The sequence below is a fragment of the Lentzea kristufekii genome, assembly GCF_033949925.1.
Classification (GTDB): Bacteria; Actinomycetota; Actinomycetes; order Mycobacteriales; family Pseudonocardiaceae; genus Lentzea; species Lentzea kristufekii.
The window spans coordinates 169,019-224,444 of record NZ_JAXAVV010000010.1; the positions used below are offsets into that span (position 1 = coordinate 169,019).

A 55,426-nucleotide genomic window follows, 5' to 3' on the forward strand; every position below is an offset into this window, starting at 1 on the left:
CACCAGCCGATCGCCATTTCCCAACCGCTGTTACGGCGTCTGCAAGTACCACCAACAACTGATCAACAGGCCTGTAACTACAACCAACTCGCCACGAGCCGCGTGCAACGCAGCGATATCCCGCTCGACGACGGCGAACGAGTTGGTAGTAGCAAAGTGCTCAATGATCATGAGTTGGTGGTACTTGCAAACGCCAAAGCCGGCAGACGGGACTAGCGGGGCCAGTCGAAGGTGACCGTCACGGGCGCGTGGTCGGACCAGCGTTCCGCGTAGGTCGCTGCGCGTTCGACCACAGCGGAAGTCGCTGAGGCGGCCAGGCGATCGGTTGTGACAACGTAGTCGATGCGCCACCCGGAGTCGTTGTCGAACGCCTTACCGCGATACGACCACCACGAGTACGGCCCAACGGCGTCAGGATGCAGCGTGCGCATCACGTCGTGATAGCCCGACGCGAACACGGACGTCATCCACTCCCGCTCGTAAGGCAGGAAGCCGGACTCCTTCTGGTTCGTCTTCCAGTTCTTCAGGTCCGCCTGCTGGTGTGCGATGTTCCAGTCACCACACACGAGCACCTCACGGCCCGAGACAGCCGCCTTCTCCCGCAGCGACACCAGGTACGGCAGGAAGGCCGCCATGAAGCGGTCCTTCTCGTCCTGCTTCTCGGTGCCCACGTCACCGGACGGCAGGTACAGCGAGGCCACGACGACGCCGGGCAGTTCGATCTCCAGGTAGCGGCCGCTCGTCTCGAACTCGGCGGTGCCGAAGCCCACACGGACGGAGGTGGGTTCAACGCGCGAGAGAACGCCCACGCCCGCACGGCCCTTCAACGAGGAAGGCGCGTACACGCCGTGCCAGCCCAGAGGTGAGTGGAGGTCCGGAGCCAACTCGGACGGCTCCGCGCGGACTTCCTGCAGGCACACCACATCGGCTGAGGATGCGGCGAGCCACTCCAGGTAGCCCTTCTTCGCGGCGGCGCGCAGACCGTTGACGTTGACCGTGGAGACCGTGAGCACGACGAGGGAGCCTACTGGGAGGCCAGGCCCCAGGGCTTCGGGTACTCGGCGCCGCAGCCGGCGCAGTGTGCGGTCAGGTCGAGGTAGCCGACGAGAGTGGCCATCTCGTCACGAGGCAGCGCCAGCTGACGCTCGCCGTAGACCTCGGTGTAGAGGCCCTGCCACTCGGGCTCGCAGGAGCACTGCGTGACGCCCTTGGCCCTGCCCCACCGGAACACGTTCCGCAACATGCCCGCAAGTCTGCCAGAACGCCCTGCCGGTCACCTGCAGGTCGAGTCGCTGGTCAGCGCGACGAACGACTGGCTCACCCAGCGGCGGTCGCTGAGCATCCGGTAGCCGTTCTCGACGCGCGCCTGGGCTTCGGTCACCGCGTCGCGGGGCATGGTCGAGACGATCGGCTGCATGTCGCCCGGTCCCGAGCGGACGTTGAGGATGTCCGCGGTCACCGTGACCTTGCAGATCTCCGCGCCCTTGTCGCTGCCCATCTGCTTGCCGCCGTTCACGGCGTACATCACGCCCGCGACCCCGAGCACACCGATGACGATCATTCCCCGAACCGGTACACCGAACATGACGCTGCCTCCGCACGCACAAAGCCCTGGAACAGCAGATATAGCGGCTGTGAGACCTGTGTGGACGGCTCGGCGCGGCAACCACCCGCAAGAGGAACCGACCGGGTGACGGGCAACGAGAAAGGCCACCCCGGCGTGACCGGGGTGGCCTTCTCACGTGCTCGAATCAGGCGGTCAGAACGACGCCATCTTCTTCTTGAGGTTCTCGTCGAGCGCGGCGAGGAAGTCCTCGGTGGTCAGCCACGCCTGGTCCTTGCTGATCAGCAGGGCCAGGTCCTTGGTCATCTGACCGGCCTCGACGGTCTCGATCACGACCTCCTCGAGCGCCTCGGCGAAGCGGATCACCTCGGGGGTGCCGTCCAGCTTGCCGCGGTGCATGAGGCCACGGGTCCACGCGTAGATCGACGCGATGGGGTTCGTGGAGGTCGGCTTGCCGGCCTGGTGCTGGCGGAAGTGACGCGTCACGGTGCCGTGCGCGGCCTCGGCCTCGACCGTCTTGCCGTCCGGCGTCATCAGGACCGACGTCATGAGGCCGAGCGAGCCGAAGCCCTGCGCGACCGTGTCGGACTGGACGTCACCGTCGTAGTTCTTGCACGCCCAGACGTAGCCGCCCTCCCACTTCATGGCAGCGGCGACCATGTCGTCGATGAGGCGGTGCTCGTAGGTGAGGCCCTTGGCGTCGAACTCCGCCTTGAACTCCTCGTTGAACACGCGCTCGAAGATGTCCTTGAAGGCGCCGTCGTAGGCCTTCAGGATCGTGTTCTTCGTCGACATGTAGACGGGGTAGCCCCGCTGCAGGCCGTAGGAGAACGAGGCGCGGGCGAAGTCCTCGATGGACTTGTTGTAGTTGTACATGCCCATCGCCACACCGCCCTCCGCCGGGAACTCGGTGACGACGTGCTCGATCGGGTCCGAGCCGTCCTCCGGCTGGAACGTGATCGTGAGCTTGCCGGCGCCGGGCACCTTGAAGTTGGTGGCCTTGTACTGGTCACCGTGCGCGTGACGGCCGATGATGATCGGCTTCGTCCAGCCCGGGACCAGCCGCGGGACGTTGGAGATGATGATCGGCTCGCGGAAGACGACACCGCCGAGGATGTTGCGGATCGTGCCGTTCGGCGAGACCCACATCTTCTTGAGGCCGAACTCCTCGACGCGCGCCTCGTCCGGCGTGATCGTGGCGCACTTGACGCCGACGCCGTGCTTCTTGATGGCGTTCGCGGCGTCGATCGTGACCTGGTCGTCGGTCGCGTCCCGGTGCTCGATGCCCAGGTCGTAGTACTCCAGGGTGACGTCCAGGTACGGGTGGATCAGCTTGTCCTTGATGAACTGCCAGATGATCCGGGTCATCTCGTCGCCGTCGAGCTCGACGACGGTGCCCTGAACCTTGATCTTGCCCATAACTCCGGGCGCTCCTCTCGCGACGATGCAAGCAAGACAAGCGTACTGGTAAACCGCCCACCCGCGCCTGCGACCCTGGTTACACCGATTCAGGGTTGCGGTCGGTCGACCGGCTCACGTGTTCCCACTTGTCGATTTCCGCATTCCGTGCCTGGTCTGCCAGGCGCACCATATCCACCGCGTCGCTGCCCAGCAGCAGACACAGCGGCGGCTCGTCCATGGCTACCACGTCGAGCATGACCTTCGCCGCCTTGACCGGATCACCGGGCATGTTGCCGTCGGCGCCACGCAGCATGCCCAGCATTGCCCCGACAGACGGAACGTAGTCCTGTCCGTGCTCGGTCACCACCAGGGAGCTGCCGGTCCAGTCCGTCTGCATGCCGCCGAGCTCGATCAACGTCGACCGAACCCCGAACGGCGCGCACTCGGCGGCGAGCGTCTCGTTGAACCCGCGCAGCGCGAACTTCGACATCACGTACGGACCGAGCCCGCCGCCCAGCGCCGTGTGCCCCGCGGTCGATCCGGCGTGCAGGAAGTGCCCGGACCGCTGCGCGCGGAGCACGGGCAGCGCGGCGCGGGTGACGTTGACGGCGCCCCAGAGGTTGACCTCCAGCTGCTCGCGGAAGTCCTCCTCGGAGCACTCCTCGATCGAGGTGACCCGGCCGGCGCCCGCGTTGTTCACGACGACGTCGAGCCGGCCGAACTCGCGCACCGCCGTCGCCACCGCCTCGCGCGCCTGGGCGGCGTCGCGCACGTCGAGTGCAACAGATCGGACCCGGTCACCGTGTTGAGAGACGAGGTCGTCGAGATCGCGCGGATTGCGGGCGGTCGCGACGAGCCGGTGCCCGGCGGCGAGAACCGCTTCGGCGGTCTTGCGGCCGACGCCGCGGGAACTGCCGGTGATGAGCCACACCTGCGCCATGTCCGAGCTCCTTCGGATGGAGATGGTTGTCCGGACATATGGAGTTCTGGCTCGGGCGCCTGATACCTGCGACTACTGTTTTCACCATCGGGTGATCACTAGAAGGGACGTAAGTGTCAACTGGGCCAACACATGCGATGAGTGGACTGCTCGCCTGGAGCGCTGTCACCGCACTCGCGCCAAGTCACCCGATCGGCCAGCTCTCGCCGCAGAGCTGGGCCGTCGGTGCGGTTCTCGCCACTGGCGCGGCACTTCTGCCCGACCTCGACCACCCCGGTTCGACCATCTCCCGCACGTTCGGAGCACTGAGCAGCGGGCTGTCCGCCGGCATCAACGCGTTGAGCAGCTTCGTCTACCGGACGACGCGCCTGAAGAGGGATTCCAAGCGGGACGGCGGACATCGCGGTCTCACCCACACCCTCGTCTTCGCGTTGTTCTCCGCCGTCTTCACCGCCGCGGTCATCCAGAACAGCCAGAAGTGGGCGCTGCCGGTGCTCATGTTCGTGTTCGCCGGTCTCGCGGTGCGCGGCATCATGAACGACTGGTGCCCCAAGCAGGACGCGCTGCTGATCACCGCGGTGTCGGCGGGGATCACCTGGGCGATGATCGCGTGGACCTCGCAGACGGACGCGTCCGCCGCGGCGTGCGGGATCGCGGTCGGCGTCGGCTGTTTCGCGCACTACATCGGTGACGCGATCACCGAGCAGGGCTGCCCGATCCTGTGGCCGATCCCGATCATGGGCAAGACGTGGTTCCCGGTCGCGCCGCCGAAGATCATGCGGATGAAGACCGGCGGCGTGGTGGAGATGGCCATCGTCGGGCCGATCGTCACGATCCTGTCGATCTGGCTGGGGCTCGCCGCGTTGCAGGGCACCGGCGCCCTGCCGTTCCTGGACTGGGTGGACCTCCTTCCGGTCTAGTTCCACCGCTGGTCATCCGGCGTCCACCTGCACCACACCCGATCGGCCTAGCCTCCACGGACCCCGACCCGTCGCGTGGAGGTTCAGCCATGTCCGAAGTAGCCCGCAGACGCTTCCTCCAGGGGGCGGGCGTGCTGGGTGTGGCGGGAGCGCTGGGCACCGGCACCGCCTCGGCGACCACTCGCTACCAGTGGCTTTCCGGCGATCATCACGCGCACACGCAGTACTCGTACGACGGCATGTACACCATCGAGCAGCAGATCCGCGGTGCGTTGCGGCACGGCACGGACTGGCTCGTGATCACCGACCACGGCCACGCGTCGCACGAGGCGCACTCGGTCGAGGCGACGGCGGCCGATCTCCGGCGCGCCCAGCGGAAGTTCCCGCAACTGCTGCTGTGGCACGGGATGGAGTGGAACGTCCCCGGCGCCGAGCACGCGACGTTGTTCTTCGAGGACTGCCACGACGAGGCCGGGGTGCTGCGCGACTTCGAGCGGCAGTTCGACTGGCGGCTGAACGGCGCCGAAGCGTCCAGTCCCGCCAACGAGAAGAAGGCGCTCGACGCGATCCGGTTCCTGCAGACGAAGATCCGCAACGGCACGATGAAGTCCGCGCTGGTGTTCGTGAACCACCCGATGCGCAACGGCCGGGTGGCGCCCCACGAGCTGCGGAACATGCGTGACCTGGCCCCAGACATCGTTGTCGGCATGGAGGCCGCGCCCGGAGCGCAGGGTGACGGTGACCCGTTGCGCGGTCCGGGCGGGCACCGCGGCGGGTACTCGAACAGCCCCGGCTCGAACTCGTACGCGGCCTACCCGCCCGAGGCCTACCGGACCTACGGCGGCTTCGACTGGATGACGGCGAAGGTCGGCGGCGTCTGGGACTCGCTGCTCGCCGAGGGCCTCGGCTGGTGGATCACGTCGAACTCCGACTCGCACTTCAACTCGCGCGACACGATCGTCCGCGTGCCGGAGCCGGGCGACCAGTTCGACCTCACGGGCAAGCACCTCGACCCCGTCGACTCCGGCCCGCCGCAGATCTCGCCGCCCTACGTCGACTTCTTCCCCGGTGAGTTCTCCCGGACCGTCGTCGGCGCCACCCGCCGCACGCGCGGCGCCGTGATGGAGGGTCTGCGGGCCGGTCGGGCGTGGGTTTCGCACGGCGGCCTGGTCGATGATCTTCAGTTCGGTGTTTACGCATCCGGCGGAACGCAGACCATGGGCGGCCGGCTGCGCGTCCGCCGCGGCTCGGACGTGACCGTGCTGGTCAAGGTGCGTCTGGCGACCCGGCCGAACAGCGCCGGATTCATCCCCAGGTTGCGCCGTTTGGACCTCATCAAAGGTGCGGTAACCGGACGATCATCATCTGAAACGTTGGCCACGCCACATGTGAAGGTCGAGCGATCCTACGAGCCGCGCTGGCACTATGCGGTCTTCACGCACACGTTCCGCAACGTCCGGGAGCCATTTTTCGTCCGGTTGCGCGGAACCGACGGCAACCGCGGCGCGTTCGAACCCCAGGCGGACACACCCGGAGCCGCGAACCCGTGGGAGGACCTGTGGTGCTACACCAACCCGATCTTCGTGGAGGTCAGGTGACCAGCACCTTCGTCGGCATCGACGCCGGCTATGAAAACCGCTGGGAAGCGGAGAAGATCGCGCTGGAGCTGCACGACACGGTGCTGACCACGGCCCGAACGGTCGCGGTGCACGAGGTCGACGCCCACTACGCGATGTCCTTCCTCCTGCCAGTCCCCCCGTCCGACGCAGTGGTGAACTCACTGGTCGCGCAGGGTTTCGGCGTCGCCGTACGCGGTGCGTCCTCAGGACGCCTGGTAGGCCCGGAGGCGCTTCGAGCAGGCGCCTCCACTGCTGCCGAGGCCCATCAGTACCGCCGCGAGGGGCGCGCTCTGCGATACCAGGGCCAACGGTCGTTGCGCGGCCGTCACGGGGTGTCGGACATCCTCGCGTTCACGGCCATAGAGGCCGTTTTCCCGCGCGGTACACACACGGTCGACACGCGCGGGAACCTGACGCCGTTCTTCCGCGACGGCAAGTTGGTGCTGGTCATCGACTAGTTTTGCGGATGTGCGTGACATCGCTGTCTTCAGTGGTTCTGCCCATCCCTCCCTCGCCGCCGAGATCTGTGGTCACCTCGGTGTCGAGCTCTCCCCCAGCCGTCTGACGCGGTTCGCCAACGACTGCCTGGAAGTGCAGTTGCAGGCGAACTGCCGTGAGCGGGACGTGTTCCTGATCCAGCCGCTGGTACCGCCGGTGCAGGAGCACCTCGTCGAACTCCTGCTGATGCTCGACGCTGCCCGTGGCGCTTCGGCCGCGCGCACGACCGTCGTCCTGCCGCACTACGCCTACGCGCGTTCGGACAAGAAGGACGCACCCCGGATCTCGATCGGCGGCCGCCTGGTCGCCGATCTGATGGTGGCCGCCGGCGCGTCCCGGGTGCTGGCGATGACGTTGCACTCGCCACAGGTGCACGGGTTCTTCTCGGTGCCCGTCGACCACCTGCACGCCCTGCGCGAACTCGCCGCGCACTTCTCCCAGTACGACCTCTCGAACACCGTGGTCGTGTCGCCGGACCTCGGCAACGCCAAGGAGGCGGCGCACTTCGCCCGGATCCTGGGGCTGCCGGTCGCGGCCGGCGCCAAGCAGCGGTTCGCCGACGACAAGGTGCAGATCCAGACCGTGATCGGCGAGGTGGCCGGACGGGACGTGATCGTGCTGGACGACGAGATCGCCAAGGGCTCGACGGTGATCGAACTGCTGGACAAGCTGCGGGAGCGCGGCGCCGGGGCGATCCGGGTCGCCTGCACGCACGGGCTGTTCTCCGCCGGTGCGCTGGACCGGCTGCAGGCGTTCGACGACGTGCTGGAGATCGTCGCGACGAACACCGTGCCGATCCCGGCGGAGAAGTCCGTGCCGAAGCTGAAGGTGCTGTCGATCGCGCCGGCGATGGCCGAGGCGATGCGGCGGATCAACGTCGGCGAGTCGGTGTCGACCCTCTTCGAGGCCCCCTGAGTCATTTGAGGTGCGCGAGTGCCTTGATCAACCGGTCACCGACGTCGGCCGGTCCGGGCATCTTGCGCACCACGGCCCGCTGGTGGGCGAGGCCGTGCAGCCCGAGCCACAACGCCACCGCGTCGCCGAACAGGTCGTCGCTGCCGTGCGCGATCCCCTCCTCGACGCACGCGCCGAGCACGTCGACGAGCAGCGTGAACGCCTCCGCGCCGAGTGAGTCGAGGTCGGCGTCGGTGATCGAGGTGTCCTCGACCGACGGCGTCCACAGACCGCCGAACATGATCCGGTAGCGCTGCGGGTGCAGCTCGGCGAAGTCCAGGTAGGCGTTGCACACCGCGAAGAGCCGTGCGCGTGCGTCCGGACTCGCGTTGTCTGCGGCTTCGCGCAGGGTGGCCGTGAGCGCGTCCATCTCCTGCTGCACCACGGCCAGCATGATCGACGGCTGGTCCGCGAAGTGCGGGTAGATCGACGGTGCCGCGATTCCCGCCTTGCGGGCGACCGAGCGCAGCGTGACCGCGCGTTCGTCGCCGCCCTCGTCCAGGAGTGCGACGGCCGCCGCGATGATCTCGTCCCGCAGTTTCCCGCCTTCGCCCCTGCGGTTGCGCCTGCGCGGTTCCGTGTTCGTCACGGCCGTAACCATACACCTGAAAGTTTATGACTGTTAGGCCTTGCACTCTTAGACTTACGGGCGTTAGCTTAAGTCCGTAAGCACAGCCGGGACCGAGGAGCCACGATGAACGTCACGACCGCCACCACCCGCACCACCGAGATCGTCCTGCCCGGTGTGGTCGAGCCCGCCGGCCTGCACATCCAGGTCCGCGACCTGCCCGCACCGGGTCAGGGCCAGGTCGTCCTGCGGATGGACGCCACGGGCGTCTCGTTCGCCGAGCAGCAGATGCGCCTGGGCAAGTACTTCGACCAGCCCGCGTTCCCGTTCGTGCCCGGCTACGACGTCGTCGGCACCGTGGTCGGGACCGGGCCCGGCGTAGACCGCGACCTGCGGGGACACCGGTTCGCCGCGGTCACGAAGGTCGGCGCGTGGGCGAGCCACCTGATCGTCGAGGCGGCCGACCTGGTGCCCGTGCCGGACGGCGTGGACGCGGCCGCCGCCGAGACCGTCGTGGTCAACGGCGTCACGGCGTGGCAGATGATGTACCGCACGGCGAAGGTCGAGCGCGGCGACACCATCGTTGTGCTGGGCGCGAACGGCGGCGTCGGCTCGACGTTGGTGCAGCTCGCTCGCCACGCCGGCATCAAGGTCATCGGCACGGTCTCCGCCCGCCACCACGACGCGGTGCGCGAGCTCGGCGCGATCCCCGTCGACTACCGCGATCCGGCCATGTACGCCCGCATCCGCGAGCTGGCGCCCGAAGGGGTGCACGCCGTGTTCGACCACGTCGGTGGTCCGGGCCTGCACGAGTCCTGGAAGCTGCTGCGCCGCGGCGGCGTGCTGGTCAACTACGGTTCGGCCGCGACGAAGGACGAGCCGGGCAACGCGATGCTGCCGGTGCTCAAGCTCTTCGGTCGGCTGATGGTGTGGAACCTGCTGCCCAACGGCAAGCGCGCGGGTTTCTACAACTTCTGGGCCGGCAAGCGCTTCCGTGCCGCCGCGTTCCGCGCTCGCCTGGCCGAGGACCTCACGCAGGTGCTCGCGCTGGTCGGCCAGGGCGTGCTGACGCCGCAGATCGCCGCGCGCATCCCGTTGTCGGAGGCAGGTGCCGCGCTGGCGCTGGCCGAGTCGCGGACCGTGCTGGGCAAGGTCGTCATCGTCCCGGAGCCGTGAGCAGGCCGGGCTGCCGCCAGGCGATCGTGGCGGCGGCGACCGCCCTGGTCGACCGGGACCACGCCGTGACGCTGCGGGCCGTGTCCCGCGAGGCGGACGTGCCCACCTCGTCGATCTACCAGCAGTTCCCCGACGTGCCGTCGATCTTGCAGGCCGTGTGCCACGCGGCCTTCCGCGAGCTCGAAGCCGTCGTGCTCGACGCACCCGACGCCTACGCGGCAGGCCTCGCCTACCTGGACTTCGCCGTTGCGCACCCCCGCCGCTACCGCGTGATGTTCGGTGCGGCCGATCTCTCCTCGCAGGCACTGCGGCTGTTCACGCGGGTCCTCTCCAACCCCGATCGCGCCATGACGTTCTGGCTGGGCCTGCACGGCCTCGCCGACCAGCGCGCCTCGATCCGCCGCTCGCCCCAGTTCGTCGTCATCGCACCGCGCCTGATCACTTCACTCATCTGACTTTCCGGGAGTCCCCGCCATGAACGCCACCGCTCTTCGCGCCACCACCGTCGCGTCCACCGAGGTCGACAACCGCGCCGCCTACCTGGGTTTCGCGTTCGCCTACGTCTTCGGCCACGGCGCCGCCACGCTCTCCAGGTCCGGTGCGGTCCTCATGCCGGCGTGGCTGCCGATCGGCTTGCTCGCCACCGGTCTCGTCACCGCCACGATCTTCGCCATGACCGCGTCGCTGCGTGCCCAGAAGGCGGCCTCGGAAGCGCGCCGACGAGCCGAGAAGCTGGTCGGCACGGCCTGGATCACCGGTTTCACCGCGCTGGCGTTAGCGGTCACCGGCCTGAGCACGGTGTTCGACGAGCCGGACCTGCAGACCGTGCTGTGGCCCGCGGGCTCGACCATCGTCGTCGGCCTGATCTACATCGCCGAAGGCGCGATCCGCGGCAACGCCCTGCACTACAACCTGGGCACCTGGCTCATGCTGGTCGCCGCCGCGACGCTGTTCATCCCGGGAGCCGGGTTCTTCGGCACGCTGGCCGTGCTGGGTGGCGGCGCCTACCTGGTGGCGGCGTTCCTGGAGCGTCGACGCCTTGCCGCGTAGGGCTTTACAGCTGCACTCGCACCGTGACGCGGCCCTTGTCGTCACGGTGCGAGATCGCGTGTCCGGTCTTGTTCGTGCCATCGAACTCGAGCGTCAACGGACCGCCCTCGCCTTCGAAATTGCGCCACCACACCTTCGCGTCCGGCATCATCACGCGGATCTCGACGACGTCGCCTTTGCGCCGGTAGCCGACGGGTGTGCTGATCGTGCGACCGGATCGCCGGCCCGTGTACGTCACGACCGTGAGCCCCTTGCGCACCAGCTTCCCCACGAGCGGAGCGTCCCGCAGTCCGACGACCCACTTGTTGACCCTGCGCACCATCGGTCCCTGAACCCTCATGAGTTCCAACGTAGCCTGCTAAGTGGAGACCCCCGTCCACTTGAGGCGAAGTGAGAAGAAGTGACCGCCGAACCGTCTCAGATGCGAGCCGATGCGCGGGAGAACCGGGCGCGCGTGCTCGCCGTCGCCCGTGAACTGTTCGCCGAGCGCGGGCTCGAAGTGCCGATGGCCGCGATCGCGCGCAGGGCAGGCGTGGGCGTCGCCACGCTGTACCGGCGCTTCCCGACCAAGGATTCGCTGGTCGTGGAGGCCTTCGCCGAGCAGTTCGCCGTCTGCCAGAGCGCCATGGACGACGCGCTGAAAGACCCGGACGCGTGGCGCGGGCTCCGCACGGTGATCGAGAAGGTCTGCCTGTTGCAGGCGTGCGACCGCGGATTCACCGCCGCGTTCATGGCCTCGTTCCCCGATCTGCACTCCGAGGTGCGCGACCGGACGTGGCTCGGCTTCGTCGCACTGGTGCAGCGGGCGAAGGACAGCGGGCACCTGCGGGCCGACTTCTCTCCGCACGACCTGACGCTGGTGCTCATCGCCAACGGCGGACTGTCCACCCTGCCGGTGGAGGTCGCGGTGGCGGCGTCCCAGCGCCTGGTCGCGTACCTGCTGGAGTCGTTCCGGGCGGGCACGGACGTTCTGCCGCCGCCCGTGCCGCTCAGCCTGGACCTCGTCCTGGGTTAACCGGGATGGGCGCCGACGGTGTCGCGGATCATCGCGCCCAGGCCGGCCGAACCCGAGCGCGCGCAGTGGGCGCAGCAGAAGAACTTGCCCTCCACCTCCACGCCGTGCCCGATCACGCGGCAGTCGCAGTGCTCGCAGCGCGGCGCGAGCCGTTGGATCGCGCACTCGAAGCTGTCGAACGTGTGCACACCCCCGCCGACGGTGCGCACCTCGAAGGCCATCCAGTACTCGTTGCCACAGACGTCACAGGTCGCCATGCGCCGAAGACTGCGACAGGTCAGTCAGGTCGGCAACTCGAAGCGTCGAGCTGCGCGACCAGCGTCTTCGGGGCAATCACCCGATAGGCGTCCTCGACGAGGTCGGCGACGACGTCCCAGTCGAGGGGGACGTCGAGGTACACGCCGAGCCAGCCGCGATGGCCGACGTAGGGCGGGCGGAAGTACTTCTCGGGATCCTGCGCGACGAGGGTCTCCTGCACACCGGGGCCCGCCGCGCACCAGAACGCCGTGCGGTCGTCGTGGTGGTGGTCGGCCGACGTCACGAAGGTCTTCTTGCCGCGGACGAACCAGGTCGGCTCGCCGTGACTCAGGCGTTCGGTCACCTCTGGCAGCGCGAGACAGAGGCGGCGCAGGCGTTCGAGCGCTTCCACCCGGACATCTTGCGCCACCTCACCCCCGTCGTGCCATCTACGCACGTCGGCCGCGGATTCAAGGTTTCGGCAACATCCCCGCAAGCCCGTGCGAACAGCATTGCCCTGCGACGGATCGCACGTCGCGGGGGATTTCCACTTTTCACGGGGAGCTGTTCACATGGCGAAGAAGTTGCTGGCCGGCGCGGCTGCGGTCGTCGGCCTGTCCATCGCGATGCTCGGTGGTGTCACGGCGGGCGCGAGCGCCGCACCGGCCGCGGCACCGATCTCGGCCGCTGTCACGTGCACCGGCGCCGGTTGCGACAACAAGGACCCGTACGACAGCGGCTGCGGCGCGAGCCGGGTCAACGCGGGCCAGAAGGCGACCGTGAAGGGCACGTTCATCCTGTACTACTCCAGCACCTGCAAGACGAACTGGATCGAGGTGCCGAGCTACGCGGGCGGCAGTACCAGGACGGACGGCAAGCTGGAACTCGCGGCGTGGGACAAGGGCCGCGGCAAGTTCCTCCGCTTCCTCGCGTCGAGCTCTGCCGGACGGCACTACGGCAACATGGTCTACTCGCCGGGCGACAGCTGCGCCGTCGGTCTCGGCGACTGGAACGGTGGTAGCACCTGGGAAGTGGCCATCGAGTCGAGCGGCTGCTGATCGCCGGCGTGCCGGACTCGGTGTCGCCGAGTCCGGCACGGTCCGGCCTCAGCCGATGCCCGCGCGGATCGCGCTGATCAACTCGCCGTTGGCCGTGTCACCGGAGAGTTCCCAGAAGAAGACACCACCCATGTTCTGGCCGCCGGCCCACGAGATCTTGCTGCGGATCGTCGCCGGGGTGTCGTAGCTCCACCACTGGCTGCCGCACTTGGCGTACGCGGTGCCGGCGACCGTTCCGTTGGCGGGACAACGGGTCTTGAGCACCTTGTAGTCCTCGATGCCGGCCTCGTACGTGCCGGGTGCCGCGCCGGTCGCCGTGCCGCCGGGCGCCGTCTGGGTGACGCCGGTCCAGCCGCGGCCGTAGAAACCGAGGCCCAGCAACATCTTGTTCGCCGGGATGCCCTTGCTCTTCAGCTTCTGGATCGCCGCATCGGTGTTGAAGCCGGCGGTCGGGATGCCGGTGTAGGACGTGAGCGGCGAGTGCGGGGCGGTCGGGCCCTGCGCCGCCCAGGCGCCGAAGAAGTCGTAGGTCATCGGGTTGTACCAGTTCACGTACTGCGCGGCACCGGCGTAGTCCGCCTTGTCGATCTTGCCACCGGCCGACGCGTCCGCGGTGATCGCGGCGGTCACGAGGTTGCCGCTGCCGAAGCGGGTGCGCACGGCGCCCATCAGCGTCTTGAACGAGTTGAAACCGCTGGTGTCACAGGTGAGTCCGCACGCGTTGGGATATTCCCAGTCGATGTCGATGCCGTCGAACACGTCCGCCCAGCGCGGGTCCTCGACGAGCCGGTAGCAGGAGTCCGCGAACGCCGCCGCCGCGCTCGGGCTGCTCGCCGCCGCCGGGAAGCCGCCGGACCAGGTCCAGCCGCCGAAGGAGAACAGGACCTTGAGGCCGGGGTTCAGCTTCTTGAGCTTGCGCAGCTGGTTGAAGTTGCCGCGCAACGCACCCGCGTCCCAGGTGTCCGACGTACCGTCCACAGAGGACGCCGCGTCGTAGAACCTGTCGTAGTCCGCGTAGGCGTCGCCGAGCACGCACCGGCCGCCGGAGACGTTGCCGAACGCGTAGTTGATGTGCGTGAGCTTGCTCGCCGCACCGGACGTGCGGATGTTCTTCACGTGGTAGTTGCGCTGGTAGACGCCCCACTGGACGAAGTAGCCGACGACGCGGCCGGCGATCGCCTGCGCACCGATGTCCTGCTGCGGTGCGGCTTGTGCCACTGGTGCCGCGAGCACGGCTGCCGTTGAGAGTGCCGTTGCCGCCGCGATGATTCTGCGCCTGAACATAGCGGTCTCCTCAAGAGGTGACGGCGCGGCGGCGCTGCCTCAAGCTTGGTGGTATAGACCACTTCCGTCAATGGGCACCCAGAAAGCTCCCAGGCCGCGCCCGGACGCTCAAGGGAAGGTCAGGACTCGGGGTGCGGGGTGTCCCCGCTGTGACGGCGAACGACGCGGTTCGCGCTCTCCGCGAACAGGGATCCCCAGAGAGAGCGGGACCGGCCGGATTCGAACCGGCGTTCTCCCTCCTCCGTTCAGGAGGGCGCGTCGACCACTGCGCTACAGGCCCCTCGCCACCGCTCCACTCACACTAGACGGGGAAGTGCGGGCCGTATGCCCTGCGAAAGTGTTGGACCCAATAAGGTTCACGGACCAACCCCGAACTGGACGGTGTCGTGCCAGGGATCGACTACTACGAGTTGCTCGGTGTCGACCGGGGCGCCAGCGCCTCGGAGATCAAGTCGGCCTACCGCTCTCTCGCCAAGGTCATGCACCCCGACGCGGGTGGGACGTCTGGCGGCTTCCGCCTGCTCCAGGAGGCCTACGAGACGCTGAAGGACCCGGTCCGGCGGGCCGACTACGACCGCCCGGCACCCAGGCCACCCACCGCGGCGCGACCGCAGACACGGCCGCGACCTCGCAGAACAGGCCACACGGGCAGGCTGCGCGACTTCGGCGACGACCCGAACTACATGGCGCCGCGCCCCCGTGTCGACCTCGGTTCGATGGAGTGGTGGCACCGCATCGACCTCGGCGCGCGCGTCCGCTACGTCCCCGCCACCGGCCTCGGCCACGCCCCCGCGGCAGCCGCGATCGGGGGCTGGTTCGTCCTGCTCCTCCCGCTGACGATGACGTTGTCGCCGCTGTTGCTCGCCGTCTGGCTGCCGCTCGTGGCGGCCGCCGGTTACGGGGCGTTCCGGTTGGTGCGCCGCTACATGACGGTCGCGAGGGCCGAACGGGCGTTCGCCGGTGAGTACGACGGGAACACGATTTTCGGCCGTCCGGGTGAAAACAGACGCGAACGGCTGACCGCCGGACTGCTCACGGAGTACATGACCCAGCTACCGGGCGTGCGCATCTTCCACGGCCTCGCCTGGCCGGGGTCGGTCTTCACGGACATCGACCACGCCCTTCTCTGCGGCCGCCGCCTGGTCCTCATCGAGTCGAAGTCGTGGCTCCCCGGCCACTACTACTGCGACGAGGACGGTGAACTCTGGCGCAACGGCCACCCGTTCCGCGGCGGAGGCACCCAGCTGCTCGAGGGCGTCGAACGCTTCGCCGAGCTCCTGCCGTGGCTGGAGGTCCGCGGCGCCCTGCTCGTCTACCCGAGCCGCGCCGGCGAGGTCACGTGCGACGACGACCTCGACTTCGAGGTGCCGCCGATGACCCCCGAGCAGTTCGTCCGCGAGATCGGCGACTGGCTGGCCGACGACCCGGCCACCGTCGACCGCGAGGCATTGCGCGTTCTCGTCCGCCAGGTGGTCTCGGAAGTCCGCGTCGCCGGCGCCTGACTCGTTCCGCCCCTCACGAACAACCGGTCCGATTAAGACAAAAAGACCCTTGACTGGCGACTGACGGCCTGAAAGATTGGCATTGTTCCTGGGGGGACAAGTTGGCGTCGGAGGACGCCCTCCCATGGACTTTTTCAGTCGCACATACATGGGGGATTCGAAGTGAAGAACGTCATTCGCAGAGTTTCTGTTGCCATTGCGGCAGGCGCCGCCCTGCTGTCGATGGCGGCGGCGCCGGCCTCGGCCGCACCGAAGTTCGAGCCGTACGACCTGCCGGGCGTGGGCACGCAGGCCCAGTCCAAGATCGCCGCCGCGGACGAGGCCATCTGGACCGCGATCATCCCGAAGACGACCGACATCAACTACGGCTCCTCCGTGGACCGCTGCGCGGACATCGCCTGGAACTCCGTGGACAACGGCGGCCGCGCCATCCTGTTCGACTGCTACGGCACGAACAACCAGAAGTGGGCCCCTGTCTGGGTCGCGGGCACCGGTACCCAGTACGGCACCGCGATGTTCATCAACGGCAACTCCGGCAAGTGCCTCGACCTGTCCGGCAGCGCCCCCACCAACGGCGCCCACGTGATCCAGTGGAGCTGCCACAACGGCCCGAACCAGCAGTGGGAGGTCGTGCTGCCCGCCGGCGCCGACCCGAACACCTACAACGGCCCGGTCATGTACAAGAACCGCGCCACCGGCAAGTGCCTCGACAACGAGAACAGCGGTACCGCGAATGGCACCGGATTCCTGCAGTGGGACTGCCACGGCAACCCGAACCAGCTGTTCTCGCTCTACAAGTGGATCTCCTGATCTGAAGTACACGTGAAATGGCCGCCCGCACATTTCTGCGGGCGGCCACCGCTATTTCCGCACAACGTCGCCGGGCCGGCACCGGCGATCTTCCGCCGGTCATGAGATCCTTTCCGCCATGACCCGCACGGTGTGCCTCGCACAGAACCCCGACGCGGACGCACTCCTCGCGTCGGACATGTTCGCCCTGCTCACAGGAATGCTGCTGGACCAGCACACTGCTTGATGTATGACTAGCTGTTCTCTTCGAGCAACTGAGCAGCAGCTTGCGGGTCCATCATGTTCGAGTAGACCTGTTCACCAGGACGCAGCGGCCGATCCGGCATTGCGAACTCCGGGTACCAGCCGTCCCTGTCGCAGCCGGGCACCAGGTCCAGGGCGATCGCGACGAAGTTGTCGGGCACTGAGCCAGTGATCCACATCGCTACGTACGTGCCCCTGTCCTCCACGCCCCGAACGAGCACGCCAAGCTCTGCGCCGGCGACCTCGCCAACGTGCTCGCGCCCGTCGAGCAAAGATGCGCACACAAGACGCCGCACGGTTCCGCTCATGGCCCGCAGCATCCGAACCGCTGCTTCAGCGCGGTACCGATCGAGGTCGTCCTTGTCCGCAAGCCACTGACCACAGAACGTCGATGACTTCAAGGGCGGACTGTGCTCGGCGTTGTACCTGGCTCGCGCGGTGATGGCGGCAGTCGCGAGCGCTTCGTAGAAGTCATCACGACTTCCCGCTTCCCGAACTCCAGCTGTGACCATCCAGCTGGGGTCGCCCGCCTCCACGACGGCTCCTCGCCAACGCTGGACTTTGACCTTGAACATGACGACGTCGTCGATTGAACGGATTCGCTCGCGCGGACCAGTCGGCTGAGCGAACTGTTCGTTGGCCTTCTTGATCAGCGGATGATCGATCTCGTCGAGCGGCTCGTCGATCAGCGGCAGGCCCAAGCCCAGGTCTTCACGAAGACAGCGAATGGTTGGACGAACGGTCATCAGGACTCGCGGACCCCACCGAGTTCATCGAGACGTTCCTTGGACATGCCGGTCAGCGCCGCCACCTGGCTGCCTCGGGTGCCATCGAGCGTCTCCATCGTGCGACGCAGCGCGGCATTGATCTCTTCACGCCTCGCACTCAGGTACTCGCGAACAGCCGCAGCCAGCAAGTCCTTCTGGGACATGTGCAGCGCGGTAGCTCCATGCGCGATCAACGCGTGCGTCTCTTGATCGACTTTGACAGGAGAAGACTGAACAGCCATGACACACCTCCGGTACCCAAGGGTACTCGACTACCCATGGCAGTCAAACTGACATCTTCAGCTCAGTGGCCGTGGAACGTCCAGAAACAGCACCCCTCATGCCATCGTGCGATGCTCTCGCCATGACCCGCAAGGTGTGCCTCGCACAGAACCCCGAGGCAGACGCCCTCCTGACTGAGGACCGTTTCGCGCTCCTGCTCGGCATGATGCTGGACCAGCAGATCCCGATGGAGAAGGCGTTCTCCGGCCCCAAGGTCCTCGCCGACCGCATGGGCGGCCTGGACGTGCGCCGCATCGCCGAGGCCGACCCCGAGGCCTTCGCCACCGTCATGGCCACGCCGCCCGCCGTGCACCGGTTCCCCGGCTCGATGGCCAAGCGGGTGCAGGCGCTGTCGCAGTTCGTCGTCGACACCTACGACGGCGACGTCACGCGGATCTGGGCCGACGGGGACGGGGCCGCGGTGTTGAAGCGGCTCAAGGCGTTGCCCGGGTTCGGGGAGCAGAAGGCCAAGATCTTCCTTGCACTTCTGGGCAAACAGTTCGGCGTCACGCCCGAGGGGTGGCGTGCGGCGGCTGGGCACTACGGGGACGAAGGAAGCCGACGTAGCGTCGCTGACGTGCGCGATCAGGCGTCGTTGCTGGAGGTTCGCGACTTCAAGAAGGCCGCGAAGGCCGCCGCCAAGAAGTAGCAGGGCTGTTGATCGTCTGGTGCACTGTACGTACGCCGCCAGTCCGCACGAGGTGTGCCGCCTCGTGGGAGAAGGGGCGTTTGCGTTGCGCATCAAGGTGATCGGCGTGTTCACGGTCCTCGTGCTCGGGTTGACGGGCCTTCCTGCCGGGGCGGCGACGTCGTGGCCGGGTGACTCCGCCACGAAGTACGCGGACGGGACGAACGTCTTCGGCAAGAACCTGAGCGGGGTGTCGTTCGAGAGTCCGGGTGTCGTGTGGGCGGTCAGGAACGGGCCTTCCACGCTGTACCGGCTCGTGCCGAGCGGGAGCACGTGGAAGGTCGACCAGAAGCGGTCGCTCAAGTTCGCGGACGGGCAGGGTGATCCCGATGCCGAAGGGGTCGTGAGCACGCCGGACGGGCTCTTCGTGGCCGTCGAGCGCGACAACGACGACGGTGACGTGAGCGCGCCGAAGATCCTCAAGTACGGCACCGGCAGCAACGCGGTCGCCGAGTGGGAGCTCGGCGGCATGCCCGAGGTCGACCCCAACGACGGGCCCGAGGCCATCTCGTGGGTGCCGGACTCGTTCCTCACGCGGAACGGCTTCAAGGACGACAGCGGCAGGACCTACGACCCCGCCGAGCACCCCGGTCACGGCAGCGGGTTGTTCTTCGTCGGCCTGGAGGCCACCGGTGAGGTGTACGTGTACGCCCTGCAGGGTTCCGGCGCGAAGTTGCTGAGCAGGTTCGCGAGCGGTCAGAGCCAGGTGATGGACCTGGAGTTCGACGGCGCCAAGCTGTGGAGCATCTGCGACAACCACTGCAGCGGCAGGACGACGACGCTCGCCATCAGCAGCGGCAAGTTCAAGGTCACGGCGACGCACAACCGGCCGTCGACGCTGCCGAACGTGAACCTCGAAGGTTTCGCGATCTCGCCGAGCTGCACCAACGGCAAGAAGGTCGTTCTCTGGTCGGACGACGACAACACGAGCAGTCACGCGCTCAGGAGTGGCATGCTGAACTGCACGGCCTAGCACCTGGATTGTCGGGGTGCGGAACTAAGCTGCCGCGCGTGACCGCACCCCGCATTCCCGGCCTGACCGACCTGAGACCGTTGGGCGCGGGCGGGTTCGCCACCGTCTACACCGCCCACCAGTCCCAACTCGGTCGCGACGTCGCCGTGAAGATCGACAACCGGGTCCTGGTCGACGAGCGGGACCGGCGGCGGTTCCTCCGCGAGGCGCAGGCGGCGGCCAAGCTGTCGGGTCATCCGCACGTCGTCGGGGTGCACGACGCGAACATCACCGGTCACGGCACGCCGTACATCGTCATGGAGCTGTGCACGGGCGGGTCGCTCGCCGACCAGCTCGACCAGCAGGGCCCGTTGCACCCGGAGCAGGTGCGCGACCTCGGCATCAAGCTCGCCGACGCACTCGCCGCGGCACACCAGGAAGGCGTGCTGCACCGGGACATCAAGCCCGCCAACATCCTCGTCGACCGCTACGGCACGCCGAAGCTCGCCGACTTCGGACTCGCGGCACTGCTCGACGCGCAGGGTGGCAGCACGGTCACCAGGGACGCCCTGAGTCCCAGCTACGCGCCGCCCGAGGCGTTCGCGATGGCCGAGCCGACGCCGCAGGCCGACGTCTACTCGCTCGCGGCGACGCTCTACACGTTGCTCGCCGGCAAGCCGCCGCGTCCGGTGCCGTGGCCGATCACGAGCTTCGACCAGCTCGGCGAGATCCTGCGCCGGCCCGTGCCCGCGGTGCCAGGGGTGCCGCCCGCGTTGCACGAGGCGCTGGCGCGGGCTCTGCACCCGGACGCGAACCTGCGCACGCCGAGCGCCACGCAGCTGCGGGACGAGTTGATCGACCCGATGCGGATGCCCACCGTGCCGGTCCCTCCCCCGCCGAAGCGCAAGGCGTGGCCGCTGGTCGCCGGCGCGGCGGGGATCGTCGTCGCGATCGCGGTGGGCATGGTCGTGTGGAACCCCTTCGGCAAGGAGCAGACGACCGCCCAGGGCGCCGGACCGTCGACGACCCAGCAGGGTGGCGCCGAGGACATCCCGCCGTTCCTGAAGAAGTGCGACAGCGCCGGGTTCTGCGTCGACAAGTCCACTTGCTACCGAGGGATCAACACCATCGGTGGCGCGGCCGCCACCGCACGCAAGGTCGGGTCCTGCGCGGACGAGCACTACTGGGAGGCGTTCGGCGGGGGGTGGCTGTCCGGGGAGATCCCGGCGGTCGACTCCGACGAGCTGCTGGCCTCGGCGGAGGTGAAGAACGTCTGCACGCCCGCCCTGATGAAGGCGGTCACCAGGCCGAACGTCGACACCACGGGCTGGGACATCACCGCGGTCGGGTACAAGGACGGCTCTCGCAGCTACTTCCTCTGCATGGGCGCTGAACCCGGAGCGGGTGAGGTCGTCACCAGCGCGTTCGGCAGCTGACTGTGATCCCCTCTCCAACGTCCTGGGGGGATCATGAGCAAGCTCCGCGCTCTTGTCGCATGCCTTGCCGTCGCAGGTTCGCTGCTCGTGAGCGCCCCGGCAGCGCAGGCCGCTGCCGGGTGCTACCAGTCCGGCGGTCACGCGGGCTACGGGACGACTTACACCTGCAACATCTGGCGCACCAACCACCCGTGGGCGATGTACGGCCCCGGCCGGATCACTCCGATCGGCAACGTCGAAGGCGTGCTCAACGCGGGCAACAGCTGGTTCGTGTGCCAGAAGAGGTTCGGCATCAAGCTCGAGTACGGTTCGATCAAGAACGACTGGTTCGCCTACACGTTGGGCGACAACGGGTACTGGGGCTGGGTCAGCGCCACGCACTTCTCCGCAGGTGGCAACTGGGAGGCGGTTCCCGGACTCGCCCACTGTCCCGGCGGATTCGGGGACACCGCCGCCTACCCCGGCGAACGTCCGGTGCCGCACACCTGGCAGGTCCCCGGCCCTGACCGGGAGTCCAAGGTCTTCATCAACTGAAAATCCACTTGCGACGGTCACTAACGTTGACCGACGTGCGTGTTCACGCCGATTTGATCATTGCTGGATTCCGAAGGTACTCGACCTACCGACAAGCGATGCTGGCCGGAATGACCGCGAACGTGGTCTTCGGCCTGCTGCGGGTCGCCGTCCTCGTCGCCGCTCTCAAGGCGGCGAACGGCGAGATCGCGGACTACGGCATCGCTGCCACCAACACGTACGTCTGGATCGGGCAGGGGCTGCTCGGGTTCGTCCTGTTGTGGGGAACCAACGAGCTCGCCGAGCGCGTGCGATCCGGTGACGTCGTAGTCGATCTGTACCGGCCGTGGCACCTGCAGAGCGCTCTGCTCGCGCAGGACCTCGGCCGCGGCGGTTACGCGTTCCTGACCAGGCTCGCGCCTCCGATGGTGTTCGGCATGCTGCTGTTCCCGTTCCAGTTCCCGGCGAGCCCCGTGCAGTGGCCGCTGTTCCTGGTCAGCGCGGTCATCGCGCTGGTCATCAGCTTCGCGTGCCGGTTCCTGATCGACGTCAGCGCGTTCTGGCTGATCGACAACCGGGGGCTGTTCGGGTTCTGGAACGTCACGTCCGGCCTGCTGTGCGGGCTCACCGTGCCGGTCGCGTTCTTCCCGGGGTGGGCTCGGGACGTGCTGTGGATGACCCCGTTCCCCGCGTTGATGCAGGCGCCGATCGACCTGTTCCTGGGGCACGGCGACCCGGTGCGAACCTTGCTCTACCAGGTGTTCTGGGCCGTGGCGCTGCTCGCGGCCGGTCACCTGGTCCTTCAGCGCGCGGTGCGCAAGGTGGTGGTGCAGGGTGGCTGACACCATCTATCCCAGGCTCATCGGCGCGCGGCTGCGCAGCCAGATGTCCTACCGCGCGTCGTTCGCGCTCGACCTCCTCACGCAGGTGCTGGCTCAGTGGATCGAGCTGATCGTCATCCTCGTGCTGTTCGGTCACGTCAGCGCGCTCGGCGGGTTCACCAAGGACGAAGTGCTGCTGATGTACGCGTTCGCGGGCATCGCGTTCGGCATCGCGGACCTCTTCGCCGGGCAGCTCGACAACCTGCCGACGTACATCCGCACCGGCACCTTCGACGTGCTGCTGATGCGGCCGCTCGGCACGCTGCCGCAGATCATGGTGTCGGACGTCCGCCTGCGCAGGGTCGGGCGCATCATCGGCGCGCTCGCCGTGATGGTCTACGCGCTGACGCACGCCGGCATCGCCTGGACACCCGCGAAGGTCGCGCTGACCATCGCCACGCCGCTGGCCGGCGCGGTCATCTTCGGCGCGATCTGGGTCGTGACGTGCTCGGTGTGCTTCTGGATCGTGGAGGGCCGCGAGTTCGCCAACGCCTTCACGTACGGCAGCAACGCCTTCACCTCGTACCCGGTCAACGTCTACTCCGCCCCGCTGCGCTGGGTGATGGCGTTCATCGTGCCGGGGGCGTTCGTCGCGTACTACCCGAGCCTCGCGCTGCTCGGGAAGCAGGATCCGCTCGGCCTTCCTGGCTGGGTCGGCTGGACATCACCGCTCGTCGCGGCACTGGCGGCGGTCGTCGCCGGGTTCGCGTGGCGGTTCGCGGTCAGGCACTACCGGGGAACGGGATCATGATCGAGGTCAGGGAACTCCGCAGGGAGTTCAAGGTAGCCACGTCCAAAGGCCTGCGCCGCAACTACAAGACCGTCACGGCGGTGGACGGTGTCACGTTCGACGTCGCCGCGGGTGAGGCCGTCGGGTACGTCGGGCCGAACGGCGCCGGCAAGTCCACGACGATCAAGATGCTGACCGGGATCCTGGTGCCGACCAGCGGCCACATCAGGGTGGGCGACGTCGACCCGTCGAAGCAACGGCGCGATCTCGCGAAACGCATCGGCGTCGTGTTCGGCCAGCGCAGCCAGCTCTGGTGGGACCTGCCGCTCGAGGACAGCTTCGACCTGCTCAGGTCCATCTACCGCGTGTCGGCGGAGGACTACCGCAAGCGCCTCGACGAGTGCGTCGAACTCCTTGGCCTGCAAGCGTTCCTGAGCACGCCCGTGCGGCAGCTCTCGCTGGGGCAGCGGATGCGCGGCGAGATCACCGCCGCGCTGCTGCACGCCCCGGAGCTCCTGGTGCTGGACGAGCCGACGATCGGCCTGGACCTGGAGTCCAAGGAGCGGCTCAGGGAGTTCCTCGCGGACATCAACACCCGCCGCGGCACGACGCTCCTGCTCACCACGCACGACCTGGACGACATCGAACGCCTCTGCCCCCGGCTGATGGTGATCGACCACGGCCGGGTGCTCGCCGACGGCCCGCTGGAGGAACTGCGCGCCGAGGTCACGCCGGACCGCGAGCTCGTCATCGACCTCAGGGAACCAGGCCCGGCACCGGACGTCCCTGGAGTGACGGCGGTGCGCAGCGAGGCCAACGGGCTGCGCCACCACCTCACGTTCAGGAGAGCGGAGACGACGGCGGCACAGTTGATCACCCAGGTGGTGCGGCAGGTGGAGGTCCACGACCTCGCCGTCGTGGAGCCGGAAATCGACGACGTCATCCGGAAGCTCTACCAACGGCAACTCGATCAAGACGTACGTCGGTAGAGTCATCAGTAATCGATCCGGACACTTCGGGCACAAGGAGAGCGAATGCGCCTAGTTGGACCGCTGGCCGCGGCTGTCATCGCGATGGGCAGCTTGACGGCTTGCGACGCGATCCAGGGCGTCAGCAACACCGCGGACAAGGTGAAGCTGTGCGCCGACGCGATCTCGCTCGTGGGTTTCACGCCGGACATGAGCGACCCGCAGAAGGCACTGGAGGAAACCCAGGCCAAGGCGAAGGAGCTCGAGACCCTCGCGAACTCCGCGCCGGACGAGCAGGTGAAGAAGGCTCTCGAAGAGGCCGCCAACGGCATGCAGAACGTCAACTCCGCGGCGGACTGGGTGCAGCAGAAGGCCGATCTCGCCGCGAAGGTCTCCTCGGCCTGCGGCGGATGAGCACTTGAGCCCTGTTGCGCACCTCCGGTGGCGGCTTAGGCTTTGACGCGTTCATCGTGCCAAGCCTCACGCCGCACACCGGAGGTGTTGCAGCACCATGCAAGCAACAGTGGGTGACAGGCTCCACGTCCACAGCCGCTCCGTCGGACTGGAGGAGCGCCTCGGCGAGATCCTCGAAGTGCGCGGGAACGACGGGCATCCGCCGTACCTCGTCCGCTTCAACGACGGCCACGAGGGCCTGGTGTTCCCCGGACCCGACTGCATCGTCGAGCCACGGGGCTCCGTCTAACCGTTGAGAACGGTCGCGATCAACTCCTCGGCGAGCTGAGGAGTCGCTGCCGCCACGCCTGACCACCGGTGGGTCAGGTCGGGCTCGAACGTGAACGGCCGCCCGTGCAGGTCGACCAGCACGCCCCCTGCGGCGGGCACGGTGACCAACGCCGTCGCGAGGTCCATGATCCGGTGCGTGTCGCTGCCCGGATCGATGAACGCGTCGACCGTGCCTTCCGCGACCAGCATGGTCTCCAGGCACGTCGTACACAGCACACGGATGCGGTCAGCGCTGTTCGCGATGCGCAGCCACGCGTCCTGAGTGCCCGTCTTGGGACGCATCAGACACACCGACGCGCCCTTCAACGTCGTGCGTCCGGTGGTGCGGAACGACGTCGGCACTCCTGCGCGCGCGTGCCACGCACGGCCCGTGTCGAACCACGTCGTCAGAGCTTCTTTTGCCGTGCCGTCTTCGACGAGGGCACCGGCGAAGCACGAGAGAGGGACGCCGAACGCGGCGTTCGCGGACCCGTCGACCGGGTCGATGACGAGGGTGATCGAGGAGCCGTTGTCGACGAACCCGGCTTCCTCGGAGAGCAGGTTCACGCGATTGCGGTGGATCGATTCCAGGATCGCGTCCTCGACGATGCGATCGACGAGCATCGTCGGTGTTCCGTCGGCGCCGTCCGCCACTTCTTCGCGGAGTTCGAGGCGCGTGTGCAGAGATCGGGCACGCCCGTACGCCGCTGACGCCGCACGAGCGGCGTCAGCGAGCGCAGGGTGCACGTCATCGGAGAGCTGTGGCTGGGGAACGTCCCATGGGATCAGCACGTTCCCCACACTGCCACGAAAAACTCAGATCAGGCCGAGGCCCTTGACCGCGTCGCGCTCCTCGACCAGCTCGGCCACGGAGGCGTCGATCCGGCCGCGGGAGAACTCGTCGATCTCCAGGCCCTGGATGATCTCGTAGCTGCCGCCCGAGCACTTGACCGGGAACGACGAGATGATGCCCTCGGGCACGCCGTACGAACCGTCCGACGGGATGGCCATCGAGGTCCACTCGGTGCCGTTGACCCAGTCGTAGATGTGGTCGATGGCGGCGTTCGCGGCCGACGCGGCCGAAGACGCGCCACGGGCCTCGATGATCGCCGCGCCGCGCTTGGCGACGGTCGGGATGAAGTCGTTCTCCAGCCACGCCTGGTCGTTCACGGCCTCGGCGGCGGTCTTGTCGCCCACCTTGGCGCGGAACAGGTCCGGGTACTGGGTGGCCGAGTGGTTGCCCCAGATCGTCATGTTCTGGATCTCGGTGACCGCGACGCCCAGCTTCTTGGCGAGCTGCGAGAGGGCGCGGTTGTGGTCCAGACGCGTCATCGCGGTGAAGCGCTCGCGCGGGACGTCCGGCGCGTGCTGCTGGGCGATGAGGGCGTTGGTGTTGGCCGGGTTGCCGACCACGAGGACCTTCACGTCGTCAGCGGCACCGGCGTTGATCGCCTCGCCCTGCGGCTTGAAGATGCCACCATTGGCCTCGAGGAGGTCGCCGCGCTCCATGCCCTTGGTGCGGGGGCGGGCGCCGACGAGCAGGGCCACGTTCACGCCGTCGAACGCGGTCTTCGCGTCGTCGGTGATCGTGATTCCCTTGAGCAGCGGGAAGGCGCAGTCGTCCAGCTCCATCGCGGTGCCCTCGGCGGCCTTCAGCGCGGGGGTGATCTCCAGCAGCCGCAGGTTGACCGGGGTGTCCGGGCCGAGCAGGTGGCCGGAAGCGATGCGGAAGAGCAGTGCGTAGCCGATCTGGCCGGCTGCACCGGTGACAGTGACGTTCACGGGCGTGCGGGTCATGAGCCTTCCCGAATGACGGTCGTCCTCGTTGACGTCGGGCAGGTCGCCCGGCGTCCCGCACGTTACCAACACGTGGACTCTGCCAGAGTGTGAGAGTGGACAACCTGCTCGAAGAGGTTGGCGAGGACTACTCGGACGCCAACCTGCACGATCAGCACTGGGAGAAGCGGTCTTTCACCGACTGCGACTTCACCGAGGCCGACCTCCGCGAGCTCGTCACGGCGGGGTGCACCTTCACCCGGTGCGACTTCACCCGGACGGACCTCGGCGAGTCGAAGCACACCGCGACGGCGTTCCGGCAGTGCACCTTCGACCGCACGGTCCTGACCCGGTCGAGCTTCACCTCGTGCAGCCTCATGGGGTCGAACTTCGTCGACTGCGTGCTGCGGCCCGTCACCTTCACCGAGGTCGACTTCACGCTGGCGTCGTTCGCGAAGGCGCCGCTGCACGGCCTGAAGCTGGGCGGTCAGCGGTTCCGCGAGACGAACCTCAGCGAGGCCGACCTGCGCAACACCGACCTGAGCCAGGCGGACCTGATGGGTGCCCGGCTGCTCGACGCCAAGCTGGAGGGCGCGGACCTGCGCGGGGCGAAGCTGGACGCGAACGGGCTCCGGCAGGCCAAGCTCGCCGGAGCCCTGATCGACGTCGAGCAGGCGATCGCCTTCGCGGCCGCCTGCGGACTAGTGGTGTCGTGAGCTGATGCGCACGGTCGGGTGGATCCGCACATGGATCTCGCCGTCGCCGAACTCGACGCCGACGTGGGATTCGCCGGCACCCGACCACACGCGCAACCGGCTCGCGCCCTCGCGGTAGAGGTCGACCACCGGCTCGTCGCCGTCGAACCACCGAACCCGCACGGAAGCGGCGTGCTCGTCGAACGAGAGCAGCACGTCCTCGATCCGGGCGAGCCTGATCCACGGGTCGCCCTCGGTTTCGAGGGCGACACCGAACGCGTCCACGAACTCGTCGTCGGACGGCACCTGCATCGGCGCGGTCAGTTGTCGGCCGATCCCGTGATCTCCACGAGCACGCCTTCCGCGACCATCTCCTCGACCGACTTCGGCAGCAGGTAGGCGGTGCCGCCGCCCGGCTGCTCGAACCACGGCACGGCCACGCCGGTCAGCACCTCGAGCGGGCGGCGCAACCGGTACACGCGGTACGGACGGTTGATCCACGACGGCACGAGGCTGCGTTCCGGGAACGGCGTGCCCGCCACGTAGACCAGGTTGCCGCTCTGGTCGCCGTAGCGGTCGATCTCGGTGCCCGCCGGCAGTTCGAACATCTGCTTGTGGCGGAACAACGTCAGTGGCGGCTCGCCCGCGAGCGGCGAGATCGGGAACTTCCGCTTCGACGGTTCCTCCTGCGCCACGGCGGCGGCGACCGGCGAGGGGGCCGGGGCCTGCTGCGGTGCGGGTGGTGGCGGAACCGGCTGCACCTTCGTCGGGGCGACGGCCGGTGCCGGCATCGGCGCGAGCGGGACCTGCTGCACCTGCGTCGGGGCCGCCTGCTGTGCCTGCGGCTGCGGTTGCTGCGGGGGCAGCGGCGGGCGCTGCGGCGACACGGGACGGCGCGGCTCCTCGCGGAAGCCGTTGGTCATCGGCCGCTGCGGCGGCTGGGGCGGCTGGGGTGCCCGCGGGGGGATCGTGCGGAAGTTGCCCAGCACCAGCCTGCCCACCAGGTACGCCGACGCGTCCTCGACCTTGTCGAACCGCACCGGGTTCTTGGGGCCGTGGTCGAACCAGCTGACCTCCCAGCTGTCGCCGTCGAGGCGCAGCGTCCAGGTGCGGTCCGCGGGCTCGCCGCCGATCCGGAACACGCCGTGCGGCACGTTGAGGTCGTCCAGCGCGCGGCGGGTGCCCGCCAGCTCGCGGTCCTCCTCCGGCGTGACCTGCCGTGGCGGCCTGACCGGTTCCGGCTCCGGCTCCGGTTCGGGCTCCGGCTCCGGCTCGGGGTCCTTGAACAGTGCCGCGTCGAACTGCGTGGTCTCCTCGGAGCGCGTCGGCTTGGGCGCGGGAGCCAGAGGCAGCACGTCGTGCTCCGCGATCGGCTCCGGCTCGAAGTGCGAGTCGAGCCGCGAGTCGAACCGGTCGTCGAACTCGGGGTCGACCGCCGCCTCGAAGGACGTCGTCGACTCGATCTCCTCTTCGGCGAGATCGGGTTCGTCCTCGGCCACGGCGACGACCGGGTGCTCCTCGGTGACCTCGGCCGCGCTCTCCAGCGGCTCGTCGAGGACCGGGCTCCACGCCATCGTGTCCTGCATGACGTCGCGCGGACGTTCCTCGGTCTCGGCGTCGAGGTGGTCGGTGAGCTCCGCTTCGTGCTGGTGCGTGAGGAGCACTGGCTCGTCCGGCCCTGCGGTGGGGATCTCGGGTTCGTCGACGGCGTCCACGTCTTCGTGTTCGTCCGCGGCGACCGTTTCGTTCGGTTCCCCGGCGGCGAACTCGTCGACCGGCTCGGGAACGACGTCCCGGAACGGCTCGCGCACGGGCTGCCTGACGATCTCCTGTGCCGGCTGCCGCACGGGCTCGGGTGCCGGCTGCCGGACGGGCTCCGGCTCCTCCTGCTCCGCGAGCTCGCTCGGGTGCGGGGCGAAGAGGTCCATGCCCGCGCCGTACGTGTCGCGCAGGGTCCTCTCGTCGATCGTGTCCGGCACGCCGTCCGAGTCGAAGACGACCCGGTAGGGAGGACCGTCACCGGCCAGCGGCGGCACGGCCACCGCGAGCGTCTCGCCCAGGTCGGTCACGGGCTCCGGCGCGACCTGCGGCTGCTCGGCCGCGACCGGCTCGGGGTACATCGGCTCGAAGTCGTACTCCTCCGGCTCGTCCCCGCTCTCGAACTTCGGGGCCGCGACGAACTGCGTCGCCTCCGCCGCGGGTGCGGGCTCGGGCTCCGGTTCGGGTTCGACCGGCGTCGGCACGACGGTGCCGGGAGGCGCGGCGGGAGCGCCCAGGTTCGCCGCGGCGCCGAGCCTCGACTCCTCGCTGACCTCGGGCAGGCCGAACCCGGCCGCACGCGCCCGTTCGACCAGCTCCGGCTCGGGCGGGACGCCGTACTTGCGCAGGTAGTAGGAGACCCCGGCGGGCCAGATCCACACACCGTCCGTCTGGAACCCGGACGGCACGACCGGCGGCGCGTCCGGGTGCAGCACGTCGTTGTCGAAGCCGCGCCCGGCCACGGCGACCGGCGCGTTCGACAGGTACGCGAGCAGCGGCGCGACCTCGGGCTCCGGCACCGGCGGCCGGTTGACCGACGGACGACCGTTCGGTCCGGCGCCGTCGAACACGCGGGCCGTGCGGAACACCGGCGTCGGCGGGTTCATCCTGCGGCGCAGCCAGTCGGGGATGTTCTCCTCGGCACGAGGGAAGAACCTCATCTCGTCGACGTACGCCTGCTGGGGCGGAGGGGTCTGCCAGCTCGGCTCCGCGCGGTCGAAGTCGAGGTTGTAGCTGGAGGGGTGATCGAGCTGGTACCTGGCGTTGGTCCAGCTGCCCCGGCCCTCGCGGTGCATGCCGGCCCGCAGCCGCGCGAACAGCGAGGCCACCTCCTGGGGCACCTGCCACGCACGCTTGGTTCCGTCCTGCAGCCGGAGTTCGGCCTCCAGTTCGAAGTACCGGCCGGTGGCGCGGTACTGCGCGATCACACTGCGCCAGTCCTCTGGTGCGGCCCGCATCAGAGTCAGGCCGATCTGCTTGACCAGAGCGTCCTGCTCGGTAGGGTTCAACGGCTTCGGCTCGGACACGCCAACATCTTCCCCCGCAACTCGCCGGATCGCACACGTCCCCCGCCACTGCGCCGAACGGTGGAGGCCCGACCATAACGCGGCGGACGTGCAAGGTTAAAGCTGATCAAGAACACCTTTGACCTGTCTGGAGGCGATGTGACGCGGTCCGCGCAGGTGACCGGCGGTCTGCTGGCGGCGGCGGGCGGAGTGGCCATCGCGGTCCAGGCGCGCGTCAACGGATCGCTCGCCCAGGAGCTCGGCAACGGCCTGCTGGCGGCGTTGATCTCCTTCGGCGGAGGGTGGTTCGTGCTGCTCGCGGTCGTCCTGACGCGACAGTCCGGGCGGGACGGCCTTTCGAGACTGCGGGACGCGCTGCGCCGCCGCCGCATCCGCTGGTGGGAATGCATCGGTGGCATCAGCGGCGCGGTGCTCGTGGGCTCCCAGGGGCTGGCGGTCGCGACCATCGGTGTGGCGGTGTTCACGGTCGCGGTGGTGATCGGGCAGGTCGTGAGCAGCATGGTCATGGACAACCTCGGGGTCGGTCCCGGCAAGTCGAAGCCGATTACAACGACACGTGTCGTCGGAGCGGCCGTCGGTGTTATCGCGGTCACTGTCGCGGTGTCGCACCAGTTCACGTCACCCGGAGCGTTGTGGCTCGCGGTGCTGCCGCTGGTCGCCGGTCTGCTGATGGGCTGGCAGCAGGCGGTGAACGGGCTGGTGCGCGAGGCCGCGGCCAACTCGATGGCGACGATCCTGGTGAACTTCAGCGTCGGCACCGCGGCGTTGGCGCTGGTCAACGCCGTGACGTGGAGCGGTGTGCCCGGCGCGTTCCCCTCTGCCTGGTGGCTGTACCTCGGCGGGTTGCTGGGCATCGTCGGCGTGGGCGGGGCGATCACGTCGGTGCGGTTCATCGGCGTGCTGATGGTCGGGCTGTGCGGCGTGTGCGGCCAGCTCATCGGGGCCGTGCTGCTCGACGCGGTGAGCGGGCACCTGGCGTTGCCGACGGTGATCGGCGTGGTGCTGACGCTGGTGTCGGTGGGCGTCGCGGCCCTGCCCAATGGGAAGATGAGGACGTGACTGCGACGCTGCTCAACGGCAACGAAACCCGGAACGCGCTGTTCGAGGACCTGAAGGCGCGGGTCGCCGCGCTGCCCGGCTCCGTGGGCCTGGCCACCGTGCTGGTCGGCGACGACCCCGGCTCGCACTCGTACGTCAAGGGCAAGCACAAGGCGTGCGAGAAGGTCGGCATCAAGTCGATCCGGCGCGACCTGCCCGAGTCGATCACGCAGCAGGAGCTGGAAGCCGTCATCGACGAGCTGAACGCGAACCCCGAGGTCACCGCGTACATCGTCCAGCTGCCGCTGCCCAAGCACCTCAACGCGAACGCGATCCTGGAGCGCATCGACCCGTCCAAGGACGGCGACGGCCTGCACCCGGTCAACCTCGGCAAGCTGGTGCTCGGCGAGGAGGCCGCGCTGCCCGCCACGCCGCGCGGCATCGTGGAGTTGCTGCGCCGCTACGACGTGCCGATCGCCGGCGCGAACGTCACCGTCGTCGGCCGCGGCGTCACCGTGGGCCGCCCGATCGGCCTGCTGCTGACCCGCCGCTCCGAGAACGCCACCGTGACGCTGTGCCACACCGGCACCAAGGACCTCGCGGCGGAGGTGCGCCGGGCGGACATCGTGATCGCGGGCGCCGGCAGCCCAGGCCTGATCACCGCGGACATGGTCAAGCCGGGCGCGGCCGTGGTCGACGTCGGCATCACCCGCACCGAGGCCGGTCTCGTCGGCGACGTGGCCCCCGAGGTGCGCGAGGTCGCCGGCTGGCTCGCCCCGATCCCCGGCGGCGCCGGCCCGATGACCGTCGCGATGCTGCTGACCAACACCGTCGAAGCCGCCGAGCGCGCCCATGCAGCGGTCTGACGCCGAGGCGCTCATGCCGGAACAGCGCTGGCGCTCGGGCCCCGCGAAGCACCTGCCGTTCGCGCTGGTGCTCGGGGTCGGCGTGCTCGGGCTGGTGCGGATCTTCCAGTACCACTGGCGGCAGGGCGCCGTGCTGCTCGGAGTGTCGTTGCTGGTCGCGGCCGTGCTGCGGATCCTCGTGACCGACGAGCAGGCGGGTCTGATCAAGATCCGCGGCCGGGGCATGGACGCGTTCCTGTACTCGACGCTGGGCATCGTGGTGATCGCCGTCGCACTGACGATCACCGGCGGCCCGCTCAGCCGATAGCGCGGTTCACCATGACCTCGACCAGCTCGTCGAGGTCCATGGTGGCCACCACGTCCGGCAGCGTCAGCCGTTCGTAGATCAACCCCGTCATCGCGAAGTACAGCGAGACGACGGTCATCCGGTCGCCCGGCAGCTTCGAGTCCTCGTTGAACGCGACGTTGGCCTCGAGGTTGCCGGCGATCGTCTTCGTGAGCGCCTCGCGGATCTCCGGCCTTCTGGTGGCCTCCAGCCGCAGCTCCATCATCGCGAGATAGCACGCCTTGTCCGCGTCCGCCCGCTTGATGATGTCGTGCATGAACTTCACCGTCAGCGACCTGTCGCGCGGCAACGAGAGCGACTCCGCGACCGACTCGTCGGACGGCATGAGCCTGTCGTGCACCCGCGTCATCACCGACGACATCAGCTCGTCGCGGTTCGCGAAGTAGTTCGACGCCGTGCCCGGCGGCACCTCCGCCTTCGCGTCGATCGCGCGGTAGGTCAGCCCCCGCGCGCCCTCCTGCGCCAGGACGTCGATCGCCGCGTCCAGCAGTGCCGTGCGCCTTGCCTCGTTCCGGACCACGCCGCCTCCTTGACAACCACTACAGGCATAGTACTACAGTTGTCGTGGTTCAACGACAAGCTCAGGGGGCCTTGTTCATGCGAAAGCTCGTTTACTACGTCGCCGTCACGCTCGACGGGTTCATCGCGGCCGAGGACGGAACCTTCGACGGGTTCCTCTTCGAGGGCGACCACATGGCCGGCATCAACGCGCACTACCCGGAGACCGTGCCCACCCAGATGCGCGACCTGGTCGGCCTGGCGGACGCGACGAACCAGCACTTCGACACCGTGCTGATGGGCCGCCACACCTACCAGGTCCCCGGCGGCCTGGCCTCGCCCTACGCACACCTGCGCCAGTTCGTCGTGTCCACGCAGGTGACCGACACGCCGTCCGACGTCGAGGTGATCAGCTCCGACGTCGTCGGCCGCGTGCGGTCGCTGAAGGCGGAGGACGGCCTCGACATCTGGCTGTGCGGTGGCGGCAAGCTGGCCGCCGAACTGCTGCCCGAGATCGACCAGCTGTTGCTCAAGATCCACCCCGTGGTGTTCGGGCGCGGCATCCCGTTGTTCGACGGGAAAGCCGACATCAGGAAGTTCCAGCGCACCGATGCGCGACTGTTCGAGAGCGGAGTTTCGTTCATGACTTACGACCGCGTTTAAGAAAATGATTGACGGCGAGCAGTGCGCGCCGTAATACTTGTGCCACACACCAAGCCGAAGGGGATCGTCATGAGTAGCCAGCAGATGCGAGGCGAGAGCTTCAGCAGCTCCGTCGCGTGCGTGCGCTCCTCACGACGCCCCAGCTCCTCGCGACCGTTTTCGCAGGTGAGCTCCTTGTAGTGGCATGAGCACCAAGGCCACTCAGGGAGCCGCCCATCGGGAAACCGATAAGGGCGGCTCTCTTTGTTTGTCGTGCATTTAATTCTTGCCCTTGTAGCTCAATGGAGAGAGTGCGGCGCTACGAACGCCGAGATTCAGGTTCGACTCCTGGCAGGGGTGCTCACGGGTGCGAGGGAGACGGCAACCCACCTCATTTGGGATGAGGACACACCGCGTTCGACTCGCGGGCATCCGACGGAAAAGGCGTCCTCCGGGACGCGCAAGGCTCTTCAGCTCAACTGGCAGAGCACCGGGGTGAAGTTCCGGTGGTCAGGGTTCGACTCCCTGGGGAGCCACGCAGGACGAAGGAGGGCTGGCCGAGTGGTAAGGCACCGGATTGCTGATCCGTGGTCCAGCATTGCGTCTGGCGCGCGTTCGAACCGCGCGCCCTCCGCGTCCTGAAAGGAGGATTGGCCGAGCCCGGTAAGGCAGCTGTCTCGAAAACAGTGGTCAGCGCGCGAGCGCTGCGCAGGTTCGAATCCTGCATCCTCCGCTCCACCCAGTTCGTGTCCTCTGAAGTGCTGGCGGCGGCACGCCCGACTGTTACGCGGGAGGACCAGGTTCGAATCCTGGCAGGGGAACTCAGCGGAAGTCCCGTGACTTCGACGGGATCCGCAGGTCCAGGTGCTGCAACCGGTCCGCCAGCAGGCTGACCACACCGTCGGCCGACTCCACCACACCTCGCACGAGCATCGCGCCACTGCTGCGCGCCACCCGCCGGTACCGGGCCCACAACCCCGGCGAGCACACGACGTTCACCATCCCCGTCTCGTCCTCGATGTTGAGGAACGTGACGCCGCCCGCCGTCGCCGGCCGTTGCCGGTGTGTCACCGCGCCGCCGATCAGCACCCGCGTGCCGGGTTCGACCGAGGTGAGCGCGTCCACCGGCAACGCGCCCATCGAGTCCAAAGTGGACCGCACGAACTGCGTGGGGAAGCTGTCCGGGGACAGGCCCGTGGCCCAGACGTCCGCCACCGCCAGTTCGACGTCGTCCATGCCCGGCAACGCCGGTGCGTCGACGCCGACCACGGTGCCCGGCAGGCGATCGGACCGGATCGCGGCCACCGCGCCGGCCGCCCAGAGCGCCTCCCGGCGTTCCAGGCCGAAGCAGGAGAAGGCGCCCGCGGTGGCGAGGGCTTCTACCTGGGCGGCCGTGAGCTGCACTCGGGTGCCGAAGTCCTCCATGTCGCGAAACGGTTGTGCCGCAACGATCCGTTCGGCGTCCGCGTCACCGATGCCGCGGACGGCGGACAAGCCGATGCGCACGGCGTTCTTGCCCTCGAACGGCTCCAGGCCCGCCCAGGGAAGCGACCGGTTCACGCACGGACCGTGCACCGTCACGCCGTGGCGGCGGGCGTCGATCACCAGCGACTGCGGTGAGTAGAAGCCCATCGGCTGGGCCCTGAGCAGGGCCGCGCAGAACGCCGCCGGGTAGTAGAGCTTGAACCACGCGCTCACGAACACCAGGTGCGCGAACGACAGGGCGTGCGACTCGGGGAAGCCGAAGTTGGCGAACGCCAGCAGTTTCGCGTAGATGCGGCCGGCCAGCTCCTCGGTGATGCCCTGGGCGGCGCAGCCCTCGTAAAAGCGGTCGCGCAGGCGTTCCATGCGGGCAGTCGAACGCTTGGCGCCCATCGCTCGGCGCAGTTCATCGGCTTCGGCGGCGGTGAAGCCGGCCACGTCGACGGCGATCTGCATGAGCTGTTCCTGGAACAACGGCACGCCGTAGGTCTTCTTGAGCGCGTTCTCCAGCAACGGGTGGTCGTAGTCCCACTCCTCCTGCTTGTTGCGACGGCGGATGTACGGGTGCACCGAACCGCCCTGGATCGGGCCCGGCCTGATCAGCGCGACCTCGACGACCAGGTCGTAGAACTCGCGCGGCTTCAGGCGCGGCAACGTCGCCATCTGCGCGCGGCTCTCCACCTGGAAGACACCGACCGAGTCGGCCTTCTGCAACATCTCGTAGACGCGCTGGTCGTTGAGGTCGAGCCGGCCGATGTCAACGTCGACGCCCTCGTGGTCGCGGACGAGGTCGATGGCGTAGTGCAGCGCGGAGAGCATGCCGAGGCCGAGCAGGTCGAACTTCACCAGGCCGATGGACGCGCAGTCGTCCTTGTCCCACTGCAGGACCGTGCGCTTGTCCATGCGCGCCTTCTCCACCGGGCACACCTCGCTGACGGCGCGGTCGCAGATCACCATGCCGCCGGAGTGGATGCCGAGGTGGCGCGGGAAGTTCTCCAGCTGCGCGGACAGTTCCAGCACGTCCCGCGGGATGTCGCAGTCGTCGGTGGTGGTGCCGAGCGGCCCCCACCTGTCTATCTGCTTGCTCCACGCGTCCTGCTGGCCCGGCGAGTGGCCGAGCGCGCGGGCCATGTCGCGCACCGCGGAACGGGCGCGGTAGGTGATGACGTTCGCCACCTGCGCCGCGTGCCTGCGGCCGTACTTCGCGTAGACGTGCTGGATGACCTCCTCGCGCCGGTCGGACTCGATGTCGACGTCGATGTCGGGAGGACCGTCGCGGGCGGGGGCGAGGAACCGTTCGAAGAGCAGGTCGAAGCGGACCGCGTCGACGTTGGTGATGCCGAGCGCGAAGCACACCGCGGAGTTCGCCGCACTCCCCCGGCCCTGGCAGAGGATGTCGTTGCGCTTGCAGAAGTTCACGATGTCGTGCACGACGAGGAAGTAGCCGGGGAAGCCGAGCTGCTCGATGACCTTCAGCTCGTGCTCGATCTGCCGGAACGCCTTCTCGTCGCCGTCGGGGTACCGCCGGCGCGCGCCCTCGTAGGTGAGCCGGCGCAGCCAGGTGATCTCGGTGTGACCGTGCGGCACGTCGAACGGCGGCAGCTTCGGCGCGACCAGCCGCAGGTCGAACGCCAGCTGCATGCCGAGCAACGCGGCGTTGTGCACGGCGCCGGGGAAACGGCGGAACCGGTGGAACATCTCCTCGCCGCTGCGCAGGAACGCGGCGGGTGACGGCGGCAGCCAGCCTGCCATGTCGTCGAGGCTGCTTCGTGCGCGCACGGCGGCCATCGCGGCGGCGAGCCTGCCACGGCCCGGGGTCGCGTAGTGCACCGCATTCGTTGCCACGACTGGAAGTTGGAGCTGCTGCGCCATCGCGTTGAGGATGTCGTTGCGGCGGCTGTCCTCGGGCAGGCCGTGGTCGGTGAGCTCGACGTAGACGCGTCCCTTGCCGAACAGGTCGGTGAGCCTGACGATCTCCGCGTACGCCGCCTCCGGGCCCTCCCTGGTGAGCGCTCGGCGCACGGTTCCCTTGCGGCAGCCCGTGAGCACCACGACGTCACCCTTGGTGTCGGCGACGATCTGGTCGATGTCGTAGACGGGTTTGCCCTTCTCGGCGTTGTCGTCGAGGTGTCCGGTGGTGAGCGTGCGGCACAGCGCGTGATAGCCGTCCTGTTGGCGTGCAAGGAGAAGCAGGTGGTCGCCCTCGGGATCCGGTTCGCCGTTGGCGGGCCTGCTCAGGCCGATGCTCAGCTCGGCACCGAACACCGTGTGCATGCCGAGTTCCTTGGCCGCCTCGGCGAACCGCACGACGCCGTACATGCCGTCGTGGTCGGTGATCGCGATGGCGTCGAGCTTGAGCCGCTGCGCCTCCTCGACCAGTTCCTCGGGGTGGCTCGCGCCGTCGAGCCAGCTGAAGTTGGAGTGGCAGTGCAGCTCCGCGTACGGGACGCGCTTGCGGGTGACCGCCATTTCGTCCGCGTGCAGCGCGAAACCCGGCGGGGCGGCGTAGCGGTCGCGGTGTCTTCCCCACCCCGGACCGTCGCCGCCGTCGGGCTTCTGCTCGTAGGGCTTGCCGGACAGCGCCCGTTCCAGCTCCCGCCAGCGGACCGGTGGGTTATTCCAGCCCATCGGCTTCCCTGCGCGGCAACGGGATCAGGGCCTCCAGCAGATCCCAGTACTCGTCGTGCATCAGTCGTACACCCCTTCCAGAAACCACCTCTGGTCCCTGCGGATCAGCAGGAACGCCTGGTCGTTCGTCTGCACCTGGATGCGCGCGGCCCGGTGCGGGTCCGGCGCCCACCACCGCTCGTCGACCGGCCACGGCCCGGCCCACGCGGTGATCTCGCGCGTTCTTCCTCTGACGGTCAGGGTCTTCGGCCTCGCGGTGAGCTCGTGCCTGCCGGTCACCCCGACCTCCGCGCCTTCGGAGTCCTTCAGCTCCGCGGGGTCGTCGGCGAGCGTCGCGGGCGCCCTGGTCAGCCGGCCGGGCCACGGGTGGTCCGGGTGCGCGACCGGGGTTCGTTCGTCGCCCCACGGCACGAGCCTGACCTGCTCCTTCGGTCCCCTGCCGCCGTCGATGACGCCGGTGAGCACGCCGTCTGGACCGAGCAGCCCCTGGACGTGCAGCAACGCCCGCACCGCGCGTTCGTCGTCGTGGCCCCACAACCCGAGCTGGAGCGCGGTGCCGTTGACGACCTCGACCGGTTCGAGGGTGAGCGTGCGGATGCCGGAGGTGAGGCGTTCGCGGGTGAGCCAGCCGTCGAGCTGCCAGCGCACCCGATCCGCGATCCCCCTCGGCGTCAGCGGTTCCGCGGCCCGCCACACCCGGCCCAGCTCCTCGTCGTTCTCGGTGCGGGCGTGGATGCCGAGCCGCGTGCACGCGAGACCGCGGGCCGCGAGGTTCTCGTGCAGCCGCTCCGAGAGGATCTTCGCGGCGAACGCGGCCGCGTCGATCCGCTCGACCGGTTCGTCGAAGGTCTCGGTGACCGCCAGTTCCGGCGCGGGCCTGCGCTTGTCGAGCGGACGTTCGGGCAGCCCGCGGGCCAGCCGGTGCTGCCTCGTCGCCGGTCCGCCGAACCGGGACGCCACCGCGTTCTCCGGCACCTCCGCGAACGCGCCGAGCGTCTTCAGCCCGAGCCTCCTGAGCAGGTCGACCAGTTCCGGTGCGTCGAGTTCGTGCACTCCCAACGGCGCGAGGAACTCCGCGGTCCGCTCCGGTGGCACGATCACGTTGCGGTGCGCGGCTTTCGTGGCCCCGAACAGGCTGTCGGCCATGCCGACCTGGGCCTCCGTCCCGGTGCGGCTCGCGACGTGGTCGACGATCCGCTCGGCCGCCTGCTCCGCGCTCCCGAAGTAGCCGACCGGCCCCTGCGCCGGCACCGCGACCAGTCCGGGTTGCACGACCTCGATGCCGGGCGCGAGCTCCTCGACGGCCTCCGCCACCGGCTCGAAGAACCGGGCGTCGCGCTGCGGATCGTGCTCGAAGGTGATCAGTTCAGGGCACATCGCCTCGGCAGCGCGCCTGCGCATGGCGCGCCGGATCCCCTCTTTGCGCGCCACGGCCGAGGTGGACACGATCTCGTTGCCGTCGACCACCGCCACCGGCACGTGCGGGGCGGTGCCGGTGGCGGTGCAGGCGGCGATGACGGGCCAGTCGGGGCACCAGACCGCGAGCAGACGCGTGTCCTTCATGCCGACGGACCCTTTTGCGCCAGCCTGACCAGGCGCTCGACCGCCTCCATCCGCCTGATGGCGGCACTGTCCGCCCGCTTGGCGGCCAGTTCGTCGGCCCGGCCCGGACCGGCATCAGCCGGCTCGTCGGAGCGGGCCGGTCCACCGGCCACCAGCGGGAGCTCGATCTCTTCCGCACCGAACGTCAGCAGCGCGTGCTTGGCCTGCCCGGCCGAGCCGCGACCGCCGCTGCGCACGGTGATCTGCTGGCGCCGCAACGTTTCCGCGCCGTCGTCCAAGGCGTTCCAGCTCACGGACTCCGCGGTCAGCGCCACGTCGGCCGAGGGCCAGGTGCCGCAGGCGATGAGCACGGCGCGGCGCTGGCGGGCACGGGCCGTCAGGCGCCGGGCCAGTGAGGGAGGTAGTGGGCAGGCGACGGCCACCAGGTCCATGCCGTCGAGCAGGGCCGCGATGACCGGGCCCGGGTCGGAACCCGGACGTGGGATCAGCGCCAGGCGCTGTACCGCCACGCCCAGTTCGGCCGCGGCCAGCACCCCGATCTGGGGCAGGCCGACCACGGCGGCCCAGCAGCCGTCGGCGGTCGCGCCCGCCAGGAGGGCGAGCAGCAACGATGTCGATCCGCCCACCGACACCGTGCTGCCCCGCCGCAAGCCGCCCCACGGGAGCAGGCCCGCCAGTTCCCCGCGAACCGGCAGAACCCGCCCCGTGGTGTGGTCGGTGGTGGTGCTGGTCAGCTCGCTGGCCGGGTTCACCCCGAGCGCGGCCAACGACGCCGTTGCCGACCTGGACACTCCACCCACCTCCCGTCACGGACCGTGCGCACCCCTGTGCACGGCCGCCGTGGGAAGTTCGGCGACTTGCTATTCGAACTCTTGTTCGAACGAACGAGATGATCGTAGCGCGTGGACACACCCATCTGTCAACGCCGGGGCGTCACCCTTTTGGTGTACACGGCCACACGGGTCCGGAAGGTCATCTACGGTGGTCCGATCACCAGGAGGCCAAGGGGGAAACCGCAGGTGAGTGCACTGGAACCAGCGCGGAGAACGAACCGGACGCGGCTCTTGGTGATCATGGCGGCCGTCGTCCTCGCGGCCGGCGGCGTGACGACCGGCGGCCTGTACCGGATGGCCCATCGCGACGGTGGTGTGGCCCAGCGCAACGACACCTTGCCCGAACTGTGCGAGATCGTCTCCCCGACAACCCTCGCCAAGGCCCGCACCACCAACGGCGACGCCAGGTACTCCGTCTCCACGAAGATCGAGACCTCGTGCGTGTGGGACCAGACCCTCGGCCGTGACGGGGCAGGTATGCGGACGCTGGTCGTCAACATCGGCAAGCCGCACAACCCCGAACTCCTCTTCGACAGCTACCTCCAGACCCAGACGCAGGGCCAGGCGTCCGAGGTCACCACGCTCGACGGCGTGGGCGACGCGGCGAAGTCCGTGCTGACCGCCAAGCGGTCGGACCCGCGCGCGGTGTCCGGCCACGTCGTCCGCAAGGGCGAGCACGTGATCGCGGTCAGGTACGTGGGCGCGGATCCCAGCCTGTTCACCAAGGAAGCGAAACCGGACATGACCGAGCTCCAGTCGATGAGCCGCGCCGTCCTCGACGAAGTGCTGGGGAAGCTGTGAACCAACCACCTCCGCACGGCTGGTACCAGCAGCCACCTCCACAGCAGGGCCGGCAGCAACCGCCATCGGGCTGGGGCCCTCCGCAGCCACCCGAGAAGAGCAAGGCACCGCTGATCGTCGGCATCCTCTTCGGCGTGCTCGTGCTCGGCGGCATCATCACCGCCCTCGTGATCTACCTCGACATCAACTCGGACAGCGGCACCAGCAAGCGCGCGGACAAGCTGCCCGCGGCGTGCGGCACCGTCTCCGAGGCGGCGCTCGCCAAGGCGCGCACGACGAACCCGAACGGGCTCGGCTCGCGTGAGACGAAGCTGTCGAGCGGCACGCACACGACCTGCGGGTGGAACCAGACCAAGGGCGTCGACGGCTCGGGTCAGCGCAGCACCACGATCTTCATCGCTCAGGGGCAGCAGGACGCCGAAGCCGAGTTCGGCCGGATCGTCGGGCAGAACATGGCCAACACCCAGAGCACCCCGCAGCAGAAACCGCTCGAAGGGCTCGGTGACGAAGCCACGGCGGTGCTCGCGGAGACGAGCTCGGCGTTCACCGAACTCTCGGTCGTCGTGCGCAAGGGCGACACAGTCGTCGAGGTCGACATCTCCGGCTGGGACGCGGGCCTGTTCACCAACAGCAAACCCGACCCCGCGGAGCTCGAAGCCGCCGCCAAGGGCATCGCCGAAGAGATGGTCGCGAAGCTGTAGCAACGCAAAGGGCCGCCCTCCAACGGAAAGCGGCCCTCTTGCGAGCACTCAGTGGGCGAAGTGACGCGTGCCCGTCAGGTAGAGCGTGATGCCGGCCTGCTCGGCCCTGGCGATGACCTCGGGGTCGCGCACCGAACCACCGGGCTGCACGACCGCGCGCACGCCGGCGTCCAGCAGCACCTCGAGACCGTCCGGGAACGGGAAGAACGCGTCGGAGGCACCGACAGCACCCTTGGCCCGCTCACCGGCGCGCTTCACCGCGAGGTGCGACGAGTCGACCCGGTTGACCTGGCCCATGCCGACACCGACGGTGGCACCGTCGTTCGCCAGCAGGATCGCGTTCGACTTCACCGCGCGGATCGCGCGCCACGCGAACTCGAGGTCCGCCAGCGTCTTCTCGTCCGCGGGCTTGCCGCACGCGAGCGTCCAGTTCTCGGGCGAGTCGCCGTCGGCGTCGACGGCGTCGCGCTGCTGCAGCAGCAGGCCGCCGGACACCGGACGCATCTCGGCACCACCGCGTGCAGGAGCCTCGGCCACGAGGATGCGCACGTTCTTCTTGCGCTGCAACACCTCGACCGCACCGTCCTCATAGGACGGAGCGATGACGACCTCGGTGAAGATCTCCGACACGAACTCGGCCATTTCCACGGTGACCTCGCGGTTCGACGCGATGACGCCGCCGAACGCGCTGAGCGGGTCGCACTCGTGCGCCTTGCGGTGCGCGTCCGCGATGCTCAGCTCGGACACCGCGATGCCGCACGGGTTCGCGTGCTTGATGATCGCGACGCACGGCAGTTCGTGGTCCCACGCGGCACGCCAGGCGGCGTCACCGTCGAGGTAGTTGTTGTACGACATCTCCTTGCCGTGCAACTGCTTCGCCGACGCCAGGCCGGTGCGGCCGTCGCCCTGCGTGTAGATCGCGGCCCTCTGGTGCGGGTTCTCGCCGTAGCGCAGCACGTTCGACCGGTTCCAGGTCGCGCCGACCCAGCCGGGGAAGCCGCTGCCCTCGTCGTCCGGAGCCAGGGCGTTGCCCATCCACGAAGCCACGGCGACGTCGTAGGACGCGGTGTGGCGGAACGCGTCGGCGGCCAGGCGCTGACGGTCGGCCAGGGTGAAGCCGCCCTCGCGGACGTTCTCCAGCACCCAGTCGTAGCGGGCCGGGTCGACGACGACCGCGACGTTCGCGTGGTTCTTCGCCGAGGCGCGGACCATCGCGGGGCCGCCGATGTCGATCTGCTCGACGCATTCGTCCTGGGAAGCACCCGAGGCGACGGTCTGCGTGAACGGGTACAGGTTCACGACCAGCAGGTCGAAAGGCGCGATGTCCATCTCGCGCAGCTGCTGGACGTGCGAGTCCTTGCGCAGGTCGGCCAGCAGACCGGCGTGCACGCGCGGGTGCAGCGTCTTCACCCGGCCGTCGAGGCACTCGGGGAACCCGGTGACCTGCTCGACCGGCGTCACGGGGACGCCCGCGTCCGCCAGCACCTTCGCGGTACCGCCGGTGGACACGATCTCGACTCCGGCCGCGTGCAGGCCGGTGGCCAGTTCCAGGAGGCCGGCCTTGTCGGAGACCCCGATCAGGGCCCGGCGGACCGGTCGCCTCTCGGCAGGAGTGCTCACGGAATGCTCACCTTTCGTCCGTTCACGGTGCAGCCCTCACGGGCGAGTCGGCCGACTGTCTCGACGAGCAGCCGGCGTTCGACGACCTTGATGCGTTCGTGCAGGGTCTCCTCGGTGTCGCCGGGTTCGACGACCACGGCCTCCTGCGCGAGGATCGGCCCCGTGTCGACGCCCGCGTCGACCAGGTGCACCGTCGAACCGGTGACGTGCACGCCGTAGGCCAGTGCGTCCCGCACGCCGTGCGCGCCGGGGAAGGCCGGCAGCAGCGCGGGGTGGGTGTTGATCATCCGGCCGCCGAAGCGGGCGAGGAACTGCTCGCCGATGATCTTCATGAAGCCGGCGGACACGACCAGGTCGGGCTCGTACGACGCGACCGCCTCGGTCAGCGCCGCGTCCCAGGCCGTGCGGTCGGCGTGGTCGCGCAGCTTCACGGCGAAGTGGGGCACCCCCGCGCGTTCGGCGCGCTTGAGGCCCTCGATGTTCTCGCGGTCGGCGCCGACGGCGACCACCTCGATCGGGAGGTCGGCGTCCAGCAACGCCTGCATGAGGGTTCCGGAACCGGAGACGAGTACGACGACGCGCGCCGGTGTGGGAAGCCGAAGTTCGGTGCTCAGCGTCTACTCCTGGTCGTTGCAGCAGCTCAGGAGCAGCCTAGGACGTCACCGTCCCGGCTTGCCGTCCAGGTCCTCCTCGGCCTCCATGCCGAGCATTTCGTCGAACTCCGCATCGAGGTCCTCTTCTTCGCCGAGGTCCTCTTCCGCTTCCGGTTCGGCGTCGTCTTCCTGTTCGGCCTCAACGTCTTCGACGTCTTCGGGCTCGTCTTCCTCGTACTCGTCCTCGTCGTAGTAGTCGTCGTCCTCGAGGTCTTCGTCGACCTCGAACTCGTCGGCGTCCACGACTTCGAGCTGCTCGAACTGGTCGGTGAGCTCGTCGTCCTCGAAGACGACGTCCGGGTCGGCGGTCTCCTCGTCGTAGTCCGGCTCGACGAACTCGGCGGCACCGTCCGCCGCCACGGCCTTCCTGCGGCTGCCGGCGAGCCAGGCCACCAGCGCACCCGGTACCAGCACCCACAGCGCCACGAGCAGCGCGAGCAGACCCGCCGGCACCGTCACCGGGTCGAACGCGCCGCCCGCCAGCCGTCCACCGGCCGTCGCGGCGAGCACGAGGCTGCCCACTCCCGCCGTGATCGCGGCCACCAGCACCGCGCGCAGCCGCGAGGTCGGCCGGTCGGACACCTTGCGGCAGGTCCAGCCGACCAGCACACCGATCACCGCGCCGCCCGCCAGCACGGCGGGGCTCCACACGAACTCGTTCTCCGGCATGGCCGCCAGCAGCGGCACCGGCGGCACCTGGCCGCCGACGAACCGCAGCGGCGAGACCACGACCCCGCCCATCGAGAACCCGGCGCCCACGACGTACGAGAAGCCCGCGATGATCGCGTTCGGCAGATAGCCGAGACAGAGCAGGAACACGCCGAGGCCCACGCCGAACGACGGACCGGCCCCCGCGAAGAGCTCACCGGTGCGCGGCCACGAGGCCGCGAGACCGGCCGCCACCGTCAACGCACCAACGCTGACCAGTGCGAACAACGCCATGACGCCGGCGCGTAGCCCGTGCAGCGCCACCGGGTCGAGCTTGTCGAACACCACCTCGTACAGGCCGCAGCGGCGGGCGACACCGATGGTGGCCGCGAGACCGGACACCGCCGCACACCCGAAGAACGCCACGGCCGGTGTGGCACGCACGACACCCTCGCCCATCACCAGCGCGATCGCGCCGCCGACGATCGCGTGCGATCCGGCGATGCTGAGCACCACACCGCGGGCCTGCAGCGGTTCGTAGAGGCCCAGGCGGTCGGCGGTGCCCGCGGCGGTGCGGCCGACCAGCAGCATCAGCAGCGCGGTGGGCAGCAACGGCAGCACGCCGAGCTGGCCCGAGTCGAAGCGCAACGGCACGTGGTGCGCCGCCAGCCAGGCGGGCGCGGCGGCGCTGAGCACACCCGAGGTGGAGAAGTCGGCGTACGTGGCCGTCGCGGAGACCAGCGCGAGGACCGCGGCGACCGCGGCGTATCCGACGACCACCGATCCGACCGCGGCGGCGACGAGCACGCGCGTGCGTTCGGACCGCGAGAACTCCGGTGGGCGCACGGTGTTGACCTCGCGGGTCACATCGCGTTGCAGCACGGGCACTTCTCCACTGTGTCAGGCCGGCTGGGCCAATCAGGGCAGGCACGCCGGGTCATACGACAGGGGTGGCACCGGAGAACCGGCACCACCCCTGAGGTCGAACGGTGTGCGGACCCTACTGCTGCGGTCCGCCGAAGCCACCGGGCGGCGTGCCCGGCGAGCCGAACTGGCCCGGCTGCGGCATGAAGCTGGTCTGCTGCGGCGGCTGCCCCGGCTGTGCGGGCTGCTGCGGCTGCTGGCCGAACTGCTGCTGCTGGCCGAACGACGGCTGCTGCTGCGGCGCCTGCTGCTGGGGCGCACCGTGCTGCGGGTGCTGACCCTGCTGCGGGAACGCGCCGGACTGCGGGTTCCAGCCGCCCGGCTGCCCCTGCGGCTGGCCCTGCTGCTGGCCCGCGTACGGGTTCGCCGGCTTGGGCTCGAACTTGACGATGCCCTCGGCGAGCAGGAACGCGAGCACGACCGCGGCCGTCTCGAGCAGCGCGACGATGAGCAGGACGATGTCGAGGCCCTGCACCGACGGCGACTTGATGATGCCCTGCAGCTGCAGCAGCGTCTGCACGGCCGCCAGGACGGCGGCGACCGGGACGAAGCCCTTCGGGGTGCTGGGGAGCACCGAGAGGCCGGCGAGCAGGCCCGCGGCGAGCAGGTACGTCACGTTGCCGCTGACGTCGTCGGCGAACGCGACGAGGTACGCCACGAGGCCGAGACCCGCCGCGGCGAGCGGGAGGATCAGGGCCAGGTTGATGTTGTTGGCGCCGGCGGCCCCGTGGGCCGGCGGCGGTGCCTGGTGCTGTGCCGGACCCGGCGGCTGCTGTTGGGGTGCGCCGTAAGGCACGGACATGTCGAGGTCTCCTCCTCAAACCAGGGTGCGTCGCGAGACGCTAACTGATGCGTTGCTCAGACGGTGACCGGCGCACGCCGGTTCCGCCATCCGAGCGACGTCCAGCCTCCAAAAGTACTCTGCCCCAGAACGCACGCGGGGACCTTTCGTACTCAATGTCGGTACGAAAGGTCCCCGCGTGAGGTTCAGATCAGAGACCCTGCATGATCTCGCGCATCAGGTCGGCGGTCTCGGACGGCGTCTTGCCGACCTTGACCCCGGCGGCCTCGAGGGCCTCCTTCTTCGCCTGCGCGGTGCCCGCCGAGCCCGAGACGATGGCGCCGGCGTGGCCCATGGTCTTGCCCTCGGGGGCGGTGAAGCCCGCGACGTAGCCGACGACCGGCTTGGTCACGTTCTCCTTGATGTACGCGGCCGCACGCTCCTCGGCGTCGCCACCGATCTCACCGATCATCACGATCGCGACGGTCTCCTCGTCGGCCTCGAAGGCCTCCAGGGCGTCGATGTGCGTGGTGCCGATGATCGGGTCGCCACCGATGCCGATCGCGGTGGAGAAACCGAAGTCCCGCAGCTCGTGCATCATCTGGTAGGTCAGCGTGCCCGACTTCGACACGAGGCCGATCTTGCCGCTGCCCGCGATGTTCGCGGGGATGATGCCGGCGTTCGACTTGCCGGGGCTGATGATGCCGGGGCAGTTCGGGCCGATGATGCGGGTCTTGTGGCCCGTCGCGACGGCGTGCGCCCAGAAGTAGGCGGTGTCGTGCACCGGGATGCCCTCGGTGATGACGACGGCCAGCTCGATCTCGGCGTCGATCGCCTCGACCACGGCGGCCTTCGAGAAGGCCGGCGGGACGAAGATCACGGTCACGTTCGCGCCGGTGGCCTCCATGGCCTCCTTGACGGTGCCGAAGACCGGGAGGACGGTGCCGTCGAAGTCGACCTTCTCGCCCGCCTTGCGCGGGTTCACGCCACCGACGATGTTCGTGCCGGACGCGAGCATGCGCTTGGTGTGCTTGGTGCCCTCGGCACCGGTCATGCCCTGGACGATGACCTTGCTGTTCTCGTTGAGGAAGATAGCCATCTGACTCAGACCCCCGCAGCCGCGAGCTCGGCGGCCTTGGCGGCCGCGTTGTCCATCGTGTCGACAACGGTCACCAGCGGGTGGTTGGCCTCGGCGAGAATCGCACGGCCCTCCTCCACGTTGTTGCCGTCGAGGCGGACGACGAGCGGCTTGGTGGCCGAGTCGCCGAGGATCTCCAGCGCCTTCACGATGCCGTTGGCGACGGCGTCGCAGGCGGTGATGCCGCCGAAGACGTTCACGAAGACCGAGCGGACGGCCTCGTCGCCGAGGATGACGTCCAGGCCGTTGGCCATGACCTCGGCGGACGCGCCGCCACCGATGTCGAGGAAGTTCGCGGGCTTCACGCCGTACTGCTCACCGGCGTACGCGACGACGTCCAGCGTCGACATCACGAGACCGGCACCGTTGCCGATGATGCCCACCTCGCCGTCGAGCTTGACGTAGTTGAGGCCCTTCTCCTTGGCCTTCGCCTCGAGAGGGTTCTCCGCCGCCTTGTCGACCAGCTCGGCGTGCGCCGGGTGGCGGAAGTCGGCGTTCTCGTCGAGCGTGACCTTGCCGTCGAGCGCGACGATCTTGTCCTGCGGGTCGCGGACCAGCGGGTTGACCTCGACGAGCGTGGCGTCCTCCGCGACGAAGGTCTCCCACAGCTTGACGATGACGTCGACGACCTGGTCCTTGACCTCGGCCGGGAAGTTCGCGGCGTCCGCGATCTCCCGGGCCTTGGCCTCGTCGACGCCCTGGATGGCGTCGATGGCGATCTTCGCGAGGGCCTCGGGCTTGGTCGCGGCGACCTCCTCGATGTCCATACCGCCCTCGACGCTCGCCATGGCGAGGAAGGTGCGGTTGGCGCGGTCGAGCAGGAAGGAGAAGTAGTACTCCTCCGCGATGTCGGAGGCGGGCGTCACCAGAACGCGGTGAACGATGTGCCCCTTGATGTCGAGGCCGAGGATGGCCTTGGCCTTCTCCTCGGTCTCCTCGGCGGTGGAAGCGAGCTTCACACCACCGGCCTTGCCGCGGCCGCCGGTCTTGACCTGGGCCTTGACGACGACGGCCTGGCCGAACTTCGCGGCGATGGCCTTGGCGTCTTCGGGGTTGGTAGCCACATCGCCCGGCAGTACCGGGACGCCGTGGGCGGCGAAGAGGTCCTTCGCCTGGTACTCGTACAGGTCCACTCGGGTCTCCTGCGACGTCGGTGTCGGAACACCGCGCCTGGGTGGTCCTCAAGGGGCCAAGCGAACCCACTTGACGCGGCTGGGCCCAGACACTATCGAGCTGCAGGTACTGCTCGCACGCCACCACCGGTGAGGTCGGTCTCAACTGCGGTGAGGTCGATCACGCGCACGCGCACGTTGTACGAGAACGCGCGTTCCAGGACACGTTTCAGCGGGTCGAACGAGCTCCCATCAAGCCGGCCGCGACCAGCAGAGCCGCGATGGACGCCAGCGCTAGCCAGGTGCCGGGGGCGGCCACCGCACCTTCGACGCGGTCGCCGGTCAGCGGCAGCTCCAGTGCGCGGACGCCGAGCAGCAGCGCCGCGCCGGCGAGCGTGGCGGCACCGCGAGCGGGCCTCGACCTGAACACCAGCACGAGGTTGATGATCAGCACGATGAGGGAGATCAGCAGCGTCCAGGAGACCGCCGGGTCGGTGTCGGGGACCAGGCTCGGCGACGTGTACCTGTCGCCGCGCGTGGTCGGCAGGGCGAAGGCTCCCACCGCGAAGAGCCCGGCGAGCAGCACCGCGCCCAGCTCGGCCACCGGCGTCTGCTCCCGCCTGGACTCCCCCGCGTTCTCCCGCTCGACCGCGGCCGCGAGACCCGCGCAGGCCAGGGCCAGCAGGCCGAGCGGCAGCTCGACGACCATCAGCCAGAAGCCCGCTCCCGGCTGCGCGACGCCCGCCTGACTCGCCGCCAGCACCGACTCGGTGGTGCCCGCCGCGGCGAGCTGCATGGCGAAGAAACCGCCGACCAGCGCCGGACGCACCACGGCCGCGGCGGACGGCACGAACATGAGGAGCCCGAGCACGCCGAACGCGAGGCCGGCCACCCACAGCAGGTTCACGGCCGCCAGGTCGGGTGCCGCGCCGCCCGTGGTGAGGGTGAGCTGCGGGAGCAGCGCGCCGACGAGCATCGCCACGGCGGCGGCGACGGCGAGGGCACCCGAGATGACGTGCATGCGCCGCAGCGTCGGCAGGGCCGGATCGCGCGTCTCGTCGCGCTCGCCCCGCAGGACCCGCAGGGCGCGGCCCTGCAGAGGGGTGCCGAGCAGCAGGATCGCGGCGATCAGCGCGGTCACCGGACCCGAGCTGACGCCCAGGCCCGGCGCGAAGGTGCCGGCCGCGAGCCACGGCACCACGACGGCGAGGAGGGCCAGCGTCACGCCGATCGTGCCGCCCTGGCGGGTGTCCGGGTCGGGCGAGGTGGCCGAGAGCGCGGTGGCGAGGGGGACGGCGAGCGCGATGAGCAGACCGCCGGTCAGGCCGAGCACCGGCAGGTCCCACGGACCCCGGTCGAGCTGGAACGGGTCGGCCGAGACGAACGGCTTGCCCAGCAACCCGATCCCGGCCACCGCGGCGATCAGCACCGGGAGGCCCACCAGGGTCGGGGGCTCCGACTCGTCCGCGGGCATGCCGGCGCGTCCGGCCGCGAGCGCTCCAGCGGCGATCACCAGCAGGTGGCCCGCGACCAGCAGCCACACGCCTGCCGAGGGCGTGACCGCGAGCAGGGTGGTCGGCCGGAACAGCTCGGGGCGCGCCACGTCCATCGGCTGGAAGGCGACCAGCAGGTCGCTCAGCAACCGGCCGACCGCGAAGACGCCGACGGCCGCGATCAGCCCCGCCGCCACGAACGGACGGCCGCGCATCAGCAGCACACCCGCGACGACCGGCGGCAACAGCGCCAGCAGTGCGAGCAGGGGCCACGACGTGAAGGCGGGTTCGGCGCCGTCGACCACGCCGAGCAGCGGGCCGAGGGTCAGGAGGAGGGAGCCTGCCGCGGCGAGGGCCCACGACGTGCGCAGCCTGGCGGCCGCGGGGGTCTGGTTCTCGAGCTCGGTGCGAGTCATCGCGGGCGAACCTAGCAACACTCGTGTGTGGTCGCGTGTGCCCTATTAAGACGAAATTCGTTCGCATGTGGAAAACAGCCGCCGGGTACTCCTAGCCCGTGACTTCATCACTTACCGTCGCTCACATGAGCGAGAGCGGCCGGTCGTGGATCACGCGTCTGACTGACGCGGCTCTCGACCGCGCCGGCTGGGGCGTCCACACCGCCCGGGACGTCGCGGAGGAAGTGAAGGTCGCGCTGCGGGCGATGGCCACCCCCGGCGGCGTGCGCGGGGTCGCGATGGAAGCGGCCTGGCTGACGGCCCACGCGGTGCTCTACCCGTGGGGCGCGATCACCGAACAGCTGCGGCCGGACGGCCAGTACCGGCACTACCGCACCGACGTCCTCCCACCCCGCCAGCGCGGGCTGGTGGTTTCGGCGATGGACGCCGCGGGCACCCCGATCGTGTTGGTGCATGGCATCGGGGACAACCGCTCCGCCTTTGCAGTGCTGTCGGGGGCGCTGCGAAGGCGGGGCTTCGGGGTGGTGCACGCCATCAACTACAGCGTGCTGACGGCGTTGACCGGGGACGTCCGCCGTTCCGCCGCCCTGCTCGGCGCGCACATCGAGCGCATCTGCGAGCAGACCGGTTCCGATCAGGTGCATGTGGTCGGCCATTCGCTGGGCGGGCTCATCGCCAGGTATTACGTGCAACGACTGCACGGCGACGCACGCGTGCGCTCACTCGTCACTCTGGGTACGCCGCACAACGGCACCCTCGCCGCCTATTTACTGCCCACACCGCTGACCCGGCAGTTGCGGCCCGGCTCCGAGCTGCTCACGGAACTCGCGGAGCCCTGCCGACCGTGCCGCACGCGCTTCGTCGTGGTCTGGTCCGAGATGGACCAGGTCATCGTGCCTCAGCGCAACGCCCGGCTGGAGCACTCGTCGTTGCTCGTTGAAGAGCATCAGATACGTGATTCAGGTCACCTTTCTTTGCCGGTTGACACGAGGACCCTTCACGTAGTTGTGACGGCCATCACCCGATCGGATGACTTGTCAACTCACCCCATCGCCCCTGGCGGTGAGGCGTGTCGGCCGTCTCAGATCACCGATGGTCACAGTTGACAGATAAAACCTGCAGGTTGCCGCCCATTGGGGGGACATAACGAACTGGGGTTTGCCCTCCGAGGCTTCCCGCCGTTATCGTCCCCCGGTCCGTTGTCACGGTCTGATCACAGAAGGACACCGAGTCAGAACCCCGAATCCTGACTCACCGGGAATCCCCCGCCCGGCGTCCACCCGATCAGGCTCCCCGAAGGCGGAAGGGCAAGCTTTGAGTCACCACCGCTCCCCCGGCGGCCATGAACGCAGTGCTGCGCTTGAAGAGGCAGTCGACCGCGCCACCACGCGCACGGTCAGCTCTCACCGGCTCCCCCCGCCACCGTCGGCGCTTCGCGGACGCATCGTCGTCGCCGCCGTCGCAGTAGGCGCGTTCGCAGCGGCAGGCGCAGGCCAGATCGGCCAGGCCGCAGCGGGCGACAGCAAGGACGTCCAGCTCGCCAACCACGCCGACGGCGCCGCCGCCTTCGACGGCATGGGCGGCGACACCGCCTCCGCGCCGCAGATCCTCGCGGTCTCCAAGACCACGGCAGAGGGTTCCGCAGAGGCCGCCAAGCTCCTGCGCAGCCAGCAGCTCACCACCGAGCGCGAGGCCGTCGAGGCCGAGAAGAAGCGCCCGAAGTTCTTCCGCCCCGCCGCCGGCGAGTTCACCTCCGGCTACGGCGGCCGCTGGGGCACGATGCACCTCGGCATCGACATCGCCGGCCCCATCGGCACCCCGATCGTCTCCGCCGCGGACGGCGTGATCATCGAAGCGGGTCCCGCGTCCGGCTTCGGCCTCTGGGTCCGCGTGCAGCACGCCGACGGCACCATCACCGTCTACGGCCACATGGACACGATCGGTGTCCGCGAAGGCCAGCAGGTCAAGGCGGGCCAGCAGATCGCCCGCATGGGCAACCGCGGCTTCTCCACCGGGCCCCACCTCCACTTCGAGGTGTGGAACCCCGACGGCCAGAAGATCAACCCGCTGACCTGGCTGAACGCTCGTGGCGTGACGGTCTGATCCAGATCGCTGGTTCGGAACTTCCAGAACTACGGCTCAGCAGCTTCCTGACGGTCGTTCTGCGCCTGGCCCACCTCGTGGTGTGGGTCAGGGTGTTCGAGGCGGCTCAGGAGGCTCATGCGGCCCAGGAGCCTCTAGCGTCGCTGTAGTGGCGCTCATGCCGGACGGGACCGCTCCCTGGGGGCGTGTCACGGCTTTCGGGGTTGTGGCCCTGGGCGTTACAGGTACCGCTACGACTCTGGGCGTCACAGGTCCGGCCGTCACAGGTCTGGGCATTACACGTCTGGGCGGGCGAAGTAGGTCGCCGCTATGCGCCAGACCGAGCACATGTGTTTGCGCCAGCGTGGGCCGCAGGCCTTGCAGGCCCCGCTCTCCGTTGGTTCGTGGTGGTGCAGCAGAGTGCGCCAGGCTTCGACCAGCCTGATGGTCTCCGGGGATTCCAGCTGGTTGAGGATTGCGAACACACGTTCGTGCAGGGCGCCGGCCAGTACGTGATCCAATTTGAGCTCTCCCGCTGGGGTTGTGGCCTCATGCGGTTGATGATGCTCTTGGGGTCTGACAATTTTTGGACGTGGCGGGGCTGACCTGCGTCGATCTTCGGGTTCGCCGGTGCGCCTGGGGCCGTGCTGGGCTGTTCCGAGGTTGTGCCGGCTGAGACTGTCCGGACGAGACAGTGCTGAGAAGACAGTGCGGCCGGACCGCTCTCCCGTTCGGTCCGGCCGCACTTCGCCGCGAAGTTAGGCCCCCGCCGTCCCTTCGCTCCCCTTGCGTCAGCAGGCTGCTCGTGTGCCTTGGACCGCCCCGAACGTTCCCTGGCTGTGCTGCTTGCGACACCCACATAGACGTACGTATCGGCTTGCCGTTGCGCTGATTTTTTGGATTTTTGCGGATTTTCTTCGGGGTGGGTGAAGGTGCTGGTCAGGGCGGTGGGGGCGGTCCGGTTTGGGTGGGGATGGTAGGACTTGGGCGTTCCGTAATTGGGGGCGCCGGTTGCTGGTTCGTAGATGGTCACCGTGCTTGCTCACGGTCCCGTTGAGTCCTGGGGCTCCGCCCCAGACCCCGCCAATCTGATCCAAAGCCGGGTCCACGCCGTGCGCGGGTAGATGGCACGCCTGTTGCTTTGGGCGGAGGCGCGTTGCTTTGGGGGGCGCGTTGGTGGGGTGGCTTCGTCACGAGCCGTACCGTTTGGTAAGGACGGCTCGCCTGCGGCATCGCGGGTGAGTTGCGCGCCCGTTGCCTTGTGCTCGTACGGCTCGCCTTCGGCTTCGCTGCGATCAGGTGGGGCGGTGTGGCTCGTCAGAGTTTTGTCATTGGGACGCTGCCGATCAGCATCAGGCGGACTGTGCCTGCTCCGCCGAAGTCGATCGTTGCGGTTGCCCGTAGGCCCGCGCCGTCCACTGCTACTACTCGGCCCAGGCCGTACTTGTCGTGGGTTACTCGGTCTCCCACTTCCAGCTTCAGGGCTGGGGCGTCCTTCCAGCCCGCTTTTCCTGGGGCTGGGCGGGAGAGGCCTCGGGAGGCTATGCCGCCTGAGGCTGAGCGGCCCCAGGTCGTGGCTGCTGCCGGGCCTGAGCGGGAGGGCTCTACTCGGCGCCAGTCCAGCAGGTCTTCCGGGATCTCGCCCAGGAAGCGGGAGGCCGGGTTCGCCGAAGGCTGGCCCCAGGCCGACCTCACCAGTGCCCTGGAGAGGTAGAGGCGGCGCTGGGCCCTGGTGATGCCCACGTAGGCGAGGCGGCGTTCTTCTGCCAGTTCGGCTGGGTCGCCCAGTGCCCGCATGTGCGGGAAGACGCCGTCTTCCCAGCCCGTGCTGAAGACGACCGGGTACTCGAGGCCCTTGGCCGTGTGGATGGTCATGAGGGTGACCACGCCGTCGGAGTCCGCGTCCGGGATCGAGTCCGCGTCTGCCACCAGGGAGACTCGTTCCAGGAACGCCGGGAGGGACGGGACCGGGTCCGCGCCTTCGGGGAGTTCCAGTTCGGTGAACTCCCGGGCGACGGTGACCAGTTCGTTGAGGTTTTCGATCCTCGTGTGGTCCTGCGGGTCTTCGCTGGCTTCCAACTCGGTGCGGTAGCCGGTCTTGTCCAGGACCGCTTCGAGGATGTCGGCCACGTCGTCCTCGCGCGCGACCATCTCGCCCAACTGGTCCATCAACTCGACGAAACCGGCGATCGCGTTGCGGGAGCGCGGGTTGAGCAGCGGGACTCGGTCGTTCACCGCTTCGCGGAGGGCTGCGGCGAAGCTGATTCGTTCGCGTTCCGCGTAGGCCGAGACGCAGGCTTCCGCTCGGTCGCCGATGCCTCGTTTCGGGACGTTCAGGATTCGGCGCAGTGAGACCGTGTCGTCCGGGTTGGCCAGGGTGCGCAGGTAGGCGAGGGCGTCGCGGACTTCCCGGCGCTCGTAGAAGCGGACGCCGCCCACCACCCGGTACGGGAGGCCCAGGCGGATGAAGATCTCCTCGAAGACCCGCGACTGGTTGTTGGTGCGGTAGAAGACGGCGATCTCGGAGTTGTTGACCTCGCCGCCGTCTACCAGGCGGTCGATCTCGTTGGCCACGAAGGCCGCCTCGTCGTGTTCGTTGTCCGCCACGTAGCCGACGATCTTCTCGCCCTCGCCGAGGTCGGACCAGAGCGACTTGTCGCGGCGGTTCGGGTTGCGGGAGATCACCGCGTTCGCGGCCGTCAGGATGTTCTGCGTGGAGCGGTAGTTCTGCTCCAGCAGGATCGTGGTGGCGTCCGGGTAGTCGCGCTCGAACTCCACGATGTTGCGGATCGTGGCGCCGCGGAAGGCGTAGATGGACTGGTCCGCGTCGCCCACCACGCAGAGTT

Annotated in this window: 57 protein-coding genes, 5 tRNA genes and 1 pseudogene (1 of these 63 only partly in view); 34 read left to right on the plus strand and 29 right to left on the minus strand. The window is 68.8% G+C overall.

What is annotated here, in order from left to right; all coding sequences use genetic code 11:
• Positions 1 to 212: 212 nt before the first annotated feature.
• The 5 genes from SK571_RS21680 to SK571_RS21700 all read right to left on the minus strand — a co-directional run bounded on the left by SK571_RS21680 (position 213) and on the right by SK571_RS21700 (position 3,905).
• On the minus strand, positions 213 to 1,013 hold the full coding sequence (locus SK571_RS21680) for an exodeoxyribonuclease III (protein ID WP_319985911.1): 801 nt from the start codon (positions 1,011 to 1,013) through the stop codon (positions 213 to 215).
• Positions 1,014 to 1,024: 11 nt separating this feature from the next.
• Entirely contained in the window at positions 1,025 to 1,243 is a 219-nt protein-coding gene (locus SK571_RS21685) for a hypothetical protein (protein WP_319985912.1), read from the minus strand.
• Between the two features lie 30 nt (positions 1,244 to 1,273).
• Complete coding sequence (locus SK571_RS21690; protein WP_319985913.1) at positions 1,274 to 1,585, minus strand: SH3 domain-containing protein; 312 nt, start codon at positions 1,583 to 1,585, stop codon at positions 1,274 to 1,276.
• A gap of 174 nt (positions 1,586 to 1,759) precedes the next feature.
• The gene (locus tag SK571_RS21695; RefSeq protein ID WP_266039285.1) at positions 1,760 to 2,983 is read right to left on the minus strand and encodes an NADP-dependent isocitrate dehydrogenase; all 1,224 of its coding nucleotides are present in this window, start codon (positions 2,981 to 2,983) and stop codon (positions 1,760 to 1,762) included.
• 79 nt (positions 2,984 to 3,062) lie between these two features.
• The gene (locus tag SK571_RS21700) at positions 3,063 to 3,905 is read right to left on the minus strand and encodes an SDR family NAD(P)-dependent oxidoreductase (protein WP_319985914.1); all 843 of its coding nucleotides are present in this window, start codon (positions 3,903 to 3,905) and stop codon (positions 3,063 to 3,065) included.
• Between the two features lie 113 nt (positions 3,906 to 4,018).
• On the opposite strand from SK571_RS21700, the gene SK571_RS21705 reads away from it, so the two are divergent.
• The 4 genes from SK571_RS21705 to SK571_RS21720 all read left to right on the plus strand — a co-directional run bounded on the left by SK571_RS21705 (position 4,019) and on the right by SK571_RS21720 (position 7,857).
• A complete protein-coding gene (locus SK571_RS21705) occupies positions 4,019 to 4,825 on the plus strand; it encodes a metal-dependent hydrolase (RefSeq protein WP_319985915.1) in 807 nt (268 codons plus the stop codon).
• Positions 4,826 to 4,914: 89 nt separating this feature from the next.
• The gene (locus SK571_RS21710) at positions 4,915 to 6,423 is read left to right on the plus strand and encodes a PHP domain-containing protein (RefSeq protein WP_319985916.1); all 1,509 of its coding nucleotides are present in this window, start codon (positions 4,915 to 4,917) and stop codon (positions 6,421 to 6,423) included.
• The gene (locus SK571_RS21715) at positions 6,420 to 6,902 is read left to right on the plus strand and encodes a hypothetical protein (protein ID WP_319985917.1); all 483 of its coding nucleotides are present in this window, start codon (positions 6,420 to 6,422) and stop codon (positions 6,900 to 6,902) included. The genes SK571_RS21710 and SK571_RS21715 overlap by 4 nt, the downstream gene beginning before the upstream one ends.
• A gap of 10 nt (positions 6,903 to 6,912) precedes the next feature.
• Entirely contained in the window at positions 6,913 to 7,857 is a 945-nt protein-coding gene (locus SK571_RS21720) for a ribose-phosphate diphosphokinase (RefSeq protein WP_319985918.1), read from the plus strand.
• Between the two features lies 1 nt (position 7,858).
• Here the strand turns inward: SK571_RS21720 and SK571_RS21725 are convergent, their stop codons facing one another.
• The gene (locus tag SK571_RS21725) at positions 7,859 to 8,485 is read right to left on the minus strand and encodes a TetR/AcrR family transcriptional regulator (protein WP_319985919.1); all 627 of its coding nucleotides are present in this window, start codon (positions 8,483 to 8,485) and stop codon (positions 7,859 to 7,861) included.
• A 105-nt stretch (positions 8,486 to 8,590) separates the two neighbouring features.
• On the opposite strand from SK571_RS21725, the gene SK571_RS21730 reads away from it, so the two are divergent.
• The 3 genes from SK571_RS21730 to SK571_RS21740 are packed head-to-tail and all read left to right on the plus strand — an operon-like array spanning position 8,591 to position 10,690.
• On the plus strand, positions 8,591 to 9,640 hold the full coding sequence (locus tag SK571_RS21730; protein WP_319985920.1) for a medium chain dehydrogenase/reductase family protein: 1,050 nt from the start codon (positions 8,591 to 8,593) through the stop codon (positions 9,638 to 9,640).
• Complete coding sequence (locus SK571_RS21735; RefSeq protein WP_319985921.1) at positions 9,637 to 10,095, plus strand: TetR/AcrR family transcriptional regulator; 459 nt, start codon at positions 9,637 to 9,639, stop codon at positions 10,093 to 10,095. Before SK571_RS21730 ends, SK571_RS21735 begins: the two co-directional genes overlap by 4 nt.
• Positions 10,096 to 10,114: 19 nt before the next feature.
• Entirely contained in the window at positions 10,115 to 10,690 is a 576-nt protein-coding gene (locus SK571_RS21740) for an ABC transporter permease (RefSeq protein WP_319985922.1), read from the plus strand.
• A gap of 4 nt (positions 10,691 to 10,694) precedes the next feature.
• Here the strand turns inward: SK571_RS21740 and SK571_RS21745 are convergent, their stop codons facing one another.
• On the minus strand, positions 10,695 to 11,030 hold the full coding sequence (locus tag SK571_RS21745) for a nitroreductase/quinone reductase family protein (RefSeq protein WP_319985923.1): 336 nt from the start codon (positions 11,028 to 11,030) through the stop codon (positions 10,695 to 10,697).
• A gap of 60 nt (positions 11,031 to 11,090) precedes the next feature.
• Between SK571_RS21745 and SK571_RS21750 the strand changes: the two genes are divergently transcribed.
• Positions 11,091 to 11,705, plus strand: a complete 615-nt coding sequence (locus SK571_RS21750; RefSeq protein WP_319985924.1) for a TetR/AcrR family transcriptional regulator — start codon at positions 11,091 to 11,093, stop codon at positions 11,703 to 11,705.
• Here the strand turns inward: SK571_RS21750 and SK571_RS21755 are convergent.
• Positions 11,702 to 11,962, minus strand: a complete 261-nt coding sequence (locus SK571_RS21755; RefSeq protein ID WP_319985925.1) for a Prokaryotic metallothionein — start codon at positions 11,960 to 11,962, stop codon at positions 11,702 to 11,704. The genes SK571_RS21750 and SK571_RS21755 overlap by 4 nt on opposite strands.
• 20 nt (positions 11,963 to 11,982) lie before the next feature.
• Positions 11,983 to 12,354, minus strand: a complete 372-nt coding sequence (locus SK571_RS21760) for an MmcQ/YjbR family DNA-binding protein (RefSeq protein ID WP_319985926.1) — start codon at positions 12,352 to 12,354, stop codon at positions 11,983 to 11,985.
• Positions 12,355 to 12,514: 160 nt separating this feature from the next.
• Between SK571_RS21760 and SK571_RS21765 the strand changes: the two genes are divergently transcribed.
• A complete protein-coding gene (locus SK571_RS21765; protein ID WP_319985927.1) occupies positions 12,515 to 13,000 on the plus strand; it encodes a DUF2690 domain-containing protein in 486 nt (161 codons plus the stop codon).
• 48 nt (positions 13,001 to 13,048) lie between these two features.
• On the opposite strand, the gene SK571_RS21770 is transcribed toward SK571_RS21765, so the two are convergent.
• Together SK571_RS21770 and SK571_RS21775 are read right to left on the minus strand one after the other, a co-directional pair.
• Positions 13,049 to 14,284, minus strand: coding sequence for a glycoside hydrolase family 18 protein (locus SK571_RS21770; RefSeq protein ID WP_319985928.1), 1,236 nt, complete (start codon positions 14,282 to 14,284; stop codon positions 13,049 to 13,051).
• Positions 14,285 to 14,488: 204 nt separating this feature from the next.
• Positions 14,489 to 14,565, minus strand: a pseudogene (locus tag SK571_RS21775).
• 105 nt (positions 14,566 to 14,670) lie between these two features.
• Here SK571_RS21775 and SK571_RS21780 point away from each other — a divergent pair.
• A complete protein-coding gene (locus tag SK571_RS21780; protein ID WP_319985929.1) occupies positions 14,671 to 15,786 on the plus strand; it encodes a J domain-containing protein in 1,116 nt (371 codons plus the stop codon).
• A gap of 162 nt (positions 15,787 to 15,948) precedes the next feature.
• Positions 15,949 to 16,596 (plus strand): RICIN domain-containing protein, encoded by a 648-nt coding sequence (locus tag SK571_RS21785; protein WP_319985930.1) that lies wholly within the window; start codon positions 15,949 to 15,951, stop codon positions 16,594 to 16,596.
• A gap of 233 nt (positions 16,597 to 16,829) precedes the next feature.
• On the opposite strand, the gene SK571_RS21790 is transcribed toward SK571_RS21785, so the two are convergent.
• Positions 16,830 to 17,585: a hypothetical protein gene (locus SK571_RS21790; RefSeq protein ID WP_319985931.1), complete on the minus strand. Its 756-nt coding sequence runs from the start codon at positions 17,583 to 17,585 to the stop codon at positions 16,830 to 16,832.
• Positions 17,585 to 17,848 (minus strand): hypothetical protein, encoded by a 264-nt coding sequence (locus SK571_RS21795; protein WP_319985932.1) that lies wholly within the window; start codon positions 17,846 to 17,848, stop codon positions 17,585 to 17,587. Before SK571_RS21795 ends, SK571_RS21790 begins: the two co-directional genes overlap by 1 nt.
• Positions 17,849 to 17,970: 122 nt before the next feature.
• Here SK571_RS21795 and SK571_RS21800 point away from each other — a divergent pair, with 122 nt between their 5' ends.
• From SK571_RS21800 to SK571_RS21840, 9 genes are all read left to right on the plus strand, one after another.
• Positions 17,971 to 18,537, plus strand: a complete 567-nt coding sequence (locus SK571_RS21800; RefSeq protein WP_319985933.1) for an HhH-GPD-type base excision DNA repair protein — start codon at positions 17,971 to 17,973, stop codon at positions 18,535 to 18,537.
• Between the two features lie 85 nt (positions 18,538 to 18,622).
• Positions 18,623 to 19,549, plus strand: coding sequence for a hypothetical protein (locus SK571_RS21805; RefSeq protein ID WP_319985934.1), 927 nt, complete (start codon positions 18,623 to 18,625; stop codon positions 19,547 to 19,549).
• A 38-nt stretch (positions 19,550 to 19,587) separates the two neighbouring features.
• Positions 19,588 to 20,964 (plus strand): serine/threonine-protein kinase, encoded by a 1,377-nt coding sequence (locus tag SK571_RS21810; protein WP_319985935.1) that lies wholly within the window; start codon positions 19,588 to 19,590, stop codon positions 20,962 to 20,964.
• An 87-nt stretch (positions 20,965 to 21,051) separates the two neighbouring features.
• Positions 21,052 to 21,498: a hypothetical protein gene (locus tag SK571_RS21815; protein ID WP_319985936.1), complete on the plus strand. Its 447-nt coding sequence runs from the start codon at positions 21,052 to 21,054 to the stop codon at positions 21,496 to 21,498.
• A gap of 110 nt (positions 21,499 to 21,608) precedes the next feature.
• Complete coding sequence (locus SK571_RS21820) at positions 21,609 to 22,319, plus strand: ABC transporter permease (RefSeq protein WP_319985937.1); 711 nt, start codon at positions 21,609 to 21,611, stop codon at positions 22,317 to 22,319.
• The gene (locus SK571_RS21825) at positions 22,312 to 23,109 is read left to right on the plus strand and encodes an ABC transporter permease (RefSeq protein WP_319985938.1); all 798 of its coding nucleotides are present in this window, start codon (positions 22,312 to 22,314) and stop codon (positions 23,107 to 23,109) included. Before SK571_RS21820 ends, SK571_RS21825 begins: the two co-directional genes overlap by 8 nt.
• A complete protein-coding gene (locus tag SK571_RS21830) occupies positions 23,106 to 24,077 on the plus strand; it encodes an ABC transporter ATP-binding protein (RefSeq protein ID WP_319985939.1) in 972 nt (323 codons plus the stop codon). The genes SK571_RS21825 and SK571_RS21830 overlap by 4 nt, the downstream gene beginning before the upstream one ends.
• Before the next feature lie 45 nt (positions 24,078 to 24,122).
• Positions 24,123 to 24,470 carry a hypothetical protein gene (locus tag SK571_RS21835; RefSeq protein WP_319985940.1) on the plus strand — a complete coding sequence of 116 codons (348 nt, stop codon included), beginning with the start codon at positions 24,123 to 24,125 and terminating at the stop codon, positions 24,468 to 24,470.
• Between the two features lie 97 nt (positions 24,471 to 24,567).
• Positions 24,568 to 24,759 (plus strand): DUF1918 domain-containing protein, encoded by a 192-nt coding sequence (locus SK571_RS21840; RefSeq protein WP_266039334.1) that lies wholly within the window; start codon positions 24,568 to 24,570, stop codon positions 24,757 to 24,759.
• On the opposite strand, the gene SK571_RS21845 is transcribed toward SK571_RS21840, so the two are convergent.
• Both SK571_RS21845 and SK571_RS21850 read right to left on the minus strand, forming a co-directional pair.
• Entirely contained in the window at positions 24,756 to 25,571 is an 816-nt protein-coding gene (locus SK571_RS21845; RefSeq protein ID WP_319985941.1) for an inositol monophosphatase family protein, read from the minus strand. The two genes, SK571_RS21840 and SK571_RS21845, sit on opposite strands and share 4 nt — an antisense overlap.
• Positions 25,572 to 25,595: 24 nt before the next feature.
• Positions 25,596 to 26,576 carry a malate dehydrogenase gene (locus SK571_RS21850; RefSeq protein WP_319985942.1) on the minus strand — a complete coding sequence of 327 codons (981 nt, stop codon included), beginning with the start codon at positions 26,574 to 26,576 and terminating at the stop codon, positions 25,596 to 25,598.
• Between the two features lie 95 nt (positions 26,577 to 26,671).
• Between SK571_RS21850 and SK571_RS21855 the strand changes: the two genes are divergently transcribed.
• Complete coding sequence (locus tag SK571_RS21855; protein WP_406602014.1) at positions 26,672 to 27,271, plus strand: pentapeptide repeat-containing protein; 600 nt, start codon at positions 26,672 to 26,674, stop codon at positions 27,269 to 27,271.
• On the opposite strand, the gene SK571_RS21860 is transcribed toward SK571_RS21855, so the two are convergent.
• Entirely contained in the window at positions 27,257 to 27,562 is a 306-nt protein-coding gene (locus SK571_RS21860) for a hypothetical protein (RefSeq protein WP_319985943.1), read from the minus strand. The two genes, SK571_RS21855 and SK571_RS21860, sit on opposite strands and share 15 nt — an antisense overlap.
• An 8-nt stretch (positions 27,563 to 27,570) precedes the next feature.
• Complete coding sequence (locus SK571_RS21865; protein ID WP_319985944.1) at positions 27,571 to 30,315, minus strand: TNT domain-containing protein; 2,745 nt, start codon at positions 30,313 to 30,315, stop codon at positions 27,571 to 27,573.
• A 138-nt stretch (positions 30,316 to 30,453) separates the two neighbouring features.
• Here SK571_RS21865 and SK571_RS21870 point away from each other — a divergent pair, with 138 nt between their 5' ends.
• From SK571_RS21870 to SK571_RS21880, 3 genes are read left to right on the plus strand one after another with little or no spacing between them, the layout of a single operon-like run.
• Complete coding sequence (locus SK571_RS21870; protein WP_319985945.1) at positions 30,454 to 31,374, plus strand: DMT family transporter; 921 nt, start codon at positions 30,454 to 30,456, stop codon at positions 31,372 to 31,374.
• Positions 31,371 to 32,219 carry a bifunctional methylenetetrahydrofolate dehydrogenase/methenyltetrahydrofolate cyclohydrolase gene (locus tag SK571_RS21875; protein WP_319985946.1) on the plus strand — a complete coding sequence of 283 codons (849 nt, stop codon included), beginning with the start codon at positions 31,371 to 31,373 and terminating at the stop codon, positions 32,217 to 32,219. Before SK571_RS21870 ends, SK571_RS21875 begins: the two co-directional genes overlap by 4 nt.
• Before the next feature lie 13 nt (positions 32,220 to 32,232).
• Entirely contained in the window at positions 32,233 to 32,526 is a 294-nt protein-coding gene (locus tag SK571_RS21880) for a DUF3017 domain-containing protein (RefSeq protein ID WP_266039385.1), read from the plus strand.
• Here SK571_RS21880 and SK571_RS21885 read toward each other — a convergent pair.
• On the minus strand, positions 32,516 to 33,085 hold the full coding sequence (locus SK571_RS21885; RefSeq protein ID WP_319985947.1) for a TetR/AcrR family transcriptional regulator: 570 nt from the start codon (positions 33,083 to 33,085) through the stop codon (positions 32,516 to 32,518). The genes SK571_RS21880 and SK571_RS21885 overlap by 11 nt on opposite strands.
• Before the next feature lie 77 nt (positions 33,086 to 33,162).
• Here SK571_RS21885 and SK571_RS21890 point away from each other — a divergent pair, with 77 nt between their 5' ends.
• The 6 genes from SK571_RS21890 to SK571_RS21915 all read left to right on the plus strand — a co-directional run bounded on the left by SK571_RS21890 (position 33,163) and on the right by SK571_RS21915 (position 34,526).
• The gene (locus tag SK571_RS21890) at positions 33,163 to 33,726 is read left to right on the plus strand and encodes a dihydrofolate reductase family protein (RefSeq protein ID WP_319985948.1); all 564 of its coding nucleotides are present in this window, start codon (positions 33,163 to 33,165) and stop codon (positions 33,724 to 33,726) included.
• Between the two features lie 267 nt (positions 33,727 to 33,993).
• Positions 33,994 to 34,065: transfer RNA gene (locus SK571_RS21895), tRNA-Arg, on the plus strand.
• 104 nt (positions 34,066 to 34,169) lie between these two features.
• Positions 34,170 to 34,241, plus strand: a tRNA-Phe gene (locus SK571_RS21900).
• 11 nt (positions 34,242 to 34,252) lie between these two features.
• A tRNA-Ser gene (locus SK571_RS21905) sits at positions 34,253 to 34,339 on the plus strand.
• 10 nt (positions 34,340 to 34,349) lie between these two features.
• Positions 34,350 to 34,438: transfer RNA gene (locus tag SK571_RS21910), tRNA-Ser, on the plus strand.
• 16 nt (positions 34,439 to 34,454) lie between these two features.
• Positions 34,455 to 34,526: transfer RNA gene (locus tag SK571_RS21915), tRNA-Asn, on the plus strand.
• 1 nt (position 34,527) lies between these two features.
• Here SK571_RS21915 and SK571_RS21920 read toward each other — a convergent pair.
• The 3 genes from SK571_RS21920 to SK571_RS21930 are packed head-to-tail and all read right to left on the minus strand — an operon-like array spanning position 34,528 to position 40,169.
• Entirely contained in the window at positions 34,528 to 37,815 is a 3,288-nt protein-coding gene (locus SK571_RS21920) for an error-prone DNA polymerase (RefSeq protein WP_319985949.1), read from the minus strand.
• 60 nt (positions 37,816 to 37,875) lie between these two features.
• On the minus strand, positions 37,876 to 39,378 hold the full coding sequence (locus SK571_RS21925; protein WP_319985950.1) for a DNA polymerase Y family protein: 1,503 nt from the start codon (positions 39,376 to 39,378) through the stop codon (positions 37,876 to 37,878).
• A complete protein-coding gene (locus tag SK571_RS21930; RefSeq protein ID WP_319985951.1) occupies positions 39,375 to 40,169 on the minus strand; it encodes a hypothetical protein in 795 nt (264 codons plus the stop codon). Before SK571_RS21930 ends, SK571_RS21925 begins: the two co-directional genes overlap by 4 nt.
• Before the next feature lie 282 nt (positions 40,170 to 40,451).
• On the opposite strand from SK571_RS21930, the gene SK571_RS21935 reads away from it, so the two are divergent.
• On the plus strand, positions 40,452 to 41,012 hold the full coding sequence (locus SK571_RS21935) for a hypothetical protein (RefSeq protein ID WP_319985952.1): 561 nt from the start codon (positions 40,452 to 40,454) through the stop codon (positions 41,010 to 41,012).
• On the plus strand, positions 41,009 to 41,713 hold the full coding sequence (locus tag SK571_RS21940; protein ID WP_319985953.1) for a hypothetical protein: 705 nt from the start codon (positions 41,009 to 41,011) through the stop codon (positions 41,711 to 41,713). The genes SK571_RS21935 and SK571_RS21940 overlap by 4 nt, the downstream gene beginning before the upstream one ends.
• 48 nt (positions 41,714 to 41,761) lie before the next feature.
• Here the strand turns inward: SK571_RS21940 and purH are convergent, their stop codons facing one another.
• From purH to SK571_RS21975, 7 genes are all read right to left on the minus strand, one after another.
• Positions 41,762 to 43,333, minus strand: coding sequence for a bifunctional phosphoribosylaminoimidazolecarboxamide formyltransferase/IMP cyclohydrolase (purH, locus tag SK571_RS21945; RefSeq protein ID WP_319985954.1), 1,572 nt, complete (start codon positions 43,331 to 43,333; stop codon positions 41,762 to 41,764).
• The gene (purN, locus tag SK571_RS21950; RefSeq protein ID WP_266039388.1) at positions 43,330 to 43,947 is read right to left on the minus strand and encodes a phosphoribosylglycinamide formyltransferase; all 618 of its coding nucleotides are present in this window, start codon (positions 43,945 to 43,947) and stop codon (positions 43,330 to 43,332) included. Before purN ends, purH begins: the two co-directional genes overlap by 4 nt.
• Before the next feature lie 45 nt (positions 43,948 to 43,992).
• Positions 43,993 to 45,516 carry a cell division protein PerM gene (locus tag SK571_RS21955; protein ID WP_319985955.1) on the minus strand — a complete coding sequence of 508 codons (1,524 nt, stop codon included), beginning with the start codon at positions 45,514 to 45,516 and terminating at the stop codon, positions 43,993 to 43,995.
• A gap of 118 nt (positions 45,517 to 45,634) precedes the next feature.
• Positions 45,635 to 46,360, minus strand: coding sequence for a DUF5336 domain-containing protein (locus tag SK571_RS21960; protein ID WP_319985956.1), 726 nt, complete (start codon positions 46,358 to 46,360; stop codon positions 45,635 to 45,637).
• A 190-nt stretch (positions 46,361 to 46,550) separates the two neighbouring features.
• A complete protein-coding gene (sucD, locus tag SK571_RS21965) occupies positions 46,551 to 47,438 on the minus strand; it encodes a succinate--CoA ligase subunit alpha (RefSeq protein ID WP_090005237.1) in 888 nt (295 codons plus the stop codon).
• Between the two features lie 5 nt (positions 47,439 to 47,443).
• Positions 47,444 to 48,610: an ADP-forming succinate--CoA ligase subunit beta gene (gene sucC / locus SK571_RS21970; protein WP_319985957.1), complete on the minus strand. Its 1,167-nt coding sequence runs from the start codon at positions 48,608 to 48,610 to the stop codon at positions 47,444 to 47,446.
• A gap of 208 nt (positions 48,611 to 48,818) precedes the next feature.
• Positions 48,819 to 50,498 (minus strand): hypothetical protein, encoded by a 1,680-nt coding sequence (locus SK571_RS21975; RefSeq protein ID WP_319985958.1) that lies wholly within the window; start codon positions 50,496 to 50,498, stop codon positions 48,819 to 48,821.
• Between the two features lie 125 nt (positions 50,499 to 50,623).
• Here SK571_RS21975 and SK571_RS21980 point away from each other — a divergent pair, with 125 nt between their 5' ends.
• Together SK571_RS21980 and SK571_RS21985 are read left to right on the plus strand one after the other, a co-directional pair.
• Entirely contained in the window at positions 50,624 to 51,604 is a 981-nt protein-coding gene (locus SK571_RS21980) for an esterase/lipase family protein (protein WP_319985959.1), read from the plus strand.
• 208 nt (positions 51,605 to 51,812) lie between these two features.
• Positions 51,813 to 52,601, plus strand: coding sequence for a M23 family metallopeptidase (locus SK571_RS21985; RefSeq protein WP_319985960.1), 789 nt, complete (start codon positions 51,813 to 51,815; stop codon positions 52,599 to 52,601).
• Positions 52,602 to 53,897: 1,296 nt separating this feature from the next.
• On the opposite strand, the gene pcrA is transcribed toward SK571_RS21985, so the two are convergent.
• A protein-coding gene (pcrA, locus tag SK571_RS21990; RefSeq protein ID WP_319985961.1) for a DNA helicase PcrA crosses the window boundary here: on the minus strand, positions 53,898 to 55,426 show its 3' portion. 784 nt of this gene lie beyond the right edge of the window; the window shows 1,529 of its 2,313 coding nt (coding positions 785–2,313); its start codon lies beyond the right edge, outside the window; it ends in the stop codon at positions 53,898 to 53,900.

Coding starts and splice junctions, on each gene's coding strand:
- SK571_RS21685 (WP_319985912.1), bottom strand. CDS start 1,243: ATGTTGCGGAACGTGTTCCGGTGGGGCAGGGCCAAGGGCGTCACGCAG.
- SK571_RS21690 (WP_319985913.1), bottom strand. CDS start 1,585: ATGTTCGGTGTACCGGTTCGGGGAATGATCGTCATCGGTGTGCTCGGG.
- SK571_RS21695 (WP_266039285.1), bottom strand. CDS start 2,983: ATGGGCAAGATCAAGGTTCAGGGCACCGTCGTCGAGCTCGACGGCGAC.
- SK571_RS21700 (WP_319985914.1), bottom strand. CDS start 3,905: ATGGCGCAGGTGTGGCTCATCACCGGCAGTTCCCGCGGCGTCGGCCGC.
- SK571_RS21710 (WP_319985916.1), top strand. CDS start 4,915: ATGTCCGAAGTAGCCCGCAGACGCTTCCTCCAGGGGGCGGGCGTGCTG.
- SK571_RS21730 (WP_319985920.1), top strand. CDS start 8,591: ATGAACGTCACGACCGCCACCACCCGCACCACCGAGATCGTCCTGCCC.
- SK571_RS21740 (WP_319985922.1), top strand. CDS start 10,115: ATGAACGCCACCGCTCTTCGCGCCACCACCGTCGCGTCCACCGAGGTC.
- SK571_RS21745 (WP_319985923.1), bottom strand. CDS start 11,030: ATGAGGGTTCAGGGACCGATGGTGCGCAGGGTCAACAAGTGGGTCGTC.
- SK571_RS21755 (WP_319985925.1), bottom strand. CDS start 11,962: ATGGCGACCTGTGACGTCTGTGGCAACGAGTACTGGATGGCCTTCGAG.
- SK571_RS21765 (WP_319985927.1), top strand. CDS start 12,515: ATGGCGAAGAAGTTGCTGGCCGGCGCGGCTGCGGTCGTCGGCCTGTCC.
- SK571_RS21770 (WP_319985928.1), bottom strand. CDS start 14,284: ATGTTCAGGCGCAGAATCATCGCGGCGGCAACGGCACTCTCAACGGCA.
- SK571_RS21790 (WP_319985931.1), bottom strand. CDS start 17,585: ATGACCGTTCGTCCAACCATTCGCTGTCTTCGTGAAGACCTGGGCTTG.
- SK571_RS21795 (WP_319985932.1), bottom strand. CDS start 17,848: ATGGCTGTTCAGTCTTCTCCTGTCAAAGTCGATCAAGAGACGCACGCG.
- SK571_RS21800 (WP_319985933.1), top strand. CDS start 17,971: ATGACCCGCAAGGTGTGCCTCGCACAGAACCCCGAGGCAGACGCCCTC.
- SK571_RS21820 (WP_319985937.1), top strand. CDS start 21,609: ATGACCGCGAACGTGGTCTTCGGCCTGCTGCGGGTCGCCGTCCTCGTC.
- SK571_RS21830 (WP_319985939.1), top strand. CDS start 23,106: ATGATCGAGGTCAGGGAACTCCGCAGGGAGTTCAAGGTAGCCACGTCC.
- SK571_RS21835 (WP_319985940.1), top strand. CDS start 24,123: ATGCGCCTAGTTGGACCGCTGGCCGCGGCTGTCATCGCGATGGGCAGC.
- SK571_RS21840 (WP_266039334.1), top strand. CDS start 24,568: ATGCAAGCAACAGTGGGTGACAGGCTCCACGTCCACAGCCGCTCCGTC.
- SK571_RS21850 (WP_319985942.1), bottom strand. CDS start 26,576: ATGACCCGCACGCCCGTGAACGTCACTGTCACCGGTGCAGCCGGCCAG.
- SK571_RS21860 (WP_319985943.1), bottom strand. CDS start 27,562: ATGCAGGTGCCGTCCGACGACGAGTTCGTGGACGCGTTCGGTGTCGCC.
- SK571_RS21880 (WP_266039385.1), top strand. CDS start 32,233: ATGCCGGAACAGCGCTGGCGCTCGGGCCCCGCGAAGCACCTGCCGTTC.
- SK571_RS21890 (WP_319985948.1), top strand. CDS start 33,163: ATGCGAAAGCTCGTTTACTACGTCGCCGTCACGCTCGACGGGTTCATC.
- SK571_RS21920 (WP_319985949.1), bottom strand. CDS start 37,815: ATGGGCTGGAATAACCCACCGGTCCGCTGGCGGGAGCTGGAACGGGCG.
- SK571_RS21925 (WP_319985950.1), bottom strand. CDS start 39,378: ATGAAGGACACGCGTCTGCTCGCGGTCTGGTGCCCCGACTGGCCCGTC.
- SK571_RS21935 (WP_319985952.1), top strand. CDS start 40,452: ATGGCGGCCGTCGTCCTCGCGGCCGGCGGCGTGACGACCGGCGGCCTG.
- SK571_RS21960 (WP_319985956.1), bottom strand. CDS start 46,360: ATGTCCGTGCCTTACGGCGCACCCCAACAGCAGCCGCCGGGTCCGGCA.
- sucD (WP_090005237.1), bottom strand. CDS start 47,438: ATGGCTATCTTCCTCAACGAGAACAGCAAGGTCATCGTCCAGGGCATG.
- SK571_RS21975 (WP_319985958.1), bottom strand. CDS start 50,498: ATGACTCGCACCGAGCTCGAGAACCAGACCCCCGCGGCCGCCAGGCTG.
- SK571_RS21980 (WP_319985959.1), top strand. CDS start 50,624: ATGAGCGAGAGCGGCCGGTCGTGGATCACGCGTCTGACTGACGCGGCT.